We start from the raw sequence: 43,470 nt of genomic DNA on the forward strand, positions 1-43,470 counted from the left end.
CCACGTCTCGCGGTCGGGGCTCGAGGCGAGCCACAGACCTTTCTTCGTGCCGATCGCGAGAAGGGTCGTTCCGGCTGCTGACATGGCTGCCCCCGTTGGCAAGTCCCGGCGATCCACCGGGTGTCTGGTATGGATCTCCCGGGATGATGTCACCGACCACTCGATTTGTACAGGTTCGACTACCCGCTTCTGTCCGTAATCGTCCGGCGGCGGATGCGGCCGTGCCAGAGTTGGGTATTCGGTCGTCGGGAGTGGAGACCTGTGCATCCTGGAGGCAGTGCGTGAGTCGGACCGTCCCCGGCAACGCCCTGTCCCAGGGGTGCCCCGGCACGTGGCATCTGCCCGCGGCACGCCGGCATTGCGACGGGAAGCACTGCCTCGAGGCGCAGGCGGGGCTGCTCGTCCTCCGGTGGGAGACCGGGTCCCTCCTGACCCTCGCCGACGTCCTCGCGGCCCTCGACGCGATCCGGGATCTGTCCGAGGGCCATCTGCTCCCGCTCGTCGTGCACCTGCAGGGTCTGTCGGGGATCGACGTCGATGCACGGGCCCTGCTCGTGGACGGGTCACTGACGTCCCGCATCGGCTTCGTGGGGACCGGGCCGGTGGACCGTGTCCTCGCGGCCTTCCTCGAACCCGCGCTGTGCGAGAGCCGATACTTCGACCATCCCGAGGCCGCCCGCACCTGGGCGCTCGCCGCCTCACCGGGGAACTGACGCTCCTCCGGCAACGCGAATCAGGCGCCTTTCCCGGTCATCGGCCATGCTCGGGTCGGGCACGGCGGGTAACGCGCCGAATTCCGATATCCGCGGCACGCGGTCGGGATGTTCCGGACCGGGGACGGACGCAGGGGATTGCTTCCGGAGGGCGGGGAATTACCCCCGTTCCCCGCGGACCGTGCCGACCCCCGAATTCGTGGAAGCAGTCCGCCGTGGGACGTCAGCGGCTCTCGTTGTAGGCGTCGATGATCGATTGCGTGATGCGGCCGCGGGAACTCGGGTTATAACCGTTGTCCTGTGCCCACTGGCGGATCTGCTGGGTGTCCTCGCGCTTCGAACGGGACGATGCCTTCGGGCTCGCGGACGCCTGCTTACCGGTGCCTGCCTTGCGCCCCTTGTCCACGTACCCGGAAAGGGCGGCCCGCAGGGATTCGGCGTTCTGTTTCGTGAGGTCTATCTCGTAATTCGTGCCGTCGAGGCCGAATCGGACGGTTTCCTGGGCTTCTTCACCGCTGAGGTCATCGACCAGTTGAACCTGTACGCGCTGTGCCATCGCATTCTCCTGCATTGTCCGGATGAATTCATGACCCCCAGAATCCGACCTTATACCGAGGTCCCCGTTTGTTCGACATCATTCGGCACCGGTGGATGACGAATTCCCTCTCGCGGGGATAAACGCCACCGCCACCCGGAGGCATCCCGTGGCGGCCGCGAATTCGGTATTCGCGACGTGCGGGGTATCCGCACCCGGTGCGTCACTTCGTCATACCCGGTCCGTTCCCTTGGCCAACCGTCCGCCCCGGGAGCACACTTGGTGCACCCGGGTCGGCGCGGGCCCGGTGTGCTGACGCTGGGGAGGTGTGCATGGCCGTGACGGGCGTCGTGCGGCGTAAGACCCGGGTCCCCGAGCAGGACGAGCGCGAGATCCCGCGTCCACGCCTGACCGACTGTCTCGACACCCTGCTCGGACGGGGCGCACGGATCCTGCTGGTCACGGCCGCCGCCGGATTCGGCAAGACGGCCGTGGTCGCTGAATGGGCGCGGCTCCGCCTTGCCGCTGGAGACCTCCTCGCATGGGTGTCCCTCGATCCCTCCGACAACAGGCCTGGACGGTTCTGGTCCCTGCTGGGCACGGCGCTGACGGGGAAGCAGGACCCGGAGCCGCAGGGGCCCGCCGCCGCCGCCGCGCGGACGGCGAGGATCGACGCCCTGATCGAGGGCTGCACACGGAACGACACCCGGGTGGTTGTGGTCCTGGACAACTGTGAACACCTCACCAACCGCGCGCTGCTCGTCGACCTCGACTACTTCATCGAGCGGACCCCCGACGACGTGGTGGTGCTGCTGTGCGGGCGCAGGACGCCCGACCTCCGCTGCCTGTACAAACTGGACCTGGCCGGGGGAGTCCAGCGCCTCACGCAGCAGGACCTGGTCATGCGCCGACGCGAGCTGCGGAGGCTCTTCGCGCCGGCCCGGTCCGACGTGGACGCGCTGCTCCAGGCCACCGAGGGATGGACGGCCGCCGTCGCGCAGGCGCACCGCGCCGTGGTGCCGGACGCGCTGTATCGGAGCGGACCTCACAGCGCATCACTCCTCGAGAAGCTGTGCGGGCCGCTGTTCCGGTCCTACCGGCCGGCCACCCGGGAGGTTCTCGCGGTGATGGCGCTGATCGAGCCCTTCACCATCGCGGACCTCGAGGTCGCGCTGGACCGCTCGGACGGCGCGCACCTCGTGGCCCGTACCACTCTCGAGACCGGCATGGTCGTGGCTGAGCGGGACGGCGGCGCTCCGGAGCGGTTCCGGCTCCACCGCCTGCTCGCCCGCTGGATCGCCGAGGCCGTCCCGACGCCCGACTGGCCGGATGCCGGGCCGCTTCATGCCCGGATGGCAGGGCATCGTCTCCGGCAAGGCCACCATGCCGCGGCGCTCCGCCACGCCGCGAAGGCACACGACGCCGCACTCCTGCGGCGGGTAGTGACCGTCTCCGGGTTGCACCTGCTGTGGGGGAACGATCTGCGGACACTGGCGTCCGTCCTGAAGGAGATCGGTTCCGCGGCGTCTCCGGAGCTCGCCGTGCTCGAGTGCCTCCTCGCGCTCGCGGAGGGCGACCCCGGAAGGGCCGCGCGGACCGCGGTCCGGCGGGGGCGCCCGCCGGACGGGGGCCTGCCCGCCGAGGAATCATGCGAGCTTGCTTCTCCGTTCGACGTGCTGAACCTCGGGTTGGAGGCGCAGTTGCTGCTGCCGGAGGGGCGTTCCGCCGAGGCGGTGGTGCTCCTGGAGCGGTTGGATCTCGAGGCCGCACCTCCCGACGTGCAGCTCTTCGTCCTGAACGTCCAGGTGGCGGCCCTGATCGCGGAAGCCAGGGTCCCCGAGGCCACGGCGCTGGCCCGGAGGACTCTCGAGGCCGCAGCCAGGCGTGTGAATCCGGGTGCTGTGATCGACGCCGGCACGGCGAGCGCCTCGCTGGCCACGATCAGCGAGGACTTCGCGGAAGCGGCAGTCCAGGCCGCGACCGCGATCCGCCGCGGCGAGGAGCATGGCCTGCGGTACAGTCCGAAGCTCCGGCCGGCCCACCTGATCGCGGCATGGGCTGCGTTCCACGTCCTCGACGACCGCGGCGCGGCCCTGCACAACGCCTTCGTGTTCAAGACGTCGACGGCGGCGCCCGTCGTCTCCCACTCCTCGGCGAAGCTGGCCCTGATCCTCGCCTTTCCCGGCTCCGACCGGCGTACGGAGATCGCCGACGAGTTGCTCGACAGGGTCCGCTTCGACCTCGGGCACGGGGCGTACCCTCCGGACGCCGCGCTCTGCGCGCTGCAGGTCGCCGAGATGATGCTGTTCCTGCGGCGCTCCGACGACCTCACGCAGCTCAAGCTGGATCTGCGCAGGAGCCAGGGCGCCAGCGGGGAGCTCCACACGATCTCCGCCTGGGAGTTCCTGGCGTCCGGGCAGCACGCCCGCGCACGTCAGCTCCTGACGAGCGTCACCTCGGAGTTCGTGACGAGCCGGAGCCGTGTGGGGCTCGTGACCGCATGGGCCCTGCTGGCGCGGCTGGACCTCCTGGAGGAGCGCACCTTCAAGGCGCGGGAGTCGCTCGAGCGGGCACTGGCCATCGCGGCCCGGCATCGGACGGTGCGCGGCTTCGCCCTCGCCGGGGACGCGGTGCGGCAGTCAGTGGAGCGCGACCGCCACCACTACGCCCGGTACGCGCGCGAGATCGACATGATCGGACAGCACGTCCCCCAGCCCGCGGCGCTCATCGGGCCCCCGCTGACCCCGCGGGAGGAGGAACTCCTGGCCCTCCTCCCGACCTTCGCGACGGTGGAGGAACTCGCACACGACCTGCAGATCTCTACCAACACCGTGAAGACCCACATCCGGGGGATCTACCGGAAGCTCGGCGTCGGCACGCGCAGGGAGGCTATCGCGGCGGCTGGCCGTCTCGGCCTGGTCGCGTCCTCCACCGGCCCCGTGCACGTCCTGCGCCCGAGCACTGTCCGCTGAGCCGCGCGGTGCGGGCGACCGTCATCCACCGACCGGTAGCAGCTACACCCTGCCGGCGGCCTTCCGCTCGTCGATGACCGGCGGAAGCCCGAACTGCTCGAACATCTCCGGGTACAGGAAGTTGTGGTGGCCGATGATGCGCTCGCCATCGGTCTCGATGACCTGGATGGCCCACGGCTCCCAGAGCCCCGGTTCCACGAGGTGGTAGTTCGCGAACCCTCCGGCGCCGTTGACGTTCAGGGGGATCAGGCGCCCACCCTCGCACACGCTGCCCTTCCCCACGAACCAGGCGATGACGTCGTCGGGCCCGGCGAGCCACAGGTCGAAGGGCGGCATGGAGAGGACGACGTCGTCGCGCAGCAGCGACACCAGGACGTCCATGTCGTAGGACTCGAACGCCCGGAGGTACTTGGTGAGCAGGACCTTGTGCGCGGGATCCTCCAGGGGCATGTGCGTGGACGGCTCGTAGCCGGCCATCGTCTTGCGGGCGCGCTGCAGCGCACTGTTGACCGAGGCCGTGGTCACCTCGAGGAGCGCGGCCACCTCGGCCGCGGACCACCGGAGTACCTCGCACAGGATCAGCGCGCTGCGCTGGAGCGGAGGGAGGTGCTGCAGGGCGGCCACGAAGGCCAGCCGGATGGTGTCCCGCGCCTCGGCGACGACGGCGGGGTCGCCCGAGGGGTCGATCACCCGCTCGTCGGGAATGGGCTGCACGAACACGCGCTCGGTGAGCGGGGCGCCGAGCACGGCCTCGGCCGTAGGGGTGGACGGGCCGAGATCCATGGGCCTGGCCCGGCGCTGGGGGCTGCGGAGCATGTCCACGCACACGTTGTGCGCTATCCGGAACAGCCACGTGCGCAGGGAGGACTGACCGGCGAACGACTCCCGCTTCGACCACGCCTTGATCATCGTCTCCTGCACCGCGTCCTCCGCCTCGGACGCGGCGCCGAGCATCCTGTAGCAGTACCCGGTGAGCTCGCGGCGCGAGGCCTCGAGCTGTCGGTCGAAAGGCGTGTCCTCGGCGGTCTCCGGCACTGTTCCCCGGGACGTGGTGGCGGGCTGCATGCATCCGAGCGTAACGACGGTGGCACCCGTGCGGGAGGTGGCCGGCGGGAAAAGTTCCGCGTCATCGATGATTCGGTGCTCCCCATGGCGTCTACTGGGGAAACCGCCACCATCGGGAGCTCTTATGCGCAGACTCACAGCAGGCCTCTTCTCCTCCGTCGACGGAGTGGTCGAATCACCCCACCTCTGGCAGTTCGACAGCTTCGACGCCGAACTGGGCGCCGGGATGGGAGCGATGATCGATCGGGTGGACACCGTCCTCCTCGGGCGGCACGGGTACCAGGAGTGGGCGGAGTTCTGGCCGGTCGCCGACGCCGGGGACCCCTTCGGGCGTTTCATCAACCCGGTGCGCAAGTACGTCGCCTCCCGAACCCTCGAGGGCCCGCTGGGCTGGACGAACGCCTCCCTCATGGACGCGCCCCTGGAGGAGTTCGTGCAGTCCCTGAAGCAGACCGAGGGTGGCGACATCGGCATCTGTGCCGGCATCTCGCTCGTCCGCCAGCTGCTCTTCGCGGGCCTGCTCGACTCGCTGACCCTGATGATCCACCCCGTGGTCGCGGGCACCGGGCGGCACCTCTTCGAACCGACGGATCCCGTGACGAAACTGGAGCTGCAGGACGTGACCAGCACCAGCAGGGGCAATGCCCTGGCCACCTACGGCCGCCGCGACTAGGAAGGAACAAAACCATGTCATTCCAGGCATATCTCGACGCCATCGAGGGCAAGACAGGACTCACCCCACGCCAGCTCGTCGATCAGGCCAGGGAGCGCGGCCTCGATGCTCCCGGCACGAAGGCGGGAGAGATCGTCACCTGGCTCAAGGAGGACCACGACCTCGGCCGGGGCCATGCCATGGCGCTGGTACACGTCATCAAGAACGGCGCGACCATCAGCGGGAAGCACGTGGGGTCCGACGGCGCCCACGGGGACGCCTCGACGGAGTTGTGGCTCGACGGCAAGGCCACCCGACCGGGATCCGCGACCCCCTGACGGGACGGGCTGCGCGCCTAGACTGCTGGGCATGGCCGTCCTCATCGATCCACCGTCGTGGCCCGCGCACGGGACCGTCTTCTCCCACCTCGTCTCGACGTCGTCACTGGAGGAACTCCACGCCTTCGCCGAGGCGGCGGGCATCCCGCGGCGCGCCTTCGACGAGGACCACTATGACGTCCCCGCCCGTCGCTACCGCGAACTCGTCGAGCGCGGCGCGCAGGAGGTGAGCGGGGCATCCCTGGTGCGGGCGCTCATCGGGAGCGGCCTCCGGGTTCCTGCACGACGGCGGGGCCCGAAGCTGAGGGCCGCGCTGGTCACCCGCTGGGCATCGCTCCTCCCGGAGAATCCTGCCCTTGGCGAGGATCTGCTCGATCGCTGGGCCGAACCGCACCGCAGGTACCACACGCAGACCCACCTCCTCGCGGTACTCGAGGCACTCGATGTGCTGCTGCAGGCGGGCGACCTCCCACTGCGGCGGACCGTGCTCCTCGCCGCGTGGTTCCACGACGCGGTCTACGAGGGAGTGGCCGGTGAGGACGAACGCGCCTCCGCGGCGCTCGCCGTCCACCGGCTCGCCGCCCTGGGCCGACCGGCGGCGCAGGAGGTGGAGCGTCTCGTGCTCCTCACCGCGACGCATGACCCCGCGCCCGAGGATCGCGCGGGCCGGCTGCTGTGCGACGCCGACCTCTCCGTGCTCGGCGGGCCGGAGGCCGACTACCAGCGCTACCTCCTTGCCGTCCGGGAGGAGTACGCCCATATTCCTGATGCAGCATTCGTCGAAGGACGCCGCGCGGTGCTGCAGCGGCTCCTGGCGCTGGAGCCGCTGTTCGGGACCGCGGAAGCGCAGACGCTGTGGGCGCCGCGTGCCCGTGTGAACATGACGCGGGAGCTCTCGGTACTGACTCCGGGATGAGTGCGGAACGGGGAATGGTGGTCTATACGATAGATGGGTGCTATCAGGAATATGGACATATTAACTATCCGATAGTTATGGTATCCGTATGCGGATGGCCCAACTCAGTGAGACCAGTTCGATCCCCGTCGCGACGATCAAGCTCTACCTCCGGGAAGGGCTCCTCCCCCCGGGAACGAGGACGGGACCCAATCAGGCGCAATACGGCCCGCCGCATGTCCGTCGGCTGAAACTGATCCAGGCCCTCGTCAGGCTCGGGCGGCTGAGCCTGGCCGCAGCAGGTGAGGTCCTCGATGCCATCGACTCGGACCTGCCACTCATCCAGACGCTCGGCATCGCGCAGCGCGCTGCCACCCGGGCGGTGGACCGGGAGAGGATCCGCCCTGCCGATCTCGACCGCGTCGACGCGCTCATCGCGGATTGGCACGTGATACCGGGAGGCTGCGGCCGCTTCGATGCCGCGGCCGCGGTCACCGCCCTCCAGGAGTCCGGCCTGAAGGTCACCGACGACTGGTACCGGCGCTACGCCGCTGCGGCCCTCGCCGTCGCCGAGGCCGATCTCGACCTGGTGGATGCCCAGGAGGCTCGGAGCGCGAAAGCCGAGACGGTCGTCGTCGGCACGGTGCTCGGGGACGCACTGTTCGCCGGGCTCCGCCGGGCGGCCCAGGAGCACGTCTCCTACACCCGGTATGCCGCAGGCGTCCGCAAGCAGCCTTCGCCCCGAAACCCAGGGTAGAACTGATGTCACAGGCCCTCGCCGCAGGTCGCCGGCTGTCGTCCGGCGTTGCCTGGCACAGCCCGTTGTTGTTCCTGGCCGCCCTCATGGCCGTCACCGGTCTTGTCAGCCTGATCGGTCTCGTCGTCGACCCCCGTGAGCTCGTCGGGTCACCCGCGTGGGCCAAGCCCCTGAAATTCTCGGTCTCGTTCGTCCTCTATGCCCTGACGCTGTCCTGGCTGATCGGTCAGGTGACTTCCGCGCGGCGCCTCGCGTGGTGGCTGGGGACCACGGCGACCGTCGCCGTCGTCGTCGAGATGATCATCATCGTCGGCGCCGTGCTGGCGGACACCACGAGCCACTTCAATGTGACCACCTCGCTGAGCTCGGCACTCTGGAGCATCATGGCGGTCTCGATCATCGTGCTCTGGCTGGCGTCGCTGATCGTCGGCATCCTCCTGTTCCGGGTGAAGGCCGCCGATCCCGCGCGATCCACCGCCATCCGGGCCGGGGTGGTCCTCGGCCTCACCGGCATGGCCCTCGGGTTCCTGATGACGGCTCCGACGGCGGCGCAGCTCGACGACTGGCAGGGCATCTCCGGCGCCCACACGGTCGGGGCGGCCGATGGCGGGCCGGGCCTGTTCCTCCTCGGATGGAGCACCGTGGCCGGTGATCTCCGCGTGCCCCACTTCGTCGGCATGCACGCCCTGCAGCTGGTGCCGATCGGGGCCATCCTGCTCGAAGCGGCGGCGCTCCGGGTCGCAGTGCTGGAATCGAGCCTGGTCCGGCGGCGCATCGTCCGGGTGGTGGCGGTGCTGTACGCCGCGGTCCTCGCTGTCCTCACCCTGCAGGCCATCATGGGGCAGTCCGTGGTCCGCCCGAGTGCGGACATCGCCCTGGCATCGGTGGCCCTCGTGCTCCTGGCCGGCGTGTCGATCGCGGTCATCCTCGCCCACGGCCGCAGGAGCGGCCCAAGCGGACCGGCGCCATCTCCTCCCGCCACTCGGGCGGCCGCCGGCGGATCGGCATGAGCGCGCGTCCCGGGGGGCCGCTGCCCGCCCGCACCAGGGCGGTCGTCGTCGTGTACGGGATGCTGGCCGCCGTGGGCCTGCTCGGCACCTGGTACTTCAACCTCTCGTACCGGGGCAGCGACGGCTCCTACCTCGAAGCGTGGTTCGCGAACGCCGCCGGCGCATCGGCGGCCGTGGATGTGATCGTCGCCGCGACGGTGGCGTGCATCTTCTACGCCGTCGAAGGACGCCGGCTCGGGTGGCGCCGGCGGTGGGTGCTCTTCGTCGCGCTCACGTTCGCCGTCGCCCTCGCCTTCGCGCTGCCGCTCTTCCTCCTGCTGCGCGAACTCCAGCTCGCGCGCCGGAGCACGTCCGCGTCGGCCCCCGTGCAGGCGCCGTCACGGCATACGGGCTGACGCGCCCCCTTACCGCAGTGTGGGTCGCCCGTTACCATCCAGGCATGACACGACGCAGCATCACCCGGACCATGCGTGGCCGGGACGCGACAGCGGTACCCGCCGCCCTCCTGCTGATCGTCTCCGCCTTCCAGGCTGCGCTCGCACTCGGGGCGCCCTGGGGCTCGGCCGCCTACGGCGGTGCCCACCGGGGCACGCTGCCACGGAAGTACCGGGTCACCAGCGCCGCGGCGTCCCTCGCGTACGCGGCCCTCGCCCTCGTGACCCTCGATGCGCGAAGCGGAGGGCAGGCCCGACGCCGGGTCCTCACCGGGGCCGCGGGCCTGATGGGTGTAGGGACGGTCATGAACCTCGCCTCCCGGTCGCGCGTGGAGCGGGCCATCTGGACACCCGTCGCGGGCGCCCTGGCCGCGACCCTGCTGCGGGCCGCCCGCAGGACCTAGGACCACCGAGGAGAACGGCACGGGCTCGGTCGATGTCGCGCTCGCCGCCCTGCGGGAGCCTGTCTGCGCCTGCCTCCAGCACATCATCGACACGGCGCGTGCGGTCCGCCCCGACGCCGTGAACGGCGTCCCGGTACCGGCTCCTGCCCCTGGCCATCGCCCCCGGAGACGTCGATCATGGAGGCATGACATGGCGTGCCCGGCTCGGTGCCACAGCACTCGCGGCGATCCTCCTCGCGGCATGCGCATCGCCGGGTGGTCCCGGGAGCGGAACGGCATCCGGCACGGCGCACGGCCCGATCGATCCTGCGGGGACCTCCGCGCCCGGCGCTCCACCGGCTGACGGCGAGGTGATCGCCGAGGGCACCGTGCTACAGATCGACGACGGGCTCCCCCAACTCTGCCTCGGCGGGGTCATGGAGTCCTACCCGCCCCAGTGCAGCGGGCCGCCGATCATGAACTGGGACTGGGACCTTGCCGGCGGATCCGAGACCGCATCGGGGGTCACCTGGGGTGCCTACGCTGTGACCGGAACGTGGGACGGTACCACCTTCACGAGGACGGGCGTTCCGATCTCCCTGGCGCTCTACGACAGGGCGCCCATCACGGACCCGATGGCCGGCAGGCAGGGGACGACGGGGCAGGCCGAGCTCGACCGCATCCTGCAGGACATCTACTTCCGTCACGCAGGCTATACCGTGACCGCCGGGATCGAACGCGGTTTCGTCGTGGTCACCGTCATCCACGACGACGGCTCCTTCCAGGAGAGGATGGACGCCGAGTACGGGCAGGATGTCGTCGTCGTGCTGTCCGCGCTGAGATCCCACGGCTGATCGGACGGCATCATCGAAAGGGGAACCCCGGTGCAGATCATCCTCTGCGACTCCGCCGAGGAGGTGGGGCGGAAGGCTGCCGACCTCGTCGAAGCGAGGATGAGGCAGGGGCCGGCCGTCCTCGGCCTGGCCACCGGGAGCTCGCCCGCCTCCACCTACGCCGAGCTCATCCGCCGGCACCGGGAGGAGGGCCTGAGCTTCCGCGACGCCACCGCCTTCACGCTCGACGAATACGCGGGACTTCCCGCCGACCATCCGCAGTCCTACTCCTCGACGATCCGCCGGGAGTTCGTGGACTCCGTGGACCTGCCACTCGCGCGGCTGCATACGCCGAGGGGTGACGCCGGGGACCTCGTGGCCGAGGCCGTCCGCTACGACGCCGCGATCGTCGACGCCGGGGGTGTGGACGTCCAGCTCCTCGGGCTCGGCGCGAACGGGCACATCGGGTTCAACGAGCCGACGTCGTCCCTGCGGTCCCGCACGCGCGTCAAGACGCTTTCCAGCGCCACCCGCGAGGCGAACGCCCGCTTCTTCGAGGACGACGGCGAGGAGGTGCCGAAGCTCTGCCTCACGCAGGGCCTCGGCACCATCGGCGAATCCCGGCAGGCGGTCCTCGTGGCGCTCGGCACCACGAAGGCATCGGCCGTCCGCGCGATGGTGGAAGGGCCCGTCAGTGCCTTCTGCCCGGGCTCGGTCCTGCAGCTGCACCCGAAGGCCGTCGTCGTGCTCGATCCCGAGGCGGCGGCCCGGCTCACCCTGCTGGAGTACTACCGCGAGGCCCAGGCCCTCGACGACGAGCTGTCCTGACGGCGCGGACCTAGCGTGACTGCAGGGCGTCGAGCGCGACGGCCATGGCCGCTGCCACCCGTCCGTCCAGCCGCGCACCGGGGACCGTGACGAGGTACCGGTCCCGGAGGGACTGTCCGCGTACTGACGTCAGGACGGTCTGCCCGGCCTGGTCGACGAAGTCGAAGTGGAAGCGGAACGGGGACGGGATGGCCTCGAGGACAGGCGCCATCTCCCAGATCCGTCGGCCGATCGCCACGCCAACACTCCGCTCGCTGCCTCTGGCCTGCACGCCCGCCGCCTCCAGGTGCCAGGTGGAGCGCAGCAGCGAAGCGCCGAAGTCCTTGCGGAAACTCCCGATCGGCTGCCCGGCGGCGTCCAGCACGTCGTAGGTGGCACCGACGTCCAGCCGTTGCCGGGCCTTGAAGGAGAACAGGGGCGTGGTCCGCGACTCGTCACGGTAGAACGTGACCTGCTCCTTGAATGCCGCCCGCTTCTGCTGCGCGAAGGCCAGCAGGTCCCCGGGCTGTCCGTCGGCACCGACGGCGCGTACCTCGTAGCGGTTCACCATCATGGTGATCTTCTGCGCCACCGTGAAGCGTTCGACGCCGTCTGCCAGATCCATGTCCACCCTGTTCCTGTCGGTCCCGGATCCCGCGGTCCGCGGGAGCTCTACCCGAGCCTAGCGAGGTGCCCGGGGTGTGACGGGCTGCCGGAGGATGGTCCGCAGCTTCCCGGGGGCGGTGCGCCGCGCATCGCTGAGGTAGATCTCGTGGTGCTTCCCGGTCTCCTGCAGCGCGTGGGAGGGGATGAAGTCGCCGTGCAGCGCCTCGAGCACCGGCCCTTCGTCGTCGTACGGGCCGAGGTGGAGGGTCTGGACCGACAGCCCCTCCTCGAGCGGTTCGAGGCGGAGCGCCTCGAGTGCGGGCGCGCCGCCCTTGCGTGCGACCGTCCCGCGCGCGGTCGCCAACTGCTCCGGCGTCGTCCACTCCGGCACCATGATCATCACCGTCCACGCCCAGCGCGACTTGTCCCGGGCGACGGTGAAGGAGTCCATGTCCTCCGACCACCAGAGGGCCTCCAGGGGCATCACGGTGTAGTCCCGGCCGAGGTCGCCCTTGCTGAGGAACTTCAGCGCATAGGCGACGGGGTAGAGGGTGGTGATGGCGTCCCGGTAGGCCTCCGACGTGTTCGGGTCACCCCGGCCGTCGATCATGAGGAACTGCAGCACCGGGACCGTCACCACCTCGAACCGGCCCCGCGGGGCGGTGTAGGTGCCCACCTGCTTCCTGAGATCGAGCTTCATCCGCGGCATCTCCTGACGGTGGTTCCACGACGGGTGCTCGTACACTAGCGCAGGCGCACGGCGTCGGGCACGGGCGGGAACGGCACCTCGGGCCACCGATGATCCTGCGGCCCCCGCACCGTCCGAGTAGCAGGACGAATTATGGGAGGGCGGGCGATGCGCAGGAACTGGGAACCGGTCCACGAGGAACGGCGGGCTCTGGCAGAGGACCTGGCGCTGCTGACGGAGCGGCAGTGGGACACGCCGTCGCTGTGCGGGGGGTGGGACGTGCACGACGTCGTCGCGCACCTGGCCGGTTCGGCCGCCACCACGCGACGGAGTTTCTGGACCTCCCTCATCCGGTCCCGCTACGACTTCGACCGCGCGAACGCGCGGGAGGTGGCCGCCAACCGGGGGACCACGCCCGCGGACACCCTCGAGCGCTTCCGGGCGACGGTCACCAGCACGACGACGCCGCCCGGTCCCTTCATCCCGCGCCTCCTCGAGATCGTGGTCCATGGCGAGGATATCCGGCGGCCCCTCGGTCTTCCCCGTCCGCCGCTCCCGCCCGGCGTGGAGGACGCCCTCGCGTACCTGGCGCGGGACGGACTCTCCGGGGGCAGGAGTCGCCTCGCCGGCCTGGCGCTCACGGCCACCGACGCCGGGTACACGGTGGGGTCGGGGGAGGCCGTGCAAGGGCCCGCCCTCTCCCTGCTGCTCGCAGCCTCGGGGCGCCCCTCCGGTCTGGAGGAGCTGCGCGGACCCGGCCTGTCGCTCCTGGCGGGGCGGATGGGCGTGCGCCCGGTCCCCTGACCGGCGCGCTATCCCGCCGGATCCCTGCCGATCACCACTGTCGCGCCCAGGTCCTCGCAACCCTCCGACCAGGACCGGAAGCCGGCGTCCAGGAGCAGGCGGATGCAGTCCTGCTCCTGGACCTCGCCCACCTCGGACAGCACGTACCCGCCGGGCGCCGGCCATTCGCGGGCCTCCCGGGCCACCCGCCGCTGCAGCTCCAGCCCGTCCCGCCCGCCGTCGAGACCGACCCGCGGCTCGTGCTCCCGCGCCTCGGGCTCCGCGGCGTCGGAGCCGGCACCGACGCCGGCAGCGGCGTCCTGGTGGCGGTGCGGCATGGAACGGCCCTTCGTCGAAGGCGGCCAGGCATCGGGAGGATTGCGGCTACACAGGGATCGGCGGTGATCAGGCCGCCGCGGTCCGGGGCTCCGCCCGCCGGTGGCCTTCGAGGATCTCCCGGGCGGACGTCCATGCGCGGACTCCGTACCTGTCGTTGTCCAGCACGTGGAAGGCGCCGTCCCCGCTGAACATGTTGCCGAAGTACTGCATGCCCTGCCATGCGGGGTACAGGTCCTCCGAGTCCCTGGAAAGGGCCTGTCCCGTGCGTGCCATCAGGCGCAATGGACCGATGCCGCCGGCGTAGAGCAGGCGGTAGGGCTCGCCGTCGAGGCCTGTCATGATGCCGGCGAGGTCCCGGGAGGACACCGTGTCGCCGGCGATGCGCAGGAAACGCGGTGCGTCCCGGTCGAGGGCCGCATGCGCGGTGTAGGCCGCGACGTCGTCCTTGGTCGTGAAGGCCATGGGCTGGTCCGCGTCCCCCCAGTAGAGGACCCTCCTCCGGCCGAACAGGATCAGGGGCGCCACTCCCGTGAGCATGTCGGCGAACGCCCCGTTGAGCACCGAGGTGGCGCGGAGGGGCGCGGCATCGAGGATGGCCCGGAAGTCGCGTCGGAGCTGGAGGTTGCGGTTGGACCCGTCCCTGATGGTGGTGTGGTCGAGGGAGAAGTCCGAGGGCACGAACCGCGGGACACCTGCGGCAACGGCGGCCATCAGCAACCGGGTCTGGGTGTCCAGGATGACGGGCGCGAGCCCGCTGAGCGCGGAGACGACGGCGTCCGCACCCCCGACTGCCCTCTTCAGGCCGTCGGCGTCGCTGTAGTCCACGGGCAGGACGTCCGCGCCGAGCGAGCGTAGCCCGCGCGCCTCCGGGTTGCTGGAGGCCCTCGTGATGACCCGGACCTCGGCCCCCTGGTCCAGCAGGGCACGGGCGATCCGTTCACCGAGGTCTCCGGTGGCTCCTGCAAGGGCGATCGTTTGGGGCACGGTGATCCTTCGGTCGAGGGTTGGCTGGTGACCGGCCGACTTCGGCGCGGTGGACTCTTCTCACAGAGTAGGTGCACCGCGCAATCCGCCGTCCGCGGGTGAGGCCTGCCCGGGGCGTTCCCGAGCCGGGATAGCCTGACGGGATGGAACGCGTCGCCGTGATCTCGGACCTCCACGGGAACGTCACCGCCTTCAGCGCGGTGCTGGAGGATCTTCGGCATCGGGGCGTCTCCACCGTGTACAACCTGGGCGACGTCGCGGGCAAGGGTCCCCGCGGCTCGGAGTGCGTGCGCCTGAGCCGCCTGCACTGTGCCGTCACGGTACGCGGGAACTGGGACGAATTCCTGCCCAGCGAGACGCCCGAGTGGCGCGACGACGCCGGCTGGTGGTGGCACAACGAACTCACACCGGAGGACCGCCGGTGGTTGCAGTCGCTCCCGCTGTCCCACGACCTGACGCTGAGCGGGCGGCGCATCCGCATGTTCCATGCGTCGGCCAAGAGCGTGTACCACCGCGTGCACGCCCGCCACACGGACGAGGAGTTCGACGGCATGTTCGCCGCGACGGACCTCACCGGGGACGGCCCCCAGCCGGACGTGGTCTGTTACGGCGACATCCACGACGCCTTCGCCTCCACCTACCGGAGCAGGACCCTCGTCAACGTGGGCAGCGTCGGCAACCCACTGGACGAACCGCATGCGTCCTACGTGATCCTCGAGGGGGAGCCCGGCGGCGACCGCGCCGCACCCTTCGGCATCCAGTTCGTGCGGGTCCCCTATGATGTCGAAGCGGAGATCGCCGTGGCGACCGCGGCGGGGATGCCAGCCCTCGAGGCCTATGCCATCGAACTGCGGACGGCCGTCTACCGGGGGCAGCATGCCCGGCTCGGGATGGTCGACGCAGCGCCGTGAACGGGACGTGAGCGCGTCGGGGCGGACGCAAGCAGGTGATCGGGAGCCGTCTGCTTGACTCCCGACCGCCGCCCCATGTCCGTGCGAGCACTTCGATGTAGTCAACATCAGTCCGCGGACAGGTCCGGGCCATTCGCTGCGTACTCCCAGTGTGCGCCGCACTCCTCAACGGCGCATCAAGATCACCCCATCGTGAGGGCGGCGCCCTACGGCGGGGTGTGATCCGACCGGTTGCCGGTCAGTCGCCCCTGGGCGGGCGCGTTCCGAACCCGTCCGTTGGGTAATATTCTCTAGGTCGTTTAGCAGCAGGCGGCCCCACCTTCTCCCTGCAGCATCGCGCGTGCGGGCAGGGAGCGGATGCAAAGGCACATCTGTTGGCACATCACGAGAGGGACAACGGTCCCACGGTCCCGGCGCTGCTCCAGGACATGGTCCTCGACAGCGACGACGTCGAGCAGTTCCTGACGAAGCTGGTCACCATCGCCGGCCACAGCCTGTCCGCGGACGACGAGGTCCTGTGCGGCGTCACCCTCCTCCGGGAGCGGACCAAGACCACCGTGGCCAGCAACAGCCCCGACGCCCAGAAGATGGACGAGGTCCAGTACCGGTACGACGACGGCCCCTGCCTGCGGGCCGCCCGCCGGGGCACCGTCCACTACGTCTGCGACTTCGACACCGAGGACCGTTTCCCCGAGTACAGCGCAGCGATCGCGGGCCACGGCATCAGGTCAGCCCTCGGGGTACCCATTCCCCTGGAGGGAGAGGCGACGGCGGCGCTCAACTTCTACTCGCCCCTGGCGGAGGCGTTCAGCGAGGAGTCCATCGAGGCCGCACAGCGCTTCGCCGAGGAGGTCGGGGCGTCGCTGCGTCTCGCGGTCCGCATCGCCACACTGACCCAGGCGAGGGCCGACATGCGGACCGCCATGGAGAGCCGCACCACGATCGATCTCGCCGCCGGCGTGATCATGGGCCAGAACCGGTGCTCCCAGGCCACGGCGATGTCGATCCTCAAGGCCGCCTCCAGTGCGAGGAACATCAAGCTGCGGGACGTCGCGGCCTCCGTCCTGGAGTCCCTCGGGCAGGGGCCCGTGACGATGCACTTCGAGTAGGCGCTCGCCGCGGGCGGAGGGCCGCGCCGCGTCCGCCCGGTCGGCGACCGGACGCGGGGAGGGCGGGGGTCAGCCCCGGGCGGCGGGCCGGTCCGTGAGCTGCACGTCCACCATCCGCGTATCCGATCCCCGGCGGGTCTCGACGGCGACCCTCTCGCCCGGGTCGCGCTGCCGCAGCGCCGCCAGGAGGTCCTCGGGTGCGGACAGCTCGTCGTCCCCGATCCGGGTGATGATGTCACCCGGCCGGATCCCGGCGTCGTCGGCCGGTCCGCCCTCCGACACGGACAGGACCACTACGCCCGTGCTGTCCTGCAGGTCCAGCTGCTCGGCGATCTGCGGCGTGATCGCGCCCGGGGCCAGACCCATGAAGGCGTGCTCCGCGGTGCCGTCCTCGCGGAGCTCCTCCGCCACCTCGGTGGCGGTGGGCGCGGGGATCGCGAAGCCCAGCGCCACGGCTCCCTGCGCGGGCGGGATGTACGCCTCGCTGATGCCGATGATCTCGCCGCGCCCGTTCACCACGGCACCCCCGGAGTTGCCGGGGCTGATCGCGGCATCGGTCTGGATCAGGTCCACGAGCGACTGGCTGGTGGACGCCGACCCCGGGATCTCCCGGTGCAGGCCCGAGATGATGCCCGACGTCGCCGTGTTCTCGAAGCCGAGGGGCGAGCCGATCACCACGGCGAGCTCGCCGATACGGGGAAGGCCGGACTGGAACGTGGCCGCGGGCAGGTCCGTGCGGTCCGCGCGGACGAGCGCGAGGTCGGAGACGGCATCCGTCGCTTCCACCGTCCCGGACACCCGCAGTCCGTCGGCGAAGGCCACCTCGACGTCCTCGTTGCCGCGGATCACGTGCTCGTTGGTGAGGATGAGGCCGTCCTCGGTGTAGATGACGCCACTGCCGAGCCCTCCCTCGGTGAAGATGGTGACCACCGACGGCTGCACCGCCTCGACGATGTCGGGGATGCTCATGTCCTCCTGCCGCCCGGACGAGGATCCGGACGAGGACGCCGTGGACGACCCGGACGGCGACGCCGAGGAGGTGCTGCCGTCCTCTACCTGGGCCGGGGCGCTCGGTCCGGGCTCGTTCCCGGACTCCGTGCAGCCGGTCACCAGGAGCAGGAGTGCGACGCCCACGGCGACGGGCGGGATGCTGGTGCGGGTCATGCTGATCCTCCTCGGTCGGACAGGTGCCCGGGCGGCGCGACGACCTACCGCGGCTGCGCGCCGACACTACGTAGAACTGTAGGAAGGCGGCGATCCGACGACAAGCAGGAGAGCGGTCGACCTCCCGCCGGACAGCCGGAGTGCCGGCATCGCGCGGGGTGGCGCCTACGGGCGCCCGTCACCTCGCTGGTCCGGCCTGCGCAGCGGATGCTCACGCCATCCTTCCCGCTCCGAAGGCTCCGGCGCGTAGCCCGGACGCAGCAGCGGCTCATCCGGGTCGTCCTCGGGATTGACCCGCCGGGAGGCACCCGTGCGATGCGTGAGCCAGTAGCCCCAGCCGATGCAGGCCGCCGCCGCGAGGACGATGAGGAGCCCGATCGCCAGCAGGACCGGCGCTCCGGCCGGTACGGGGCTGCCCGAGGACTGGGCGCGGGCGAAGTCGGACACGGCCTGCGGTATGAACAAGGTGCTGATGAACAGCAGGACCAGACCGGCCAGGTACTGCTTGATGCCGACTCTCATGACTCCCCTGGGTGCGATCGCGGGCTGCGGGTTCGCATCCAGCTTAGGCCCTGCAGCCTGCGCGCCTACGCTGGACGGGTGCACCAGAGACCGCCCAGCAACCGCGCCCTCAGCCGCAGTATCCTCCGGCTGGCCGTTCCGGCCCTGGGTGCGCTGATCGCCGAGCCGCTCTTCCTGCTCGCGGACTCCGCGATCGTGGGACACCTCGGCGTGGATCAGCTCGCCGGCGTGGGCCTCGCATCCACCGTGCTGCAGACCGCCGTCGGGCTCATGGTCTTCCTCGCCTACTCGACCACGCCCGCCGTCGCCCGTCTCCTCGGTGCCGGGCGTCTGCCCGAGGCGCTCGCGGCCGGGCGCGACGGCGTGGGCCTCGCCGTCGTCCTAGGGGTGGTCCTGTCCACCGCGGGCTGGCTCGCAGCACCCCGGCTCGCCTCGCTCCTCGGCGCCGAGGGCGCCGTCCATGCCTTCGCCGTCGACTACCTCCGCTGGTCGATGCCCGGGCTCACCGCCATGCTCGTGGTGCTCGCCGCGACGGGCGTGCTGCGCGGACTGCAGGACACCCGGACGCCGCTGGTCGTCGCAGGGGCCGGATTCGGGGTCAACATCGTCCTCAACTACCTGCTCGTCTACGGTGCCGGGATGTCGGTGGCCGGCTCCGCGCTCGGGACGAGCCTCGCGCAGTGGGGCATGGCCGCGGTCTACCTCGTGATGCTCGTGCGCGCCTCGCGACGCGAGCGGGTACCCCTGACGCCGTCGTTGCGCGGCATCCGTGGCACCGCGGGCGTGGGCTCGTGGCTCATGCTGCGGACCCTGTCCCTGCGGGTGGCGATCCTCGCCACCGTGTTCGTGGCGACGGCGCAGGGCCCCCTGAGCCTCGCGTCCCACCAGCTCGTCATGACCGTCTTCACCTTCCTCGCCTTCGCACTCGATGCCCTCGCCATCGCCGCCCAGGCCCTCATCGGCAAGGAGCTCGGTGCCGGCGACCGCCCCCTGGCGCGGGCGCTCACGCGGCGGATGACCGTCTGGGGTGTGGGGTTCGGCGTCATCACCGGGTGCCTGCTCGCCGCCGTCGCGCCGTTCATCGGGTGGATCTTCACCCCCGATCCCCAGGTTCAGGCGGCGTTCGCGGCCGGGTTATGGGTACTCGCAGCCTCCCAGCCGGTCTGCGGTTTCGTGTTCGTGCTCGACGGCGTCCTGATCGGCGCCGGGGACGCCCGCTACCTGGCGCTCGCCGGCGTCGTGAACCTCGCGGCCTACCTGCCGCTGCTGGTCCTCGTGGGCCGGGCGGACCTGACCGGGGGTGAGGGGATCGTCTGGCTCTGGCTCGCGTTCGGTGTCGGCTACATGCTGGCGCGGGCCGGAACGCTCGGCTGGCGCGTGCGGAACGACCGCTGGATGGTCACGGGCGCTTCGCGGAGCGGGGCGGTCCGGGGGGCATAGCAGGACGGAGCGTCCAGGGGGTGGCTCTGGCGGGCTCCCCCTCATGGCGGGAGGATGTGGGGAGACGAGTGACCACCCGGAGGTAGGAAATGTCCACAGGCGTCGATGTCCCGGCCGTCGATGACGTGCTGGCCGAGTTGTCAGCACTCGAGGATCCCCGCCTGCGGGCCGTGAACGAACAGCACGGGGACGACCACGGCGTGAACCTGTCCGCGCTGCGGGGCGTCGCCAAGCGGCTGAAGACCCAGCAGGATCTCGCACGCGAGCTGTGGGCTACGGAGGACACCGCCGCACGCCTGCTCGCGCTCCTCCTCTGCCGCCCGAGGGCCTTCGACCAGGCCGAGCTGGACACCATGCTGCGGCAGGGGCGCCCGCCGAAGGTCCACGACTGGCTCGTCAACTACGTGGTGAAGAAGAGCCCGCACGCCGAGGAGCTGCGCCTCGCGTGGATGGGGGATCCGGATCCCGTGGTGGCCAGTGCCGGATGGGCGCTCACGAGCGAACGCGTGCTGAAGAAGCCCGGGGGGCTCGACCTCCCCGGCTTGCTGGACACCATCGAGGGCACCATGAAGGACGCTCCCGACCGCCTGCAGTGGGCGATGAACCATACCCTGGCCCAGATCGGGATCGCTCACGCGGAGTACCGGCAACGGGCGATCGGCATCGGCGAACGACTGGAGGTTCTGAAGGACTACCCGACGCCGCCGAACTGCACCTCCCCGTTCGCGCCGATCTGGATCAACGAGATCGTCCGCAGGCAGCAGACGTCCTCATGACCGTCGCCTCCGACCTCCGCGCTCCTCCGGATCGACGGGAGCCGGGATGGTGGCCCTGTCCGGCGGCTGATCACCGCAGGCGGCTGATCGATCATCCTAGGGGGAGACCAGCAGCGAGAACCCCAGATGCGGTACCTCGATCGGGATCAGGCTTCGCCCGCCCGACGTCGAGCGGACTCTCTCACCCACCAGATGCGCCCCGGAATTGCCGACGACGACGCGGCCACCGGCATTGAGCAGCGCGGCGTCCCCGGGAATCGACCGGAGTGCGGGCATGAGTATCTCCTCCAGCTTCTTGATCCTGATGTCACAGCCCGCAACTCCCGCGAACTCTCCTTCCAGCTGAATCGGTGCCGAGTAGGTGAGGATGTATTCGTCCATCCCGAGGTAGTCGACGTACGGTCCCCACACGGTCTGTTCGCCGGTTCGACTCGCCGAGGCGAAGAATGGCATGTTCTGGTAGTCGTAGAACCGTTCTCCGCCCGGTGTCAGGTCGAACTCCAGCTTCTCGATGCTGCGCTCACGCCTGATCCACCACTCGAGACCGCCGTCCTTGCTCCTGATGGCTTCGGTGGAGAAGATCGCGCCCGCTCCGACGACGAAATCGTGGGTCTCGAGGAACGCCCCTACCAGTTCCTCCAGCCGTGCGATGTCCCCGCGGGTGATCGAGAGGGGGCGTGGACGACCCGACCAGAGCTCGGCCGAGCGTGCCGCGAACTCATGCACGTCGAGGCTCAGGGCGTTCGTCCAGGCTGCTATCTCGCGGGCGGCCTTCAGGGCGGGGGCACTGGCCGTCATGGTCGCTCCTCCTGATTCGTGGGGTACCCGAGGGACAATTTGGCATCGACGAGGTGGTGGATGTCGTGGCGGATATGCTGCAGTACCAGCCGCTGGGCCTCCTCGGGTGCGTCGTCCGCGATGGCGCGAGCCACGGCGAGGTGTTCCGCGGCCACCCGTTCCGGATCGCGGGTCGATGACAAGGGCGCCCACAGAGCCTGGACCGTTTCGGCCTGCAGCCTTATCTCCGCGTTGGTGAGCCGCGGCGATTGCGCAAGGACCGCCAGTTCGATGTGGAACCGGCTGTCAGCGTGGGCGCGCGCTTCGGACTTGTCCGACATGACCAGTGCCCGAGCGAGGTCGAGCAGCCTGCCGACCTCGTGGGATTCGGCTCGTTCGCAGGCCAGTCGAACCGTGGCAGCAGCGATGGCGGCATGCTCGTCGCCCAGGTCCCGTAGCTCCGCGATGGACGTCTCCTGCAGCCATCTCCTCGTCGCATCGGGCGACATGAAGGGTTGCTTGACGATGAACGTCCCGCCGCTGCGTCCTCGCCGTGTGGCAACGATTCCCTGCTGCCGCAGGTCCGACAGCGCTTCCCTGAGAGTGGACGGCGCGACGCCGAACATCTCCGAAAGCGCTGTCTCCGAGGGGAGCCGCTCCCCGACCTTCAGCAGACCCAGGGAGATCGCCTTGGAGATCCTGTTCACAATGGCGTCTGAGCGCTCCGTCTCCGGCAGCGATCGGTAGACATGGGCCTGGAAGGCGGTGGTGGGTGCCAAGTAGAGACTCCATGCGGTGTGAGGACAGCAGCAAGTTTAGTCGGCGCCGTTCCCCGCACCGGACGGTAGCAGGACGGACCGCGGCTGCCTCCGACGAACCCCTCGAACGGCTGCCGGCGTATTCGCCTGCACCCGCTCTCCTACAGGAGTGTCACAAGTGTATCGAATCGTTCAGAAAATCCATCGAAAACATAGGTTATGGACCTCTTGCACCACCTTGGGTCACGCTCCGCCTACCGATCACGGGGTGCTTGGGCTGGTGTTGCGGAGTTAAACATTTGAAACTATAGTTTTGCGACGTGGTCCAGCTCACATGAGCCCCTGAGGATCCAAGAGAAGGAACCCCATGCGTGTAGATAGTGCAGAACCGCCCAAGGAGTCTGTCGCCGACCAGGACGCCCAGCACCTCGCCAGCCTCGGCTACTCCTACGAGCGGCAGTTCAAGCGGGAGATGACGTTCTGGGGGAATGTCTCGCTGGGGTTCACCTACCTGTCGCCGGTTGTGGCCGTGTACTCGCTGTTCGCGGCCTCACTAGGCGTTGCGGGCCCGCCGATGTTCTGGTCCCTCGTCATCGTCGGCGTCGGTCAGCTCCTCGTCGCCACCGTCTTCGGGGAGGTCGTCGCGGCGTACCCCGTGGCCGGGGGGGTCTATCCCTGGTCACGCAGGCTATGGGGCCGCAAATGGGGCTGGATGAATGGTTGGGTCTACCTGGTCGCGCTCCTGACCACCATCGCCAGCGTCGCGTACGGGGCAGGACCGTTCCTGAGCACGCTCGTCGGTATGGAGAACACCGTCGACTCCGTGATCGTCTCGGGTCTCGTGGTGATAGCGCTTGCCACGGTCCTGAACCTGGGAGGAACCAAGGTCCTGAACACCGTGGCGATGATAGGCCTCCTGGCCGAGCTCGGCGGTGCCCTGGCAGTGGGGAGCTGGCTGCTGCTGACGGCCAGGCACCACGACCTCGGTGTCCTGTTCCAGGCCTTCGGTGCAGGAGAGGGCAGCAGCTACTTCGTGGCTTTCGCGGCCGCCGGGTTGATCGGCATCTTCCAGTACTACGGCTTCGAAGCCTGCGGTGACGTGGCTGAGGAAGTCCCGAACCCGGGCCGCACGATCCCCAGGGCCATGCGGATGACCATCTACATCGGTGGTTTCGCAGCAATGTTCGTCTGCCTGTCCCTGATCCTCGCCGTCCCGGACTTCGCGGCCGTGATCTCAGGCACCGACACCGATCCCGTCGGCAACATCCTCCTGTCGGCCTTCGGCCCCATCGGCTTCAAGGTGGTGCTTGCCATCGTCCTGGTCTCGTTCCTCTCATGCGTCCTGAGCCTGCAGGCAGCCACCTCACGCCTCGCCTACTCGATGGCCCGCGACGGCATCCTCCCGGGCAGCAGACTCCTGAGCACCTTCAGCGAGTCCCGTCACGTACCTCCGTACGCCCTGCTCCTGGCAGGGCTGGTGCCCGCCGCCATCGTCGTCGGATCGAAGGTCTCCAGTGACGCCCTGACAGTGATCATCTCGTTCGCGGCCATGGGGATGTACATGGGGTTCCAGATGGTCGTCCTCGCCTCGCTGCGGGCCCGCCTCCTCGGCTGGAAGCCGAACGGCGCCTTCCAACTGGGTGCCTGGGGCATCCCGGTCAATATCGCAGCCCTCGTCTGGGGCGTACTCGGCATGGTGAACATGGCGTGGCCCCGGACACCGGAGGATGGCTGGTTCGCCAACTACGTCGTCCTGATCTCCGCAGTCTCCGTCGTGGTGGTGGGACTCGTCTACATGGCCTGGAAGAAGCCGTACCTCAAGGGTGATGCTCCGGCAGCCGATGCAGTTCCCACCGCCCCGGCCGGCAACCGACAGGACGCCGTCCTGTCGGCTCCATCGAAGGATCAGAGGTAGCAGAGCCATGCTGATCACTGGCATCAAGAGCCGCCCCATCTACGACGAGCTGGCGCCGATGGCGACCGGCACGAGCCATGTCGCTGCCGCACAGGGCAGTGGCGGAGAGCCGCTGGTGCGGCTGCTCGGAGCGATGATTCCGGGACAGCTGGCGGCGACCACCGTGCTCTACTCGATCGAGTCGTTCACCGGGAAGAACTACCTGGCCGACCTCCGGAACTTTGCAGTCCGCGAACTCGTCGTGTTCCCGAACAATGCCGACGCCGTGAGGGGACTCGACGCGTTCCTCGCGACCGCGAAGATGGGCACCCGGCTGTACCTCTCCGGTTCCGAAGGGTTCATCGGCACGTCGATGCAAGTCGCCACCTCCTACGGCATGAACCGCGACGAGGTACTGCGCGAGCATGCAGGTTCCTTCGTGCGCCGCGTATGGTGCGCGCACTGCAGCCACTATTCCGAGAACGTGTCCCGGCGGATCTTCCGATGCCCGGGGTGCGAACGCAACCTGATCGTCCGTGATCACTACTCGGGGAGGCTCGCTGCGTTCCAGGGAGTCAAAGCGGACGGCGAAGTACCGGGCGAGCTTCCGGAGAACGAGGAGTTGGACACATGAGCGAGGCGCACCACGGATCCCTGCAGCTCAGGGTGAAGCGCATAGAGGCCGTCACTCCGGAGATCAACCGGTACACGTTCTCCGCGGCGGACGGGTCCTGGCTCCCGCCCTTCTCCGGCGGCAGCCATATCAGGGTCCTGATCCCGTTCGAGGGGGAGACCAGACGCAACGCCTACTCGCTCATGAGTTCGCCCTACGACACCAGCGAATACCAGATCGCCGTCCGCCGGGTCGACGAAGGGAAGCGCGGCTCCATCGCCATGCACAGGGATGTCCGCGAGGGCGACGTCCTGTCCGCAACCATCCCGGCGAATCTCTTCCCTGTCTCCAAGCACGCGCGGCATCACGTCTTCATCGCCGGAGGCGTCGGGGTCACGCCCATCTATGCCCAACTCGACGAACTGAGTCTCAAGGGAAGCTCGTTCGAACTCCACCTCGCGGTCCGCGGCCCGGAGCATGCCGCTCTCGGGCATGAACTCCGGGAACGCTACGGGGAGAGGGTCGTGCTGTACGGCGATGGCGACGGGACCCGGCTGAACTCGTACGAGATCCTCGGTGGGCTGCCGCTCGGCACCCACGCCTACGTCTGCGGACCCTCGCGCATGGTCGACGACGTCATCCGGGCGGCACACACCCACGGCTGGACGGACTCGCACATCCACTTCGAGCGGTTCGAGGACCTCGGGTCCACCGGCGATCCCTTCTCCGTCACCCTGGCGCGGTCCGGAGCGGTCGTCGAGGTGTCCCCCGAGCAGTCGCTGCTGGAGGCTGTCGAGGAGGCGGGCCACAAGCTGCCCTACCTCTGCCGGGGAGGTGCATGCGGTGAATGCGAGACCGAGGTCCTGGAGCTCGAAGGCACCATCGACCACCGGGACGACTGGCTGTCCGAATCGGACCGCTGCACGAACAAGCTCATCATGCCCTGCGTCTCGCGGGCCACCTGTACAAAACTCGTTCTGAACGCTTAAGGAGAACACCGATGACAGCGGTATCCAACCCAGCCGGATTCACGCCGGACGAGACCTATACGCCGGGCGGGGAGTACCGGTTCCGGAATTCACGCGAGGCGGTTCGCCGTCTCCCGTTCCCGTTCCCGGACGACGAGTACATGTACTCGATGAATCTCGAACCGCACGTTTCGGCCGGCACCGGCGCCCTGAGGGCTGCCTTCGACGTCGATGAGCACTATGTGTCCGAGTGTGCCCATCGCGACCAGATGCTGCGAGAGATGCCAGGTGTCCACTACCTCGCGCTGCCGCACATGATGGAGGCGCAGTGGGACCTCCTGGAACTCATCTTCGAGTCGTACAACAGGGACTTCCCCGAGCACTTCACCCTCACCAGGAACGGGAACGAGTGGCGGTGGCAGAACCGGCTCCTCGGCATCGACGACTCCTTCACCTTCGGCGATCCTGAAACCCTGCCGATGGATCCGATGGAGTACGCCACGCGCCAGGCCCAGGGAGAGTTCGTCGTACTCGAGGAGAGGGACAACACCCTCGTCATCGGCGCCGGCATGACGACCCAGCGCGCCGACTACTCCCTGCAGTTCAATCTCGGCATGAACTTCTCGGAGTTCCACGGCCCCGTGCCCAAGTTGGACAAGATGGGGATCCTCGACCGGGCGCTCAAGTTCCTGCTCCGTATGAAGCCCGGTCACCCCGTCCGGCGGGTCAATTGGTCGCTGACCGTCCATCCGCGTCTCGAGACCTCGGTGGAGACGCTTCCCGACTGGGCCCCGGATCGCGCGCGGGTCACCGCTGAGAACGCGGGAGACATGGTGTACCTGCGCATCGAACTGCAGCCCCTGCATCGTCTGCCGCGATCGAACGCCATCGTCTTCCCGGTCCGTACCTACCTCGTCAGCCTTGCCGAGCTGGTGGAACACGCTCCGGGCTGGGCGAAACGAGTACATCGGGCGCTCGCGTCCCTGGACCCCGAACTCGCCGACTACAAGGGATTCCACCGCTACCACGGTGCTGCGGTCGAATGGCTGTCACACCACGACGACGGCGCCCCCCTGGCCACGGGTTACCCATGGATCGAAGGTGGTATCCAGCCCGGAAGCGGCTCACCGCGATGACCCGGCGGGCATGGGTGGTGGCCACCTCGTCCGTCGAATGACTCAGTGGAATGCGTGTTCGACGGCCGTTTCGATGTGGATCTGAGTGGTAGGGAACAACGGGACGGTGCTGTCTGCCGGGGTCACCAGCATCTCGATCTCGGTGCAACCGAGGATGATTCCTTGGGCGCCGGCCTCAACGAGGCGTTCCATGATCGCTGCGTACTCTGCGCGGGACTCGTCGCTGACGATGCCGCGGACGAGCTCCTCGTAAATGATCCGATGGACCGTGGCCTGGTCGGAGCGTCCGGGCACTATGGCTTCCACGCCGGCGGCGGAGAGTCGGTCGCGGTAGAAGCTGTGTTCCATGGTGAACGCGGTCCCTAGCAGCCCGACACGCTTCAGGCCGGCCTGCGTGATTCTGGCCGAGGTCGCGTCGACGATGTGCAGCACGGGGATCTTCACCGCTCGTTCGATGGAGTCGGCGACGATGTGCATGGTGTTGGTGCAGAGGACGATCATGTCCGCGCCGGCGGCTTCCAACGCCGAGGCCTTGCCGGCGAGCATGGTGCCGGCTTCCTGCCATTTTCCGGCCGACTGCAGCTTCTCCAAGACGGCGAAGTTCATCGAGTCGAGCAGGATACTGGCCGAGTGGACGCCGCCGAGCCGGTTGCGCACCAGTTCGTTCGCCAACCGGTAGTACTCGACGGTGGATTCCCAACTCATGCCGCCCAGAAGTCCGATGCGCTTCATGATCCGATGGCCCGAGCGGGTGCATGGTGAGCCTCCCGCACGGGGATATCCATGACGTCCGTGTAGACGGGGAGTCCCAGTTCCCTGGCGATCAGAACGTCATTGTCGGCACCCCGGGACTTGCCGGGCAGACGCAGGACTGCATCGCAGTGGTGCAGCAGGCGTTGCGCCGTGGGATACATGACCTTCTCCGCCAGCGGGTCGGCAAGCCCCGCACCCGCGCTTTCGAGGACGGGCAGGGCCACCCACTCCCCGATCATCGGGATGTGGCCTTTCTCGAAGACAGGCCATGCATATGCCTCGAGGGCGCGGAGGTTGGCGGAGAGGAGAGCGGGGTCATCGTTCGTCCCGCTGCGGTACGGGCCGGCAATCAGGATCATCAGTGGTCTGGTCATGGCAGCAGCATAACGTGCATAAACACTGATAAACAAGTGTTTTCACGGATGCGCTAGCTGAGGATGCTGATTCCCTGTTCCTGAAGGTCGCGCAGTAGGCCGGCATCGGCTGGATCGGTGGACGGGTCCGTGATGATTCCGCTGACGTCCCGCAGGGGCATGACGGTGAAGCGGGATGCAGCGCCGATCTTCTCGGAGCTGGCCAGAATGTAGGTCTCCGCGGAGTGTTGCGCGAAGAGACGCTTGATCGCTGCTTCCTCGTAGTCGTCCGTGGTGAGTCCGGCCTGGGGATGCACGCCGGTGACTCCGAGGAAGCAGAAGTCGGCGCTGATCCCCTCGAGCGCTGCTGCAGTGGTCGGGCCGCAGGCTACGGCCGAGTGCTTGAACAGGCGCCCTCCAAGAATGATGACCTCCGTGTCGGTGTGGTCGAGGAGGGCTGCCGCGACGGTGACGCTGTGGGTGATGATCGTCCCGTCGAAGGCCAGGGGCAAGGCGCGGGCCACTTCGAGCGCCGTCGTCCCCCCATCGAGCAGAAGGGTCGCCCTGGAGGGGAGGAGCTCGACGGCGATCCTGGCGACATGGTGCTTGGCATCCGGTCGGACCTGCCTACGTTCCTCGTAGGTGACCACTGCCGGCGAGGCGGGCAGCGCTCCGCCGTAAACCCTCTGGCACAGCCCTGCCGCAGCCATGTCCCGGAGGTCGCGTCGGATGATGTCATCCGATACGCCGAGTTCCACCGCCATATCCCGGGACACCAGTTTGCCCTGGCTCCGGAGCCTCTCCACGAGTAGTTCACGCCGCTCAGCGGGCATCAGCATGTCGACCTCCCCTCCTGGAGCGACCGCTCCCACTCTTTACACGTTGTTGCTTGATCCATATTGTTATTACCTGTTTCTCCTTGCTTCGAGTCTACTCCGCTCCGTCAGCCCTCCGGCCCAGGAAACACGCACCATGAGCACATCGTTCTTCACCCGCAAACCGATCCTTCAGGGCGACCTCGTGGTCCTGCGTCCCTTCACCGAGAACGACGTCGAGGACATGGCCGTCGTCCTTGCAGACCCGGAGGTACGGCACCTGACGGGATCGGTCCGGACGACGGAGGAGGCCTCGAATGCTCCGGCCCAACTGTCACCCGAAGTGCGCCAGTGGTACGCCTCCCTTGCGGCCCGCGGCGACCGTCTCGATCTCGCGATCATCGACCGCACCACGGGATCGTGCGTCGGCGAGGTCGTCCTCAATGAGCTGAACGAAGCAGATGCATGCTGCAACTTCCGGATACTGATCGGTGCCGCAGGCCGTGGCAGGGGTATCGGGACCGAAGCGACCCGCCTGGTGCTCGACCACGCATTCGCCACCACGGCGCTGAACCGTGTGGAACTGGAAGTGTTCGCCTTCAATCCCAGGGCGCTGCACGTCTACGAGAGTGCCGGCTTCAAGGTCGAAGGGCGCCTGCGCCAGACCTTCACCTTCGACGATCAGCGCTTCGACACGATCGTCATGTCCGTCCTTCGGGGAGACCGCACCACCTCGAGGGCGCGTGTCCACCTGGTCCCGTTGGCGGCCGACCGTTTCCCCGCATGGCTCGAACAGAGCCGACGAGAGTACGAGACGGATCTCATGGCCGCCGGAGAGCCGGCAGACAAGGCCAGGCACCATGCGGAGGAGACGCTCGACCGCGTCTTTCCGGCCCGGGCGCCCGTCGACGGCCACGCCGTCTTCGACATCACCGACGAGAACCGCACGAGGGTCGGCTACATCTGGGTGGGCCGGGATCAGGAGGGGAAGGATGATTCGTGGTGGATATGGGACATACTCATCCACCCAGAGCACCGAGGCAAAGGATTCGGCCGAGCAGCCCTCGAGCTGGCCGAGGAACACGCGCGATCCGAGGGCGCGAGAGATCTCGGTCTGAGCGTGTTCGGGTCCAACCAGGCAGCGCGGGGACTCTACGAATCCCTCGGATACGAGACTGTCACCGCGACGATGCGTAAGAGATTCCGACCCGACTGATCCTCGTCCTGCGCTACCTGGCCCCGGACAGCCTGAGTCCTTCTCGCAGTGGAGGCACCATGGGCGTGGCAATCGGGGGTGGATCCCGGTTCCGTTTTGCCAGGTCATACGGTGTCGTGGAGCCTGAAGGCATGAGTGAGAAGGAGAACGAGGGACGGACGGCTAGTAGGAGGGCCGGGCGTCGTCTGCTGGCGGCCTTGGTGTGGTTCGTTGCGGCAGGGTTGTGGTTGTGGACTGCGATCGTCAGCGACGGAATCGCCGGGCCCTTCTTCTTCCTTCACCTCAGTGCGGTATGCCTGTGCATGGCGATGGCTGCGCACTACTGGACGTCGTTTCGTCGCCGAACCGCCGGGCAAGGCCACTAGCATCACCGGTCCCCGGAAAGCCAGGACACTGCTTCCGAACGTCGTTCCTCGTCCTGACGACCGTTCCCAGGCTCCGCACGCTTCCCCCCAGGCGCCCAGTGCCCTGTTCGGGGTGCCTCCTCATGCCGCCCGAGCCAGGGGCGGGGCGGAAGGTGCGGTCCCGTGGTGCTGCGGGTGATCCGTGCAGCGTGGAACAGCTGCACGCTCGGTCGTGATGGGACGCCTGACATCACCGCATGGAGGACCAGCCATGTTCTTCGCTCCTGCACTGAGAGCCCGTCACCCATGAGTCGTCCTTCCGGTTCCCCGCGACCCGACGACTGATGGCTGGAGGTCGTGTCGACAGATAGAGGCGGTGTGTGGTGATCACGACGGTGAGCCAGAGCGTTCCCAGCAGCCAGGCCATGAGGACGTCAGTGAGCCAGTGGTGACCGAGGTAGACACGGCTGATGCCCATGGTGATCGCGAAGAGGGCGGCGACGATGGCTGTCCACCTCACGGTTCGTCGAGTTCGACGGCGAAGCATCACCAGGTACGTGATCACACCGGCCAGCACCAGCGAGTTCAGTGCGTGCCCGCTGGGGAAGGAGTCGGAGTATTCGTAGGGTGGGATGGCGTCGCTCAGGGGTGGTCGGGCGCGGCCGATGAACTGCTTGCTGACGACCGTGATGAGAACGGATCCGGCGGCTGCGAGGACGACGAGCGCCACGGGCGTCCACGAACCCCGCCGGATGGCCAGCACGGTCATGATCGCGCCGGAGAGAACGGTCATGCCGATGGGTCCGCCGATCGTCGTGTACGCGGTGATGGCGTCGTCGACGGGTGGTGACCGTATGGCCATGGCTGTTCGGAGTGCAGGCGTATCGAGGAGTTGTGCGCCGTCTCCTTCCACGGTCGCCTCGTACAGTTCGGTGGCGCCGGTCGCGGTCCCCAGGGTGAGCAGAACCCCGCTGAGGAGGACGACGGCGAGGGTCGTCATGGCACCGATGCGTGCACTGAGCCGTAACAGGATGGCGACGAATCGCTGCATGACCCGGGTACGCCAGAGCGTCAGATCCCGGCCCAGGATGAACATGTCCGCACGGATGGTGCTGTTCTTTCCTGCACGTGGATTGCGCTCACGCATCATGGCTCCGTGGCGAGAGGCCGGGGGTGCCGTCCTGTGTCGACACCTGCAGGTGTCGGGCGCGTGCAGCGGATGATTTGCGGCGATCCCACCACCAGAGCAGCAGGACGACGCCCGCCCCCGTGACGAAGGCGGGCAGGGCGCCGGTCCACTCGCCAGCCGGGGGCGTGACGAGTGTGCTGTCGTCCTGCCATGGCCAGAGGGCCCGCAGTGATCCGAGGATCAGTCCCGTTGCGATGAGCAGGACTGCTCGCCGATGTGCGCGGAGGAGGTAGGCGAGGAGCTGCACCACGGAGACAAGTCCGAGGATGGCGCCGGCGATGAAGAAGAAGAGGTAGCCGGTGTCTCTCGTACTGACGGCCTCGAGCGTCGGTTCGTACAGGCCGAGGGTGAGCAGGACGAAGGACCCGGACAGCCCGGGAAGGGTGAGGGCGCAGACCGCCGCGGCACCGCTGAGGACGATCACCCAGGTGGGCGGCTGCCCGATCGCGAGCGAGGGCAGCCCGAGCAGGACGAACACCACGGCAGCGACGACGAGGACGACGACCGGTGCCCTCAGTCGCGATCCGACAGATCGGTTCGAACGCGGTGGTGCGGCGTCCCGGGCCATGGTGATCGGGACCAGCAGGCTGGCCGTCACCATGCCCAGGAACAGGGCGCTGGAGATGACGGGCTGTGTCTCCACAAAGGTATGCAGGGGTTTCGCGAGGGTGAACAGGGCGGTGAACATACCTGCGGCAAGGGGCAGTATCAACAGCCACTCCACGCCCGCGAAGGAGGACGGAGCGCCGGCCCGGGTACGACGGCTCGTGCTAGCCGTGCTGGCCGTGGCCCTTCGGGGGAGGAGCCCGGTGACGCCGCGGATGAGGCGGTGGGCCGAGAGGACGAGCCGGTCGTAGATTCCTAGCACCAGTGCGACGGTGCCGCCGGAGACACCCGGTACCAGTTCGACCAGCCCGATCAGCGCGCCGCGAACGGCATGGGCGAGACCAGTCCTGATCGGCATGGAAGCAGCACGTGAAGACGTGAGCGGGACCGCCAGGGTCGGGCTCGATGGATTGTCACTGCGGATTGGTGGGCCGTGAGGTTGCGGAGAGGAAGAAGTCACTGTTTCAACGCTAACGATCCGGTTGCGGTCCATCCCGCCTGAGGGGTGGTTCGAGATGGATTCGATGCGGGATCGATGGCTGCCTGTAACCGGGCAGGGCTGCCGGTGTGGTGCTCGCCACTCACATACCACGGGGCGGCGGCCGCTGTGGTGCTCAGAGACCGATCAGGAATCCTTCCTAGGCTGGAGGCAGTCGGTCACATCCCGGCCGCATCACCGATGCACCTCGAAGCAGAAGGAGAACAGTCATGGGTCTGGACGACAAGATCGGCAACACCGCAGAGAAGCTCGGCGGACAGGGCAAGGAAGCCGCCGGCCGTGCGACCGGGGACGAGAGCCTCAAGGCCGAGGGCCAGGGCGATCAGGCCAAGGGCGACCTCAAGCAGGCAGGCGAAAAGATCAAGGACGTCTTCAAGAAGGACTGATCAGCATACCGGCGTCGGTCGACGAGCGTTGACGTGAGGGGAGCACTCCTGTGTGGGGTGCTCCCCTCTGGCGTCCAGTCATCCAGCGAAGCGGTCTGTCGTCCACCGGTCTGTCCAGGGCTCCGGGGGTGCAGAGGCCGCCCCACGTCGTGCAGCAGGTGCGCCGGATGGTGGAGGACTCAGAGGAGGGGCCGCAGGGGTACGAGGATCGTCTCGGCGAAGCGGGCCGCAGGGTGACGTTCGCTCCACTCCTCGAGCTCCACCCTCGTGGAGTTGTCCCTGTCGATCGCGAAGATCTTCTCCATGTTGGCTGCGAAGCCCTCGTCCTGGATCTCGAGGTTGGTCTCGTAGTTGAAGCGGAGGCTGAGGCGGTCGATGTTCGCGGTGCCGACGATGGACCATTGGCCGTCGATCGTGGCGGTCTTGGCGTGGATCATCGCGTTGCGGTACTGCAGCACGGTGATGCCCTCGCGAAGGAGCGAGGAGTAGAAGCCTCTGGAGAGCCAGTCCGCGAGGATGTGGTTGGAGTCCTGGGGGACGATGATCTGGACGTCGACGCCGCGTCGGGCTGCTTCGATGAGGCCCGCGAGGATCCTCTGGTCCGGAATGAAGTAGGCGGTCGTCAGGTAGATGTGGTGCTGGGCGCGGCTGATCGCATCCAGGTAGACACTGCGGATCGGGTAGACCAGGTCGGCGGGGATGTTGTTGATCGCCACGATGCGCGAGTTCCAGTGCACGGGGTTCTCGGGTGACAGTTCGGGACGCTTGACGGCGAGATGGTTCCACACCTGTCCGAACGCATGCCCGAGTTCGAACGCTGCCGGTCCGACGAGCCGCACATGCGTGTCCCGCCATTCCGTCGCGTACAGAGAGCCGATGTTGTATCCACCGACGAAGGCGGTGTCGTTGTCGACCAGGAGGATCTTCCGGTGCGTCAGGCCCGTCGCCGCGATGGGGCCGAACTGCAGATTCGGGCCCAGGGCCGGGAATCGGAACACATTGACATCAGGGTGGAAGGTGTAGAAGGAGGAGGGCACAACGAGGTTCCCGAAGTGGTCGTAGATCACATAGACAGCCACGCCTCGGGCTGCCGCGTCGTTGATCGCGTCGCGGAATGCGTGACCTATTTCGTCGTCCTTCCACAGGTAGGTCTCGAGGAAGATCCGGTTCTCGGCCTTCCTGATGGCACCCAGCATGTCCCGGAACAGATCCTCGCCATAGGTGTAGGTCGTCATAGCTGTTTCACCGACGTCCGAATGGAACGTCCCGGGGCGGGGGAACCCGGTGCGCCGGGACCGGCCCTTCTTCTTCAGGGCGTCAGCCACAACAAGCGCGGCGACGACGGCACCCTGTGCGGCAAGGAACCCGGCCGCGCCGTTCAACGCAAGACGCCGCAAGGACGGGACACAGGAGCTCTCACAGACGCGGACCATCAATCGAGCCTAACTGCACATGTTTCCCCTCCCGGCATCGGTCGCTTGGATCGACGGTAGGCTGAACTACTAAGGGTGCTGATGATCGAGGCCTCTGCGCTGCCAGCCTGATTCTGAGCGGCTCTTGATGACCACCGTGGAGGTTCGGATGGACGGGCAAGTGCAGGTCAAGATGACGATGTTCGCGCTTTCCGAGGCACATCTGAGCGTCGAGGACCTATGGGTGCGGTACTACGGGTTAGGTGGCGCGATCTCACTGTTCGAGGTCCAGGCGTATCTGTCCGGTCTTCTGGCGCTTCCGCCGCTGGAGCGGAATCTTCTCGCGGAGGCCATGAACGAGCTGCTCGAGTCGACGGCGGTGCGGCTACGAGTACCCCTGGAGGACGAGGATGAAGCAGACGGTTCCGCGGAGGCGTCACGCCGGGAGCTTGGTGCTGCCGGTGCCTTCCTGTTCAGTGACGGCGAGCAGGAAAGTGAGCGCCTGACCGCGCTGGATCGGACGCATCTGCTGGATTCCGTCCCCGAGGACCGGTTCGACCGGTACACCCGACAGGCGATAGACCATTTCCAAGTCAGTTCATCAATCGTCGCCCTCCTGGATGACCGGCGCATGTTCCTCAAATCCGTGGTCGGACCGATCGAGCAGAACCTGCCCCGGGAGATCACGTTCTGCCACGCGACGATCCGTAGCGCCGGCCCGTTGATCGTCACCGACGCGCTCAAAGACGACCGCTTCAGCACCAACCCTCTCGTCGTGGGGGAGCCATTCATCCGTTTCTATGCCGGCTACCCGCTCCGGGGCCCCGGCGGATGGATCGTGGGCACCCTTTGCGTCATCGACCAGAAACCCCGCGACTTCTCGGGCCACGACGGACGATTCCTCCGAAAACTGGCCCGCTTCGTCGAGGATGAGATCAACGCCTGACCGTCAGGTACGGTCAACAGCTGTGTTCGCTCTCGCCTCAGGTAGGAGAACGAGACCGCTCAGAGGAAATGGGTGTGGACCGGTCCGGTCTGACCCAAAGAGGTGAGGATCCCCGCGCACAGATCCTTGAGCTTCATGTTCCGGGTGTTCGAGGCCCGGCGCAGGATCGCTATGGCCTCGTCCTGCCCACACCGGTTCTGCGCCATGATCACGCCGACAGCCATATCGATGACGGTGCGGGACTCCATTGCCGCTTGACGATCCCGGGCCTCGTCACCGAGCTGAGCGATGCGGACAGCAAGACGCAGCGCCCGGGACGCGTCCCGGGCGAAGCCTTCGGCGACCGCAATGCCCTTGTCGTCGAACGTGTTCGGTCGGTCGGAGTAGAAGTCGAGGCCGGCGCTGGCGCCGGATTCGAGTCTGATGGGGATGCCCAGGGCGGAGCGGATCCCATGGGATGCGATTGCCTCCCGGTACTCGGGAAACCGCGTCTCGGTCAGGAAATCAGGGATGTGCACGGTGCAACCCTCGCGGGCGGCATGCAGGCAGGGTCCGTCATCGAACCCGTACTGGATCTCATCCATCCGCTGCGCTTCGACACTGCTGCTGGCAACCGTCGCCATCGACCGCGGCCGCAGCAGCGTCACGCCGCAGAACACCTCGCCGTAGGCTCCAGTGAAGGCCTGCGACGCTACTTTCACGAGCCCGTCGAGGAACTCCTGAACGTCCGCACTTTCCAGCACCATGTCCTGCAGCAATGCCGTCACGGCGTCCTGCTCGACCTCGCGGCTCAGCTCCTGCTCATCGGGCATGCTGCTCCTTCCCGGGTTCGCTGAAATCCGGTCCTCGCATACTGGTTGTCGTTCGCATTCCACAAGTGGAGGCTTCCGCGTCCCTCAGGTCAGCCCACGCCCGGTCTGCCACCGGATTCTTTGTGCCCTCGGAAACGAGGTCACGGACATCACGTTTCTCGGTGACCTCGCCGACTCGGCTGTCGGTTCCCGGGGAAGGCCCGTCGCCGTGCACGTACTCGTAGTCCCGTTTCCGGTGGAGCTTACTGTTGAGCCCCTCGACCCCCGAATCTGCGAACACGCCCAGGTCCTCGTGAAAGAGCTCTGACAGGGTGATTCTGCTGATCATCAGATGCTCGATTCAGATGCCGAAGGAGGAAGGCCGTCCTGCAGACCAACGGCCGGCGCTCGCAATGCTGAACAATTCATCCTACCCAGAACGAGGCCCGGTGATTGATCGCGCCGCCCGACCACCGGCGCTGAGACATAGCGGAAGGGGGAGATGGGCAGGGCGCCAGCAGGGCCGGGCATGTGCAGGGACCTGGTGATGGCGCCCATGTACTTGCTTCCTCTGCGCTCAAGACTGCGCAATCGTCGCGCTGTCGGTTTTGGGTAGCGCTGATCATCGATCTATGCGGCAAGGGTCGCCGACTATCCGTACCAACTCCAGCCCCCGTTGACAGCATGCGTGGCGTACCGTGAGGGTAGGCGCCACTACCTCCCTCGGTGCCTACCGCGGTCGACCACTGATCGTGACTTCAATGGAAGTGATTCCTATGGGATGACTAAGGCCGCCACGTGCGCACCCCATCCCTCACCGGAATTGAGCGTCCCTCCGAGAACTCATGTACTCAGCAGTCGGTTGAAGACCGGTCTGATGGTCCGGGCACACGATGACCAGGGACATTCCCGCAGACACACAACGCCGCCTCACCGCACACGCCATTCGCACCGCCAGGCTTTCCCTGCAGAGTGTGTGGGAGCGGTACTTCGGGATCACGGGCAATGCGGACGTCACCGAGATCGAAGCTCATCTCTATGGTGCGTTCATCCTCTCCGATGAGGAGGCCGACATCCTCTCGCAGGCCGTCAACGAACTCATCGACGAGATACCCCCTTTGCCCCGTGCCCCCTTCAGCACCGACCTGGTTCCATCGGATGGGTTGCGGGAGGCCGGCGGGACAACCGCTGACGGAACGGAAACTGGCCCATAGACCGGCCCCTCCCGGGCGCTGGGCAAGGTCAGAGGCTGGTCCCGTTATCAACTGGTGGCCGGCGCACAGGCAGGGACTTCCTGACGTCCGTCGGCAGAGCACCATTGGCTGCGGCTGCACTCCGGGAACAGGCACCGTGATGCTGACCGTGGTGTCACCCGTGATGCTGGCCTGAAGGTGGGGTCAGGTCCGGTCTGCCTCCGCTCCCGAGTAGATGAACTGTTCGGCGACCTGCGCAAGTTTGCGGTTGGTGCGAGAACTCTCGTCCTGCAGGATCGCGAAGGCGCGCTCGGCACTGATCTTGTGCCGCTCCATCAGGATGCCCTTGGCCTGCCCGATCATGTCCCGACTGTTGACAGCTTGATGAAGCTGTTGTGTCTTGTCGATCTGTCGTTGCAGGAGGGCCTGCGTGGCGTCCAGCTTCCGCCGCAAGTCGGCATTCTCGTCCGGTTCCTGCCCAGTCGCGTCTGCGGCTTCGCTGGTGTGAAGGGTTGCTTGCCGACTTCGTTCGGGACCGGGGTGTGAGGTGAGCGGCAGCCCTGTTGCAGGTTCGGGTGGTCCGAGGGTGTATTCAGCTGCACTCGGCTCAGATATGTGATGCCCGCCCACTATCACCGCTTCACTGCGACGCTGAACGGGTGCTGGACGGGTACTCGAGTGCGCTGCTGCTGGCAACCATCACGGCGGTCACCGCCTGACGGTCACTGAGGTGTTCGACTGGTGCAGGGCGGGACAACTTGAACGAATCACGAGTGCGGCGGCGCGGCGGGCAAGCGGTGGAGTGATCGGATGTGTATGACATGAGGGCCCCTGGTAGGCACGGCGGTAACGGCTCGGTGCCAGGGTCTGGGGCAGCATCCCCAACCATCCGGGTTCAACGAGCCGGAGTCAAGCAGGCCCGGCAGGATCGGAGCCGACGCGTCTGGGAGTGAAGAGTCGGTGCTGGGGCATCATGGAGTGTTCCGGTCACCATCCGCGACATTGCCGGAACCGGAAATCGGTGGCCGGAGGTCGAGGACGCGGACACAGCCCAGGGCTATCGGACGGCGCACCTTTTCCCGATACGCGTCGGGAGCAAAACCATCGGTGCGACGTGGGGAGTCCCTCCGGGCCTCGAGACGCCGGCGCACGAAGGGGTATTCATCCCGGTGGCCGGATCAGGGTTGGAAGTGTGTTTCCGGGATCTGCTGCCCGATGGACTCGACGACGGTGGCCGCGACCTCGCGCAGTTTCATGTTGCGCCCACTGGACGCCGCTTTCAGGACCGTCATCGCATCGTCGTGGCTGCACCGATTCTGGGCCATGATGATGCCCGCGGCAACATCGATCGTGGTCCGGGAGTCCAGGGCCTCCGTCAGGTGATAGTTCGTGGCGGTCAGGTGCGCGATATGAACGGCTACACGCAGCAGCTTCGACGCTTCCTTCCCCAGCGCCTGAGCTACGCCGATGATGTCCGGATCAAACACATCCGGGGCCGTCGCGTACAGGTTCAGGCCCGCAGCGGCATAGCCTTCCAGGGCGATCGGCACGCCCAAGGCCGACCGGATTCCGTGACTGGAAATAGCCGCCGCGTACTCACCGAAGCGATCCTCAGCCGTGAAGTCCCGAACCACGTAGATCTGTCCTTCACGAGCAGCACGCAGGCAAGGACCATCATCGAATGCGAGCTGCACCTCATCGAGCCTCTTCGCTTCCTCACTGCTGCTGGCGACGACACTTCTGCTCTTGGGTCGCAGCAACGTCACGCTGCAGAACACATCGCGGATGGTGGAAGAAAACGAACCTGCCGCGAACACGGCGAGCCTGTTCAAGAATTGTTCGAGGTCAGCGCTGTCCAGGACGAGATCCTGAAGCTGTGCCGGCTCACTCGTGCCGTGATCAACACTCCCTAACGTCATCTGCCATGTCCTCTCAGGGAAATTCCTCGTTCTGCGCCTGAACGGGCAGCTGCCTTCGCCCATCAACAGTAGCCGCTCAGCCGTGCGCTCAAATCGACACCAGTCAGCGCGCTGTAGGTCTCGGAGGGTGCGCCGGCAACACACCGCACGGCCTGAGGATCCCTGGCTTCTCGTCCGGTAGCTCTTCCGAGTGCATGACGCTCCCGGGCGGCGCGGAGTCTGAGGTCCCGTTCGTCGGTCGCGGTGAAGGTTCGTGGGTGGTCGTCGATCAGGCACAGCGGGCCGATGCGCCACCCGTCGCTGCTGCAGATCGGGTGACCGGCGTGGAAACGCGGGCGGGGGGCGCCAGTGTCTAGACGCTCCTGCGAAGGGATCGGTGCTGTAGTGGGCGCCGTCGATGGGCAGATCACGGGCGGTGATCAGTTCGTTGATGGCGTGTGCGATCAGGTCCCGGTCGAGGACGGGCTGAACGTGCTGCACATCCCCTTCCCGGCCGTCCGGGCGAATCGCGCCGGAACACGCTCACGACCGATTCCAGACCCAGCAGCCCACGACACTCGACGGAGATGCCCCGGCTGGTGGCGTGACAGGCACAGCATCACTGAACGGTACGAGATCGCAACCATAGGTGAACCGTTCGACCGGAAACACCGGGCACATACTGAGTCATGACTGCTCACCCGAACGCTGACGGCAACGACGCCTACACCGGCACGAGCGACCGACCAGCAGACCCTGTCGTCACACCCCGCCATGGACGACGGTCGAGAAGCTCCGGCGGGCCGGAATCGAACAGCACTCTGCGGAGGCTGACACAGCGACGCTCCGAGCTGCAATCCAAACTCAATCTTCGCCTCATACGACGGAACAAGCCCGACAAGTGAGCCCTCGGTCCACCCACTTGTGCGAGGCGCGGGTCGGCCACCTTCTGGCACATCACGGGCCGGCGGCCCGAGGGTTTGGTGTGCACTGTTACTGTGCTCTTTTGAGGTCCGGGTTAAGAAGCCAGCCCGGATCAGAGTTCGTCGAACGGTATTGTCATGTCCTCCACCGTTGAGCCTTCTGTTCCCCTGTCCAAGGCTGTGTCCAGTGTCGAGTACTTCATCGACTGTCCGACCGGCACCGTGGAGCACTACTTCGCCGACGACTCCTACAACTGGTCGGATGAGCTGTATCGGATCCACGGCTACGAACGCGGCGACGTCGTCCCGACCCTGGAGCTCGGCATGTCCCATGTCGACCCCGCGGACCGGGAGGCTGTCCGGGCGTTCTGGAACAAGGTCACCACAGTGGGCGGACCGTCCTCGATCTATGCATCCCTGCGTGACCTCCATGGGCGCACCCGCAAGCTCCTCATCTCCGCGGACCTGATTCTCGACGACGAGCAACCGGTCGGGGTGTGGGGCCTGGTCGTGGACCTCACGCAGTCGATCCACGCCGACACGCACCGGATCGTCAACGAAGCGGTCGCCGCCTCTGCGGTCAGCCGGGCCGTGATCGAGCAGGCCAAGGGCATCCTCATGGGACGCGCCGGTCTCAACGCCGCCGAAGCGTTCGAACGCATCAGCTCCTACAGCCAGCACACCAACCGCAAAGTCGTCGTCATCTCCCAGGAAATCATCGACCGGGCCGTGAAGCTCACCCACCGGGACCAGCATCATGGCAGCGACACGGCCCTACGGGACCTCTTCCGGGGTCTCTGACCCGTCGTCATACCGGCACTTCGAGTGGCTCAGGTCGATGCGCCGCCTTGCCTGCAAGCTCTCCGCACAGGTCTGGATGTAGAGGGCGCTCGTATCTTCCGCGCGGGCACACCGGGCAGGAACATGACAGGGAATGAGCAGCAGCTCAGGAACTGTTCGTGCGGACCTCGTCGGTGTGACCCGGATCGAGCCGGCACAGGACAGCGAGGCAGTTCTGAGGGATTGTGACCAGGGTCAGGCTGCGGCGACGGAGTTGTTGCCTTCGGTTTCGATGACCGGGTCGCCTGATTGGTAGGTCACGGTGTTCTCGTCGCCTTCGACGTTGATGTCGCTGGTCTCCTCGACCTCGATGGTGTTGGTGTCTCCGTCGACGCTCACCTCAGGGACTGACCCTGTTGTGGCAGTGTTGCCGTCGCCTTCGATATCGAGCGTGTCGGCGTTGCCGCCGGTGATCGTGTTGTCGTCCCCGTCGATCTCGATGTCCTCGCAGTCGCCGGTGATCGTCAGGTCGACGTTGTCGGTCTCGATATCGATGTCTCCTCCGCCTGTGCATTCCACCGTGACCGGGTCTGTGGAACTGGTGATCTTATGCTCAGCACCTGCCACGAGTGAGATCGTGGCCGCGCCACCAGCGGCACCGGATGCCGAGCCTGTAGCCGATGCTGTGGCTGTCGCCGATCCAGAAGCGGTAGCCGACGAAGTAGCAGTAGGCGTGGCTGAGGAAGTTGCTCGCGACGTCGCCGATGGGGAGGCCGAGCTGGAATCGCTGGTCATCGGAGTCGAGGTCGACGTCTCGTCGCTCGACGCGGTGGTCGCAGCGTCGGGGCCGGAGCCTGTGGAACATCCCGTCAGGAGCAGAAGAGCGGAGGTGATCAGTCCGACGTGAGTGAGGGTGTGGTTGTGGGGCTTCATCGCTTCTCCCTGGCTGACATGGTGCGTGCTGGGTGACTGCTGTTCATTGCGGTCATGCTGTCGGAAACCATCAGGCTGTGAGCCTACGCGCCAGGCACGTCACTCGACCCTCCCGCGTGAGAAGCGGATTACGCATCGACAATGCGCTGACCAGAGGTTAGCGAATGCCGCCCACCCTGAGGTATCAACCGGTGGTGGGTGAATCCCTGGTCCTGCTTGCTGTTATAACCACTGCTGCGGACGGGGTGAGAGGGCCTCGCCCGTGGTGGCGTCGCGAACAAGCGATGCGGGCATCACCCCGGTTGCTGTGCGGCACGGTTGATGATCGCGGTCAGGGGAGGGCGCAGGGCTTCGATGTCCGTCGGTAGTTGAAGCGTTCGCAGGCGTTTCTGCGCTGCGGTGAGGAGGGTACGGCCTTGCTCGGTGATGCTCACGGATACCTGATTGTGAATGAAGCCGCGTTGCCGGGTGATCCACCGCCTGGCCTCGAGTGTGGTCAGGACGGTGCCGAGGGTTTGAGAACGGACAAGAACCAGGCGGGCCAGTTCGGACTGCATCATAGGGCTTCGCTCGTTGAGGTACTCGAGGATGTAGAAGCCGAGCTGGGGTAGCCCCAGCGTCTTGAGGTAGGCCGCTGATTCCCGTCGGACGGCCCTGGCCGCTACCGATAGGAGCTGCAGGGAGGACAGGGAGTCAGGGTTCATCACGCGACGTCCTTGGACATCGGGGCTGCGGCCCTGGTCAGCTGACCCTTGCGCCGGGGGTGTTGAAGTCGTGTTCCGCCGACGATCATCAGAACGAATCCCAGAACACCAAGGAGCAGGACCTTCACGAGGACCGCGAGGATCACGACAGAGAATGCGACCAGCACGAAACCCAGGGCAAGGATCGAACAGGCCAAACCCATCGTGCGGTGCCTGATCCCGCGATCCCTGGTCGGCTGTGCGACTGTGGGAACGTCGGGTGTCAGCTGCCGCTCGAGCTCACGCCATTGACGGCGTTCCTCCGCTGATAGAGGCACCTCGTCCTCCCTTCCAGTCTTCGGTCTCCTGTGGCGAACTCCCCACGGCGTCGGGTGGCATCGAGTGCCATCGCGGGTGCGCAAGGAGAACTACCCCGGTGGTCCCGTCCGTCGTCTCGAGACGAGTCGAGGCCGGGTTCCCAGGCGCCCGGCGCCACCGACGAATGTCAACCCCACACTAGGGGCTGTGAAACCAAGAAGGCAAGCAGGCTTATTATCAGTATGCTTAGGAGCACGATCGTAGAGGCTGTGCCTCTGCGAAGGGGTTATGAAAATGCTCCTTCAGCGCCTCGATGCTGGCGAACGATCATCCTTCCACCCCCGGCCTCCCAGCCTTCAAGGGCGGATCTGCCGACGCTTCGGCGAAGGGGCACTGCGAACGATTGAAACGAAGCATCACCTGCATGACTGAAATGCAAAGGATTTGATATGGCAGAGCACAACACAGCGGGAGCGAGCACCCCGAGGAGCAGACGCAATGACGTCGTCGCTGCGCAGAAGGAACGCTTCGGCGGCATCAAGTTCGGGTCCGCGTTCTTCGGCTGGCTCA

At 67.3% G+C, this 43,470-nt stretch carries 51 protein-coding genes (1 of these 51 running past the window's edge); 26 read left to right on the plus strand and 25 right to left on the minus strand.

What is annotated here, in order from left to right; all coding sequences use genetic code 11:
• Positions 1-84, minus strand: the start of a protein-coding gene (locus ACX80N_RS14605) for a WD40/YVTN/BNR-like repeat-containing protein (RefSeq protein WP_459339967.1). The gene continues 1,011 nt to the left of window position 1, outside the view; only the first 84 of its 1,095 coding nucleotides appear in the window; the start codon lies at positions 82-84; the stop codon falls past the left edge of the window.
• A 197-nt stretch (positions 85-281) separates the two neighbouring features.
• Between ACX80N_RS14605 and ACX80N_RS14610 the strand changes: the two genes are divergently transcribed.
• Positions 282-713, plus strand: coding sequence for a hypothetical protein (locus tag ACX80N_RS14610; protein ID WP_459339968.1), 432 nt, complete (start codon positions 282-284; stop codon positions 711-713).
• A gap of 223 nt (positions 714-936) precedes the next feature.
• On the opposite strand, the gene ACX80N_RS14615 is transcribed toward ACX80N_RS14610, so the two are convergent.
• The gene (locus ACX80N_RS14615) at positions 937-1,269 is read right to left on the minus strand and encodes a histone-like nucleoid-structuring protein Lsr2 (RefSeq protein WP_105032089.1); all 333 of its coding nucleotides are present in this window, start codon (positions 1,267-1,269) and stop codon (positions 937-939) included.
• A gap of 311 nt (positions 1,270-1,580) precedes the next feature.
• On the opposite strand from ACX80N_RS14615, the gene ACX80N_RS14620 reads away from it, so the two are divergent.
• Complete coding sequence (locus ACX80N_RS14620; RefSeq protein WP_459339969.1) at positions 1,581-4,220, plus strand: LuxR C-terminal-related transcriptional regulator; 2,640 nt, start codon at positions 1,581-1,583, stop codon at positions 4,218-4,220.
• Positions 4,221-4,262: 42 nt separating this feature from the next.
• Here the strand turns inward: ACX80N_RS14620 and ACX80N_RS14625 are convergent, their stop codons facing one another.
• The gene (locus ACX80N_RS14625) at positions 4,263-5,285 is read right to left on the minus strand and encodes a sigma-70 family RNA polymerase sigma factor (RefSeq protein WP_459339970.1); all 1,023 of its coding nucleotides are present in this window, start codon (positions 5,283-5,285) and stop codon (positions 4,263-4,265) included.
• Positions 5,286-5,409: 124 nt separating this feature from the next.
• Here ACX80N_RS14625 and ACX80N_RS14630 point away from each other — a divergent pair, with 124 nt between their 5' ends.
• The 9 genes from ACX80N_RS14630 to nagB all read left to right on the plus strand — a co-directional run bounded on the left by ACX80N_RS14630 (position 5,410) and on the right by nagB (position 11,415).
• Complete coding sequence (locus ACX80N_RS14630; protein WP_459339971.1) at positions 5,410-5,958, plus strand: dihydrofolate reductase family protein; 549 nt, start codon at positions 5,410-5,412, stop codon at positions 5,956-5,958.
• Positions 5,959-5,972: 14 nt separating this feature from the next.
• Complete coding sequence (locus tag ACX80N_RS14635; protein WP_459339972.1) at positions 5,973-6,275, plus strand: DUF4287 domain-containing protein; 303 nt, start codon at positions 5,973-5,975, stop codon at positions 6,273-6,275.
• A gap of 31 nt (positions 6,276-6,306) precedes the next feature.
• Positions 6,307-7,191, plus strand: coding sequence for a DUF4031 domain-containing protein (locus ACX80N_RS14640; RefSeq protein WP_459339973.1), 885 nt, complete (start codon positions 6,307-6,309; stop codon positions 7,189-7,191).
• Positions 7,192-7,285: 94 nt separating this feature from the next.
• A complete protein-coding gene (locus ACX80N_RS14645; protein ID WP_459339974.1) occupies positions 7,286-7,927 on the plus strand; it encodes a MerR family transcriptional regulator in 642 nt (213 codons plus the stop codon).
• A 5-nt stretch (positions 7,928-7,932) separates the two neighbouring features.
• Positions 7,933-8,937 carry a hypothetical protein gene (locus ACX80N_RS14650; protein WP_459339975.1) on the plus strand — a complete coding sequence of 335 codons (1,005 nt, stop codon included), beginning with the start codon at positions 7,933-7,935 and terminating at the stop codon, positions 8,935-8,937.
• Entirely contained in the window at positions 8,934-9,332 is a 399-nt protein-coding gene (locus tag ACX80N_RS14655; protein ID WP_105032081.1) for a DUF2834 domain-containing protein, read from the plus strand. Before ACX80N_RS14650 ends, ACX80N_RS14655 begins: the two co-directional genes overlap by 4 nt.
• Before the next feature lie 44 nt (positions 9,333-9,376).
• Positions 9,377-9,775, plus strand: coding sequence for a hypothetical protein (locus tag ACX80N_RS14660; RefSeq protein ID WP_459339976.1), 399 nt, complete (start codon positions 9,377-9,379; stop codon positions 9,773-9,775).
• Positions 9,776-9,960: 185 nt separating this feature from the next.
• Positions 9,961-10,608, plus strand: coding sequence for a hypothetical protein (locus tag ACX80N_RS14665; RefSeq protein WP_459339977.1), 648 nt, complete (start codon positions 9,961-9,963; stop codon positions 10,606-10,608).
• Positions 10,609-10,638: 30 nt separating this feature from the next.
• Positions 10,639-11,415 carry a glucosamine-6-phosphate deaminase gene (gene nagB / locus ACX80N_RS14670; RefSeq protein ID WP_459339978.1) on the plus strand — a complete coding sequence of 259 codons (777 nt, stop codon included), beginning with the start codon at positions 10,639-10,641 and terminating at the stop codon, positions 11,413-11,415.
• A 10-nt stretch (positions 11,416-11,425) separates the two neighbouring features.
• Here nagB and ACX80N_RS14675 read toward each other — a convergent pair whose 3' ends face one another.
• The gene (locus ACX80N_RS14675) at positions 11,426-12,019 is read right to left on the minus strand and encodes a hypothetical protein (protein ID WP_459339979.1); all 594 of its coding nucleotides are present in this window, start codon (positions 12,017-12,019) and stop codon (positions 11,426-11,428) included.
• 57 nt (positions 12,020-12,076) lie between these two features.
• Positions 12,077-12,700: a GyrI-like domain-containing protein gene (locus ACX80N_RS14680; RefSeq protein ID WP_105032076.1), complete on the minus strand. Its 624-nt coding sequence runs from the start codon at positions 12,698-12,700 to the stop codon at positions 12,077-12,079.
• 156 nt (positions 12,701-12,856) lie between these two features.
• Here ACX80N_RS14680 and ACX80N_RS14685 point away from each other — a divergent pair, with 156 nt between their 5' ends.
• A complete protein-coding gene (locus ACX80N_RS14685; protein WP_459339980.1) occupies positions 12,857-13,492 on the plus strand; it encodes a maleylpyruvate isomerase family mycothiol-dependent enzyme in 636 nt (211 codons plus the stop codon).
• Between the two features lie 8 nt (positions 13,493-13,500).
• On the opposite strand, the gene ACX80N_RS14690 is transcribed toward ACX80N_RS14685, so the two are convergent.
• Positions 13,501-13,809 carry a hypothetical protein gene (locus tag ACX80N_RS14690; RefSeq protein WP_459339981.1) on the minus strand — a complete coding sequence of 103 codons (309 nt, stop codon included), beginning with the start codon at positions 13,807-13,809 and terminating at the stop codon, positions 13,501-13,503.
• Between the two features lie 67 nt (positions 13,810-13,876).
• Positions 13,877-14,794: an aromatic alcohol reductase gene (locus ACX80N_RS14695; RefSeq protein WP_459339982.1), complete on the minus strand. Its 918-nt coding sequence runs from the start codon at positions 14,792-14,794 to the stop codon at positions 13,877-13,879.
• A gap of 143 nt (positions 14,795-14,937) precedes the next feature.
• Between ACX80N_RS14695 and ACX80N_RS14700 the strand changes: the two genes are divergently transcribed.
• A complete protein-coding gene (locus ACX80N_RS14700; RefSeq protein WP_459339983.1) occupies positions 14,938-15,705 on the plus strand; it encodes a metallophosphoesterase family protein in 768 nt (255 codons plus the stop codon).
• 374 nt (positions 15,706-16,079) lie between these two features.
• Positions 16,080-16,814: an ANTAR domain-containing protein gene (locus tag ACX80N_RS14705; RefSeq protein ID WP_459339984.1), complete on the plus strand. Its 735-nt coding sequence runs from the start codon at positions 16,080-16,082 to the stop codon at positions 16,812-16,814.
• 69 nt (positions 16,815-16,883) lie between these two features.
• Here the strand turns inward: ACX80N_RS14705 and ACX80N_RS14710 are convergent, their stop codons facing one another.
• Together ACX80N_RS14710 and ACX80N_RS14715 are read right to left on the minus strand one after the other, a co-directional pair.
• Complete coding sequence (locus tag ACX80N_RS14710; protein ID WP_459339985.1) at positions 16,884-17,978, minus strand: S1C family serine protease; 1,095 nt, start codon at positions 17,976-17,978, stop codon at positions 16,884-16,886.
• A 165-nt stretch (positions 17,979-18,143) separates the two neighbouring features.
• Complete coding sequence (locus tag ACX80N_RS14715) at positions 18,144-18,500, minus strand: hypothetical protein (RefSeq protein ID WP_240615137.1); 357 nt, start codon at positions 18,498-18,500, stop codon at positions 18,144-18,146.
• Positions 18,501-18,578: 78 nt separating this feature from the next.
• Here ACX80N_RS14715 and ACX80N_RS14720 point away from each other — a divergent pair, with 78 nt between their 5' ends.
• Complete coding sequence (locus tag ACX80N_RS14720; protein WP_459339986.1) at positions 18,579-19,940, plus strand: MATE family efflux transporter; 1,362 nt, start codon at positions 18,579-18,581, stop codon at positions 19,938-19,940.
• 89 nt (positions 19,941-20,029) lie between these two features.
• Positions 20,030-20,716 carry a DNA alkylation repair protein gene (locus ACX80N_RS14725; protein WP_459339987.1) on the plus strand — a complete coding sequence of 229 codons (687 nt, stop codon included), beginning with the start codon at positions 20,030-20,032 and terminating at the stop codon, positions 20,714-20,716.
• Positions 20,717-20,812: 96 nt separating this feature from the next.
• On the opposite strand, the gene ACX80N_RS14730 is transcribed toward ACX80N_RS14725, so the two are convergent.
• A complete protein-coding gene (locus ACX80N_RS14730; protein ID WP_459339988.1) occupies positions 20,813-21,514 on the minus strand; it encodes a cache domain-containing protein in 702 nt (233 codons plus the stop codon).
• Positions 21,511-22,272 carry a FadR/GntR family transcriptional regulator gene (locus ACX80N_RS14735; protein ID WP_105032067.1) on the minus strand — a complete coding sequence of 254 codons (762 nt, stop codon included), beginning with the start codon at positions 22,270-22,272 and terminating at the stop codon, positions 21,511-21,513. Before ACX80N_RS14735 ends, ACX80N_RS14730 begins: the two co-directional genes overlap by 4 nt.
• 346 nt (positions 22,273-22,618) lie before the next feature.
• Here ACX80N_RS14735 and ACX80N_RS14740 point away from each other — a divergent pair, with 346 nt between their 5' ends.
• The 4 genes from ACX80N_RS14740 to ACX80N_RS14755 are packed head-to-tail and all read left to right on the plus strand — an operon-like array spanning position 22,619 to position 26,862.
• Entirely contained in the window at positions 22,619-24,166 is a 1,548-nt protein-coding gene (locus tag ACX80N_RS14740; protein ID WP_459339989.1) for an APC family permease, read from the plus strand.
• A gap of 7 nt (positions 24,167-24,173) precedes the next feature.
• Positions 24,174-24,779, plus strand: coding sequence for a dimethylamine monooxygenase subunit DmmA family protein (locus ACX80N_RS14745; protein WP_105032065.1), 606 nt, complete (start codon positions 24,174-24,176; stop codon positions 24,777-24,779).
• Entirely contained in the window at positions 24,776-25,747 is a 972-nt protein-coding gene (locus tag ACX80N_RS14750; protein ID WP_105032064.1) for a PDR/VanB family oxidoreductase, read from the plus strand. Before ACX80N_RS14745 ends, ACX80N_RS14750 begins: the two co-directional genes overlap by 4 nt.
• An 11-nt stretch (positions 25,748-25,758) precedes the next feature.
• Positions 25,759-26,862 carry a heme-dependent oxidative N-demethylase family protein gene (locus ACX80N_RS14755; RefSeq protein WP_459339990.1) on the plus strand — a complete coding sequence of 368 codons (1,104 nt, stop codon included), beginning with the start codon at positions 25,759-25,761 and terminating at the stop codon, positions 26,860-26,862.
• A gap of 42 nt (positions 26,863-26,904) precedes the next feature.
• On the opposite strand, the gene ACX80N_RS14760 is transcribed toward ACX80N_RS14755, so the two are convergent.
• From ACX80N_RS14760 to ACX80N_RS14770, 3 genes are read right to left on the minus strand one after another with little or no spacing between them, the layout of a single operon-like run.
• Positions 26,905-27,567, minus strand: a complete 663-nt coding sequence (locus tag ACX80N_RS14760) for an aspartate/glutamate racemase family protein (RefSeq protein WP_459339991.1) — start codon at positions 27,565-27,567, stop codon at positions 26,905-26,907.
• A 23-nt stretch (positions 27,568-27,590) separates the two neighbouring features.
• Positions 27,591-27,989 (minus strand): DUF4406 domain-containing protein, encoded by a 399-nt coding sequence (locus ACX80N_RS14765; protein WP_459339992.1) that lies wholly within the window; start codon positions 27,987-27,989, stop codon positions 27,591-27,593.
• A gap of 53 nt (positions 27,990-28,042) precedes the next feature.
• Complete coding sequence (locus ACX80N_RS14770; protein WP_459339993.1) at positions 28,043-28,807, minus strand: DeoR/GlpR family DNA-binding transcription regulator; 765 nt, start codon at positions 28,805-28,807, stop codon at positions 28,043-28,045.
• A gap of 133 nt (positions 28,808-28,940) precedes the next feature.
• Between ACX80N_RS14770 and ACX80N_RS14775 the strand changes: the two genes are divergently transcribed.
• Both ACX80N_RS14775 and ACX80N_RS14780 read left to right on the plus strand, forming a co-directional pair.
• Positions 28,941-29,999: a GNAT family N-acetyltransferase gene (locus tag ACX80N_RS14775; protein WP_459339994.1), complete on the plus strand. Its 1,059-nt coding sequence runs from the start codon at positions 28,941-28,943 to the stop codon at positions 29,997-29,999.
• A 131-nt stretch (positions 30,000-30,130) separates the two neighbouring features.
• Complete coding sequence (locus ACX80N_RS14780) at positions 30,131-30,364, plus strand: hypothetical protein (protein ID WP_459339995.1); 234 nt, start codon at positions 30,131-30,133, stop codon at positions 30,362-30,364.
• A gap of 229 nt (positions 30,365-30,593) precedes the next feature.
• Here ACX80N_RS14780 and ACX80N_RS14785 read toward each other — a convergent pair whose 3' ends face one another.
• On the minus strand, positions 30,594-31,490 hold the full coding sequence (locus ACX80N_RS14785; protein WP_459339996.1) for a phosphatase PAP2 family protein: 897 nt from the start codon (positions 31,488-31,490) through the stop codon (positions 30,594-30,596).
• Positions 31,483-32,496, minus strand: a complete 1,014-nt coding sequence (locus tag ACX80N_RS14790; protein WP_459339997.1) for a DUF368 domain-containing protein — start codon at positions 32,494-32,496, stop codon at positions 31,483-31,485. Before ACX80N_RS14790 ends, ACX80N_RS14785 begins: the two co-directional genes overlap by 8 nt.
• Before the next feature lie 350 nt (positions 32,497-32,846).
• Here ACX80N_RS14790 and ACX80N_RS14795 point away from each other — a divergent pair, with 350 nt between their 5' ends.
• On the plus strand, positions 32,847-33,023 hold the full coding sequence (locus ACX80N_RS14795) for a CsbD family protein (protein ID WP_105032058.1): 177 nt from the start codon (positions 32,847-32,849) through the stop codon (positions 33,021-33,023).
• A gap of 179 nt (positions 33,024-33,202) precedes the next feature.
• Here ACX80N_RS14795 and ACX80N_RS14800 read toward each other — a convergent pair whose 3' ends face one another.
• Entirely contained in the window at positions 33,203-34,456 is a 1,254-nt protein-coding gene (locus ACX80N_RS14800; RefSeq protein ID WP_459339998.1) for a phospholipase D-like domain-containing protein, read from the minus strand.
• A gap of 127 nt (positions 34,457-34,583) precedes the next feature.
• On the opposite strand from ACX80N_RS14800, the gene ACX80N_RS14805 reads away from it, so the two are divergent.
• A complete protein-coding gene (locus ACX80N_RS14805; RefSeq protein ID WP_105032056.1) occupies positions 34,584-35,381 on the plus strand; it encodes a GAF domain-containing protein in 798 nt (265 codons plus the stop codon).
• Between the two features lie 59 nt (positions 35,382-35,440).
• Here the strand turns inward: ACX80N_RS14805 and ACX80N_RS14810 are convergent, their stop codons facing one another.
• Together ACX80N_RS14810 and ACX80N_RS14815 are read right to left on the minus strand one after the other, a co-directional pair.
• Entirely contained in the window at positions 35,441-36,193 is a 753-nt protein-coding gene (locus ACX80N_RS14810; RefSeq protein ID WP_459339999.1) for an ANTAR domain-containing protein, read from the minus strand.
• The gene (locus tag ACX80N_RS14815; RefSeq protein WP_459340000.1) at positions 36,183-36,521 is read right to left on the minus strand and encodes a hypothetical protein; all 339 of its coding nucleotides are present in this window, start codon (positions 36,519-36,521) and stop codon (positions 36,183-36,185) included. The genes ACX80N_RS14810 and ACX80N_RS14815 overlap by 11 nt, the downstream gene beginning before the upstream one ends.
• Positions 36,522-37,065: 544 nt before the next feature.
• On the opposite strand from ACX80N_RS14815, the gene ACX80N_RS14820 reads away from it, so the two are divergent.
• Entirely contained in the window at positions 37,066-37,386 is a 321-nt protein-coding gene (locus ACX80N_RS14820; protein ID WP_459340001.1) for a hypothetical protein, read from the plus strand.
• A 183-nt stretch (positions 37,387-37,569) separates the two neighbouring features.
• On the opposite strand, the gene ACX80N_RS14825 is transcribed toward ACX80N_RS14820, so the two are convergent.
• Positions 37,570-37,818 carry an ANTAR domain-containing protein gene (locus tag ACX80N_RS14825; protein WP_240615132.1) on the minus strand — a complete coding sequence of 83 codons (249 nt, stop codon included), beginning with the start codon at positions 37,816-37,818 and terminating at the stop codon, positions 37,570-37,572.
• A 725-nt stretch (positions 37,819-38,543) separates the two neighbouring features.
• Entirely contained in the window at positions 38,544-39,284 is a 741-nt protein-coding gene (locus ACX80N_RS14830; protein ID WP_459340002.1) for an ANTAR domain-containing protein, read from the minus strand.
• Positions 39,285-40,324: 1,040 nt separating this feature from the next.
• Here ACX80N_RS14830 and ACX80N_RS14835 point away from each other — a divergent pair.
• Positions 40,325-40,987, plus strand: coding sequence for an ANTAR domain-containing protein (locus ACX80N_RS14835; RefSeq protein WP_459340003.1), 663 nt, complete (start codon positions 40,325-40,327; stop codon positions 40,985-40,987).
• Positions 40,988-41,221: 234 nt separating this feature from the next.
• Here ACX80N_RS14835 and ACX80N_RS14840 read toward each other — a convergent pair whose 3' ends face one another.
• The 4 genes from ACX80N_RS14840 to ACX80N_RS14855 form a co-directional block, all read right to left on the minus strand.
• Positions 41,222-41,593: a DUF3060 domain-containing protein gene (locus ACX80N_RS14840; RefSeq protein WP_157940238.1), complete on the minus strand. Its 372-nt coding sequence runs from the start codon at positions 41,591-41,593 to the stop codon at positions 41,222-41,224.
• A complete protein-coding gene (locus ACX80N_RS14845) occupies positions 41,580-41,831 on the minus strand; it encodes a hypothetical protein (protein ID WP_459340004.1) in 252 nt (83 codons plus the stop codon). Before ACX80N_RS14845 ends, ACX80N_RS14840 begins: the two co-directional genes overlap by 14 nt.
• A 361-nt stretch (positions 41,832-42,192) precedes the next feature.
• A complete protein-coding gene (locus tag ACX80N_RS14850) occupies positions 42,193-42,603 on the minus strand; it encodes a MarR family winged helix-turn-helix transcriptional regulator (protein ID WP_459340014.1) in 411 nt (136 codons plus the stop codon).
• A complete protein-coding gene (locus ACX80N_RS14855; RefSeq protein WP_459340005.1) occupies positions 42,603-42,920 on the minus strand; it encodes a DUF3040 domain-containing protein in 318 nt (105 codons plus the stop codon). Before ACX80N_RS14855 ends, ACX80N_RS14850 begins: the two co-directional genes overlap by 1 nt.
• Positions 42,921-43,470 lie beyond the last annotated feature (550 nt).

The sequence above is a fragment of the Arthrobacter sp. MDT2-16 genome (genome assembly GCF_054510925.1).

Bases quoted from the DNA above. Each gene is read 5' to 3' on its own strand.
- ACX80N_RS14635 (WP_459339972.1), top strand. From the start codon at position 5,973: ATGTCATTCCAGGCATATCTCGACGCCATCGAGGGCAAGACAGGACTC.
- ACX80N_RS14685 (WP_459339980.1), top strand. From the start codon at position 12,857: ATGCGCAGGAACTGGGAACCGGTCCACGAGGAACGGCGGGCTCTGGCA.
- ACX80N_RS14790 (WP_459339997.1), bottom strand. From the start codon at position 32,496: ATGCCGATCAGGACTGGTCTCGCCCATGCCGTTCGCGGCGCGCTGATC.
- ACX80N_RS14625 (WP_459339970.1), bottom strand. From the start codon at position 5,285: ATGCAGCCCGCCACCACGTCCCGGGGAACAGTGCCGGAGACCGCCGAG.
- ACX80N_RS14710 (WP_459339985.1), bottom strand. From the start codon at position 17,978: ATGACCCGCACCAGCATCCCGCCCGTCGCCGTGGGCGTCGCACTCCTG.
- ACX80N_RS14745 (WP_105032065.1), top strand. From the start codon at position 24,174: ATGCTGATCACTGGCATCAAGAGCCGCCCCATCTACGACGAGCTGGCG.
- ACX80N_RS14805 (WP_105032056.1), top strand. From the start codon at position 34,584: ATGACCACCGTGGAGGTTCGGATGGACGGGCAAGTGCAGGTCAAGATG.
- ACX80N_RS14730 (WP_459339988.1), bottom strand. From the start codon at position 21,514: ATGACGGCCAGTGCCCCCGCCCTGAAGGCCGCCCGCGAGATAGCAGCC.
- ACX80N_RS14675 (WP_459339979.1), bottom strand. From the start codon at position 12,019: ATGGATCTGGCAGACGGCGTCGAACGCTTCACGGTGGCGCAGAAGATC.
- ACX80N_RS14645 (WP_459339974.1), top strand. From the start codon at position 7,286: ATGGCCCAACTCAGTGAGACCAGTTCGATCCCCGTCGCGACGATCAAG.
- ACX80N_RS14680 (WP_105032076.1), bottom strand. From the start codon at position 12,700: ATGAAGCTCGATCTCAGGAAGCAGGTGGGCACCTACACCGCCCCGCGG.
- ACX80N_RS14690 (WP_459339981.1), bottom strand. From the start codon at position 13,809: ATGCCGCACCGCCACCAGGACGCCGCTGCCGGCGTCGGTGCCGGCTCC.
- ACX80N_RS14810 (WP_459339999.1), bottom strand. From the start codon at position 36,193: ATGCCCGATGAGCAGGAGCTGAGCCGCGAGGTCGAGCAGGACGCCGTG.
- ACX80N_RS14740 (WP_459339989.1), top strand. From the start codon at position 22,619: ATGCGTGTAGATAGTGCAGAACCGCCCAAGGAGTCTGTCGCCGACCAG.
- ACX80N_RS14755 (WP_459339990.1), top strand. From the start codon at position 25,759: ATGACAGCGGTATCCAACCCAGCCGGATTCACGCCGGACGAGACCTAT.
- ACX80N_RS14655 (WP_105032081.1), top strand. From the start codon at position 8,934: ATGAGCGCGCGTCCCGGGGGGCCGCTGCCCGCCCGCACCAGGGCGGTC.
- ACX80N_RS14850 (WP_459340014.1), bottom strand. From the start codon at position 42,603: ATGAACCCTGACTCCCTGTCCTCCCTGCAGCTCCTATCGGTAGCGGCC.
- ACX80N_RS14640 (WP_459339973.1), top strand. From the start codon at position 6,307: ATGGCCGTCCTCATCGATCCACCGTCGTGGCCCGCGCACGGGACCGTC.
- ACX80N_RS14660 (WP_459339976.1), top strand. From the start codon at position 9,377: ATGACACGACGCAGCATCACCCGGACCATGCGTGGCCGGGACGCGACA.
- ACX80N_RS14665 (WP_459339977.1), top strand. From the start codon at position 9,961: ATGACATGGCGTGCCCGGCTCGGTGCCACAGCACTCGCGGCGATCCTC.
- ACX80N_RS14775 (WP_459339994.1), top strand. From the start codon at position 28,941: ATGAGCACATCGTTCTTCACCCGCAAACCGATCCTTCAGGGCGACCTC.
- ACX80N_RS14615 (WP_105032089.1), bottom strand. From the start codon at position 1,269: ATGGCACAGCGCGTACAGGTTCAACTGGTCGATGACCTCAGCGGTGAA.
- ACX80N_RS14785 (WP_459339996.1), bottom strand. From the start codon at position 31,490: ATGCGTGAGCGCAATCCACGTGCAGGAAAGAACAGCACCATCCGTGCG.
- ACX80N_RS14770 (WP_459339993.1), bottom strand. From the start codon at position 28,807: ATGCTGATGCCCGCTGAGCGGCGTGAACTACTCGTGGAGAGGCTCCGG.
- ACX80N_RS14650 (WP_459339975.1), top strand. From the start codon at position 7,933: ATGTCACAGGCCCTCGCCGCAGGTCGCCGGCTGTCGTCCGGCGTTGCC.
- ACX80N_RS14780 (WP_459339995.1), top strand. From the start codon at position 30,131: ATGAGTGAGAAGGAGAACGAGGGACGGACGGCTAGTAGGAGGGCCGGG.
- ACX80N_RS14845 (WP_459340004.1), bottom strand. From the start codon at position 41,831: ATGTTCCACAGGCTCCGGCCCCGACGCTGCGACCACCGCGTCGAGCGA.
- ACX80N_RS14750 (WP_105032064.1), top strand. From the start codon at position 24,776: ATGAGCGAGGCGCACCACGGATCCCTGCAGCTCAGGGTGAAGCGCATA.
- ACX80N_RS14630 (WP_459339971.1), top strand. From the start codon at position 5,410: ATGCGCAGACTCACAGCAGGCCTCTTCTCCTCCGTCGACGGAGTGGTC.
- ACX80N_RS14830 (WP_459340002.1), bottom strand. From the start codon at position 39,284: ATGACGTTAGGGAGTGTTGATCACGGCACGAGTGAGCCGGCACAGCTT.
- ACX80N_RS14700 (WP_459339983.1), top strand. From the start codon at position 14,938: ATGGAACGCGTCGCCGTGATCTCGGACCTCCACGGGAACGTCACCGCC.
- ACX80N_RS14715 (WP_240615137.1), bottom strand. From the start codon at position 18,500: ATGAGAGTCGGCATCAAGCAGTACCTGGCCGGTCTGGTCCTGCTGTTC.
- ACX80N_RS14800 (WP_459339998.1), bottom strand. From the start codon at position 34,456: ATGGTCCGCGTCTGTGAGAGCTCCTGTGTCCCGTCCTTGCGGCGTCTT.
- ACX80N_RS14760 (WP_459339991.1), bottom strand. From the start codon at position 27,567: ATGAGTTGGGAATCCACCGTCGAGTACTACCGGTTGGCGAACGAACTG.
- ACX80N_RS14765 (WP_459339992.1), bottom strand. From the start codon at position 27,989: ATGACCAGACCACTGATGATCCTGATTGCCGGCCCGTACCGCAGCGGG.
- ACX80N_RS14820 (WP_459340001.1), top strand. From the start codon at position 37,066: ATGACCAGGGACATTCCCGCAGACACACAACGCCGCCTCACCGCACAC.
- ACX80N_RS14795 (WP_105032058.1), top strand. From the start codon at position 32,847: ATGGGTCTGGACGACAAGATCGGCAACACCGCAGAGAAGCTCGGCGGA.
- ACX80N_RS14835 (WP_459340003.1), top strand. From the start codon at position 40,325: ATGTCCTCCACCGTTGAGCCTTCTGTTCCCCTGTCCAAGGCTGTGTCC.
- ACX80N_RS14815 (WP_459340000.1), bottom strand. From the start codon at position 36,521: ATGATCAGCAGAATCACCCTGTCAGAGCTCTTTCACGAGGACCTGGGC.
- ACX80N_RS14725 (WP_459339987.1), top strand. From the start codon at position 20,030: ATGTCCACAGGCGTCGATGTCCCGGCCGTCGATGACGTGCTGGCCGAG.
- ACX80N_RS14620 (WP_459339969.1), top strand. From the start codon at position 1,581: ATGGCCGTGACGGGCGTCGTGCGGCGTAAGACCCGGGTCCCCGAGCAG.